64 protein-coding genes and 1 riboswitch (1 of these 65 cut by a window edge) are annotated in these 54,549 nt (G+C 57.2%); of the genes, 26 read left to right on the top strand and 38 right to left on the bottom strand.

What is annotated here, in order from left to right:
* Positions 1-299 precede the first annotated feature (299 nt).
* From PSQ90_RS12225 to PSQ90_RS12235, 3 genes are all read left to right on the top strand, one after another.
* Entirely contained in the window at positions 300-845 is a 546-nt protein-coding gene (locus PSQ90_RS12225) for a GNAT family N-acetyltransferase (protein WP_282210572.1), read from the top strand.
* Positions 846-955: 110 nt separating this feature from the next.
* Positions 956-1,576: a CoA pyrophosphatase gene (locus tag PSQ90_RS12230; RefSeq protein ID WP_282210573.1), complete on the top strand. Its 621-nt coding sequence runs from the start codon at positions 956-958 to the stop codon at positions 1,574-1,576.
* A complete protein-coding gene (locus PSQ90_RS12235; protein ID WP_282210574.1) occupies positions 1,573-2,754 on the top strand; it encodes a tRNA nucleotidyltransferase/poly(A) polymerase family protein in 1,182 nt (393 codons plus the stop codon). The genes PSQ90_RS12230 and PSQ90_RS12235 overlap by 4 nt, the downstream gene beginning before the upstream one ends.
* A gap of 24 nt (positions 2,755-2,778) precedes the next feature.
* On the opposite strand, the gene PSQ90_RS12240 is transcribed toward PSQ90_RS12235, so the two are convergent.
* From PSQ90_RS12240 to PSQ90_RS12250, 3 genes are all read right to left on the bottom strand, one after another.
* Entirely contained in the window at positions 2,779-2,973 is a 195-nt protein-coding gene (locus tag PSQ90_RS12240; protein WP_282210575.1) for a DUF1059 domain-containing protein, read from the bottom strand.
* A gap of 71 nt (positions 2,974-3,044) precedes the next feature.
* Complete coding sequence (hemF, locus tag PSQ90_RS12245) at positions 3,045-3,917, bottom strand: oxygen-dependent coproporphyrinogen oxidase (protein WP_282210576.1); 873 nt, start codon at positions 3,915-3,917, stop codon at positions 3,045-3,047.
* Entirely contained in the window at positions 3,914-4,384 is a 471-nt protein-coding gene (locus PSQ90_RS12250) for a tRNA (cytidine(34)-2'-O)-methyltransferase (RefSeq protein ID WP_282210577.1), read from the bottom strand. The genes hemF and PSQ90_RS12250 overlap by 4 nt, the downstream gene beginning before the upstream one ends.
* A gap of 249 nt (positions 4,385-4,633) precedes the next feature.
* Here PSQ90_RS12250 and petA point away from each other — a divergent pair, with 249 nt between their 5' ends.
* The 5 genes from petA (at position 4,634) to PSQ90_RS12275 (ending at position 8,167) form a co-directional block, all read left to right on the top strand.
* On the top strand, positions 4,634-5,158 hold the full coding sequence (gene petA, locus PSQ90_RS12255; RefSeq protein ID WP_282210578.1) for a ubiquinol-cytochrome c reductase iron-sulfur subunit: 525 nt from the start codon (positions 4,634-4,636) through the stop codon (positions 5,156-5,158).
* Between the two features lie 14 nt (positions 5,159-5,172).
* Positions 5,173-6,420 carry a cytochrome b gene (locus PSQ90_RS12260; protein ID WP_282210579.1) on the top strand — a complete coding sequence of 416 codons (1,248 nt, stop codon included), beginning with the start codon at positions 5,173-5,175 and terminating at the stop codon, positions 6,418-6,420.
* Between the two features lie 17 nt (positions 6,421-6,437).
* The gene (locus tag PSQ90_RS12265; protein ID WP_282210580.1) at positions 6,438-7,280 is read left to right on the top strand and encodes a cytochrome c1; all 843 of its coding nucleotides are present in this window, start codon (positions 6,438-6,440) and stop codon (positions 7,278-7,280) included.
* Between the two features lie 141 nt (positions 7,281-7,421).
* A complete protein-coding gene (locus PSQ90_RS12270) occupies positions 7,422-7,616 on the top strand; it encodes a hypothetical protein (protein ID WP_282210581.1) in 195 nt (64 codons plus the stop codon).
* A gap of 17 nt (positions 7,617-7,633) precedes the next feature.
* Positions 7,634-8,167 carry an adenine phosphoribosyltransferase gene (locus PSQ90_RS12275; RefSeq protein WP_282210582.1) on the top strand — a complete coding sequence of 178 codons (534 nt, stop codon included), beginning with the start codon at positions 7,634-7,636 and terminating at the stop codon, positions 8,165-8,167.
* 2 nt (positions 8,168-8,169) lie between these two features.
* Here PSQ90_RS12275 and PSQ90_RS12280 read toward each other — a convergent pair whose 3' ends face one another.
* From PSQ90_RS12280 to lgt, 16 genes are all read right to left on the bottom strand, one after another.
* On the bottom strand, positions 8,170-8,550 hold the full coding sequence (locus tag PSQ90_RS12280; RefSeq protein ID WP_282210583.1) for a GFA family protein: 381 nt from the start codon (positions 8,548-8,550) through the stop codon (positions 8,170-8,172).
* Between the two features lie 59 nt (positions 8,551-8,609).
* Entirely contained in the window at positions 8,610-9,002 is a 393-nt protein-coding gene (locus tag PSQ90_RS12285) for a VOC family protein (RefSeq protein ID WP_282210584.1), read from the bottom strand.
* Between the two features lie 156 nt (positions 9,003-9,158).
* The gene (locus PSQ90_RS12290) at positions 9,159-9,536 is read right to left on the bottom strand and encodes a hypothetical protein (protein ID WP_282210585.1); all 378 of its coding nucleotides are present in this window, start codon (positions 9,534-9,536) and stop codon (positions 9,159-9,161) included.
* Complete coding sequence (locus PSQ90_RS12295) at positions 9,533-10,090, bottom strand: MaoC family dehydratase (RefSeq protein WP_282210586.1); 558 nt, start codon at positions 10,088-10,090, stop codon at positions 9,533-9,535. The genes PSQ90_RS12290 and PSQ90_RS12295 overlap by 4 nt, the downstream gene beginning before the upstream one ends.
* The gene (locus PSQ90_RS12300) at positions 10,087-10,554 is read right to left on the bottom strand and encodes a MaoC family dehydratase (RefSeq protein WP_282210587.1); all 468 of its coding nucleotides are present in this window, start codon (positions 10,552-10,554) and stop codon (positions 10,087-10,089) included. Before PSQ90_RS12300 ends, PSQ90_RS12295 begins: the two co-directional genes overlap by 4 nt.
* A 161-nt stretch (positions 10,555-10,715) precedes the next feature.
* Positions 10,716-11,303, bottom strand: a complete 588-nt coding sequence (locus PSQ90_RS12305) for a HupE/UreJ family protein (RefSeq protein ID WP_282210588.1) — start codon at positions 11,301-11,303, stop codon at positions 10,716-10,718.
* Positions 11,304-11,331: 28 nt separating this feature from the next.
* A riboswitch (cobalamin riboswitch) is annotated at positions 11,332-11,530 on the bottom strand.
* A 31-nt stretch (positions 11,531-11,561) separates the two neighbouring features.
* Entirely contained in the window at positions 11,562-12,176 is a 615-nt protein-coding gene (locus PSQ90_RS12310) for a class I SAM-dependent methyltransferase (RefSeq protein WP_282210589.1), read from the bottom strand.
* Between the two features lie 121 nt (positions 12,177-12,297).
* Positions 12,298-13,395, bottom strand: coding sequence for a redox-regulated ATPase YchF (gene ychF, locus PSQ90_RS12315; RefSeq protein WP_282210590.1), 1,098 nt, complete (start codon positions 13,393-13,395; stop codon positions 12,298-12,300).
* A 116-nt stretch (positions 13,396-13,511) separates the two neighbouring features.
* Entirely contained in the window at positions 13,512-14,207 is a 696-nt protein-coding gene (gene pth / locus PSQ90_RS12320) for an aminoacyl-tRNA hydrolase (protein WP_282210591.1), read from the bottom strand.
* 71 nt (positions 14,208-14,278) lie between these two features.
* On the bottom strand, positions 14,279-14,929 hold the full coding sequence (locus PSQ90_RS12325) for a 50S ribosomal protein L25/general stress protein Ctc (RefSeq protein ID WP_282210592.1): 651 nt from the start codon (positions 14,927-14,929) through the stop codon (positions 14,279-14,281).
* A gap of 136 nt (positions 14,930-15,065) precedes the next feature.
* Complete coding sequence (locus tag PSQ90_RS12330) at positions 15,066-16,313, bottom strand: RNA polymerase sigma factor (protein ID WP_282210593.1); 1,248 nt, start codon at positions 16,311-16,313, stop codon at positions 15,066-15,068.
* A 105-nt stretch (positions 16,314-16,418) separates the two neighbouring features.
* Positions 16,419-16,778 (bottom strand): YciI family protein, encoded by a 360-nt coding sequence (locus PSQ90_RS12335; RefSeq protein ID WP_328517504.1) that lies wholly within the window; start codon positions 16,776-16,778, stop codon positions 16,419-16,421.
* A gap of 198 nt (positions 16,779-16,976) precedes the next feature.
* Positions 16,977-17,909, bottom strand: a complete 933-nt coding sequence (locus PSQ90_RS12340; protein ID WP_282210594.1) for a ribose-phosphate pyrophosphokinase — start codon at positions 17,907-17,909, stop codon at positions 16,977-16,979.
* 106 nt (positions 17,910-18,015) lie between these two features.
* Positions 18,016-18,792 (bottom strand): peptidoglycan editing factor PgeF, encoded by a 777-nt coding sequence (gene pgeF, locus PSQ90_RS12345; protein ID WP_282210595.1) that lies wholly within the window; start codon positions 18,790-18,792, stop codon positions 18,016-18,018.
* Entirely contained in the window at positions 18,792-19,874 is a 1,083-nt protein-coding gene (locus tag PSQ90_RS12350) for a class I SAM-dependent methyltransferase (RefSeq protein ID WP_282210596.1), read from the bottom strand. The genes pgeF and PSQ90_RS12350 overlap by 1 nt, the downstream gene beginning before the upstream one ends.
* Positions 19,864-20,679, bottom strand: coding sequence for a prolipoprotein diacylglyceryl transferase (lgt, locus tag PSQ90_RS12355; protein ID WP_282210597.1), 816 nt, complete (start codon positions 20,677-20,679; stop codon positions 19,864-19,866). The genes PSQ90_RS12350 and lgt overlap by 11 nt, the downstream gene beginning before the upstream one ends.
* Before the next feature lie 120 nt (positions 20,680-20,799).
* Between lgt and PSQ90_RS12360 the strand changes: the two genes are divergently transcribed.
* From PSQ90_RS12360 to proC, 4 genes are all read left to right on the top strand, one after another.
* On the top strand, positions 20,800-21,051 hold the full coding sequence (locus tag PSQ90_RS12360) for an accessory factor UbiK family protein (RefSeq protein ID WP_282210598.1): 252 nt from the start codon (positions 20,800-20,802) through the stop codon (positions 21,049-21,051).
* A gap of 2 nt (positions 21,052-21,053) precedes the next feature.
* A complete protein-coding gene (locus PSQ90_RS12365) occupies positions 21,054-21,776 on the top strand; it encodes a metallophosphoesterase family protein (RefSeq protein WP_282210599.1) in 723 nt (240 codons plus the stop codon).
* Between the two features lie 243 nt (positions 21,777-22,019).
* Positions 22,020-22,520 carry a type III secretion system chaperone family protein gene (locus tag PSQ90_RS12370; RefSeq protein ID WP_282210600.1) on the top strand — a complete coding sequence of 167 codons (501 nt, stop codon included), beginning with the start codon at positions 22,020-22,022 and terminating at the stop codon, positions 22,518-22,520.
* Positions 22,517-23,341, top strand: coding sequence for a pyrroline-5-carboxylate reductase (gene proC, locus PSQ90_RS12375; protein ID WP_282210601.1), 825 nt, complete (start codon positions 22,517-22,519; stop codon positions 23,339-23,341). Before PSQ90_RS12370 ends, proC begins: the two co-directional genes overlap by 4 nt.
* An 8-nt stretch (positions 23,342-23,349) precedes the next feature.
* Here the strand turns inward: proC and PSQ90_RS12380 are convergent, their stop codons facing one another.
* The gene (locus PSQ90_RS12380; protein ID WP_407648119.1) at positions 23,350-23,862 is read right to left on the bottom strand and encodes a MarR family winged helix-turn-helix transcriptional regulator; all 513 of its coding nucleotides are present in this window, start codon (positions 23,860-23,862) and stop codon (positions 23,350-23,352) included.
* 137 nt (positions 23,863-23,999) lie between these two features.
* Here PSQ90_RS12380 and PSQ90_RS12385 point away from each other — a divergent pair, with 137 nt between their 5' ends.
* A complete protein-coding gene (locus PSQ90_RS12385; RefSeq protein ID WP_282210602.1) occupies positions 24,000-24,890 on the top strand; it encodes a branched-chain amino acid aminotransferase in 891 nt (296 codons plus the stop codon).
* Between the two features lie 54 nt (positions 24,891-24,944).
* On the opposite strand, the gene PSQ90_RS12390 is transcribed toward PSQ90_RS12385, so the two are convergent.
* From PSQ90_RS12390 to pgsA, 3 genes are read right to left on the bottom strand one after another with little or no spacing between them, the layout of a single operon-like run.
* The gene (locus PSQ90_RS12390; protein ID WP_282210603.1) at positions 24,945-25,391 is read right to left on the bottom strand and encodes a molybdenum cofactor biosynthesis protein MoaE; all 447 of its coding nucleotides are present in this window, start codon (positions 25,389-25,391) and stop codon (positions 24,945-24,947) included.
* A gap of 1 nt (position 25,392) precedes the next feature.
* On the bottom strand, positions 25,393-25,644 hold the full coding sequence (gene moaD / locus PSQ90_RS12395; protein ID WP_282210604.1) for a molybdopterin converting factor subunit 1: 252 nt from the start codon (positions 25,642-25,644) through the stop codon (positions 25,393-25,395).
* Positions 25,641-26,210 carry a CDP-diacylglycerol--glycerol-3-phosphate 3-phosphatidyltransferase gene (pgsA, locus tag PSQ90_RS12400; protein ID WP_282210605.1) on the bottom strand — a complete coding sequence of 190 codons (570 nt, stop codon included), beginning with the start codon at positions 26,208-26,210 and terminating at the stop codon, positions 25,641-25,643. The genes moaD and pgsA overlap by 4 nt, the downstream gene beginning before the upstream one ends.
* Positions 26,211-26,418: 208 nt before the next feature.
* Here pgsA and gnd point away from each other — a divergent pair, with 208 nt between their 5' ends.
* Positions 26,419-27,435: a phosphogluconate dehydrogenase (NAD(+)-dependent, decarboxylating) gene (gene gnd, locus PSQ90_RS12405; protein WP_282210606.1), complete on the top strand. Its 1,017-nt coding sequence runs from the start codon at positions 26,419-26,421 to the stop codon at positions 27,433-27,435.
* Between the two features lie 115 nt (positions 27,436-27,550).
* On the opposite strand, the gene PSQ90_RS12410 is transcribed toward gnd, so the two are convergent.
* From PSQ90_RS12410 to PSQ90_RS12420, 3 genes are all read right to left on the bottom strand, one after another.
* Complete coding sequence (locus PSQ90_RS12410) at positions 27,551-28,624, bottom strand: 3-deoxy-7-phosphoheptulonate synthase (protein WP_282210607.1); 1,074 nt, start codon at positions 28,622-28,624, stop codon at positions 27,551-27,553.
* A 206-nt stretch (positions 28,625-28,830) separates the two neighbouring features.
* Complete coding sequence (gene uvrC, locus PSQ90_RS12415; RefSeq protein WP_282210608.1) at positions 28,831-30,711, bottom strand: excinuclease ABC subunit UvrC; 1,881 nt, start codon at positions 30,709-30,711, stop codon at positions 28,831-28,833.
* Complete coding sequence (locus tag PSQ90_RS12420) at positions 30,708-31,478, bottom strand: SDR family oxidoreductase (RefSeq protein ID WP_282210609.1); 771 nt, start codon at positions 31,476-31,478, stop codon at positions 30,708-30,710. The genes uvrC and PSQ90_RS12420 overlap by 4 nt, the downstream gene beginning before the upstream one ends.
* Before the next feature lie 206 nt (positions 31,479-31,684).
* Here PSQ90_RS12420 and PSQ90_RS12425 point away from each other — a divergent pair, with 206 nt between their 5' ends.
* Both PSQ90_RS12425 and PSQ90_RS12430 read left to right on the top strand, forming a co-directional pair.
* A complete protein-coding gene (locus PSQ90_RS12425) occupies positions 31,685-32,014 on the top strand; it encodes a hypothetical protein (RefSeq protein ID WP_282210610.1) in 330 nt (109 codons plus the stop codon).
* Positions 32,015-32,077: 63 nt separating this feature from the next.
* The gene (locus tag PSQ90_RS12430; RefSeq protein ID WP_282210611.1) at positions 32,078-32,995 is read left to right on the top strand and encodes a DMT family transporter; all 918 of its coding nucleotides are present in this window, start codon (positions 32,078-32,080) and stop codon (positions 32,993-32,995) included.
* Here the strand turns inward: PSQ90_RS12430 and PSQ90_RS12435 are convergent.
* The 3 genes from PSQ90_RS12435 to PSQ90_RS12445 all read right to left on the bottom strand — a co-directional run bounded on the left by PSQ90_RS12435 (position 32,992) and on the right by PSQ90_RS12445 (position 34,467).
* On the bottom strand, positions 32,992-33,390 hold the full coding sequence (locus PSQ90_RS12435; protein WP_282210612.1) for a DUF2177 family protein: 399 nt from the start codon (positions 33,388-33,390) through the stop codon (positions 32,992-32,994). The genes PSQ90_RS12430 and PSQ90_RS12435 overlap by 4 nt on opposite strands.
* 128 nt (positions 33,391-33,518) lie before the next feature.
* Positions 33,519-33,953 (bottom strand): SH3 domain-containing protein, encoded by a 435-nt coding sequence (locus PSQ90_RS12440; RefSeq protein ID WP_282210613.1) that lies wholly within the window; start codon positions 33,951-33,953, stop codon positions 33,519-33,521.
* Positions 33,954-34,044: 91 nt separating this feature from the next.
* Positions 34,045-34,467: a MarR family winged helix-turn-helix transcriptional regulator gene (locus PSQ90_RS12445; protein WP_282210614.1), complete on the bottom strand. Its 423-nt coding sequence runs from the start codon at positions 34,465-34,467 to the stop codon at positions 34,045-34,047.
* A gap of 142 nt (positions 34,468-34,609) precedes the next feature.
* Between PSQ90_RS12445 and PSQ90_RS12450 the strand changes: the two genes are divergently transcribed.
* Genes PSQ90_RS12450 through hemH form a run of 4 tightly spaced genes read left to right on the top strand, consistent with a single transcriptional unit; the run spans position 34,610 to position 38,997 of the window.
* Positions 34,610-35,404: a creatininase family protein gene (locus PSQ90_RS12450; RefSeq protein ID WP_282210615.1), complete on the top strand. Its 795-nt coding sequence runs from the start codon at positions 34,610-34,612 to the stop codon at positions 35,402-35,404.
* A complete protein-coding gene (locus PSQ90_RS12455; RefSeq protein WP_282210616.1) occupies positions 35,401-36,300 on the top strand; it encodes a LysR family transcriptional regulator in 900 nt (299 codons plus the stop codon). The genes PSQ90_RS12450 and PSQ90_RS12455 overlap by 4 nt, the downstream gene beginning before the upstream one ends.
* Positions 36,301-36,346: 46 nt before the next feature.
* The gene (locus PSQ90_RS12460; protein WP_282210617.1) at positions 36,347-37,891 is read left to right on the top strand and encodes a HoxN/HupN/NixA family nickel/cobalt transporter; all 1,545 of its coding nucleotides are present in this window, start codon (positions 36,347-36,349) and stop codon (positions 37,889-37,891) included.
* Positions 37,892-37,932: 41 nt separating this feature from the next.
* The gene (gene hemH, locus PSQ90_RS12465) at positions 37,933-38,997 is read left to right on the top strand and encodes a ferrochelatase (protein ID WP_282210618.1); all 1,065 of its coding nucleotides are present in this window, start codon (positions 37,933-37,935) and stop codon (positions 38,995-38,997) included.
* Between the two features lie 380 nt (positions 38,998-39,377).
* On the opposite strand, the gene PSQ90_RS12470 is transcribed toward hemH, so the two are convergent.
* The 4 genes from PSQ90_RS12470 to uvrB form a co-directional block, all read right to left on the bottom strand.
* Positions 39,378-39,722, bottom strand: a complete 345-nt coding sequence (locus tag PSQ90_RS12470; RefSeq protein ID WP_282210619.1) for a hypothetical protein — start codon at positions 39,720-39,722, stop codon at positions 39,378-39,380.
* Positions 39,723-40,717: 995 nt separating this feature from the next.
* A complete protein-coding gene (locus tag PSQ90_RS12475; protein ID WP_282210620.1) occupies positions 40,718-41,428 on the bottom strand; it encodes a DGQHR domain-containing protein in 711 nt (236 codons plus the stop codon).
* Between the two features lie 507 nt (positions 41,429-41,935).
* Positions 41,936-42,736 carry a DNA adenine methylase gene (locus PSQ90_RS12480; RefSeq protein WP_282210621.1) on the bottom strand — a complete coding sequence of 267 codons (801 nt, stop codon included), beginning with the start codon at positions 42,734-42,736 and terminating at the stop codon, positions 41,936-41,938.
* Positions 42,737-43,017: 281 nt separating this feature from the next.
* Entirely contained in the window at positions 43,018-45,576 is a 2,559-nt protein-coding gene (uvrB, locus tag PSQ90_RS12485) for an excinuclease ABC subunit UvrB (protein WP_282210622.1), read from the bottom strand.
* Positions 45,577-45,788: 212 nt separating this feature from the next.
* On the opposite strand from uvrB, the gene PSQ90_RS12490 reads away from it, so the two are divergent.
* Together PSQ90_RS12490 and PSQ90_RS12495 are read left to right on the top strand one after the other, a co-directional pair.
* The gene (locus tag PSQ90_RS12490; protein WP_282210623.1) at positions 45,789-46,241 is read left to right on the top strand and encodes a DUF1801 domain-containing protein; all 453 of its coding nucleotides are present in this window, start codon (positions 45,789-45,791) and stop codon (positions 46,239-46,241) included.
* A 123-nt stretch (positions 46,242-46,364) separates the two neighbouring features.
* Entirely contained in the window at positions 46,365-46,640 is a 276-nt protein-coding gene (locus PSQ90_RS12495) for a hypothetical protein (RefSeq protein WP_282210624.1), read from the top strand.
* A 12-nt stretch (positions 46,641-46,652) separates the two neighbouring features.
* Here the strand turns inward: PSQ90_RS12495 and PSQ90_RS12500 are convergent, their stop codons facing one another.
* From PSQ90_RS12500 to ispH, 5 genes are all read right to left on the bottom strand, one after another.
* Positions 46,653-47,129 carry a DUF805 domain-containing protein gene (locus PSQ90_RS12500; protein WP_282210625.1) on the bottom strand — a complete coding sequence of 159 codons (477 nt, stop codon included), beginning with the start codon at positions 47,127-47,129 and terminating at the stop codon, positions 46,653-46,655.
* A gap of 142 nt (positions 47,130-47,271) precedes the next feature.
* Positions 47,272-48,783: a sensor histidine kinase gene (locus PSQ90_RS12505; protein WP_282210626.1), complete on the bottom strand. Its 1,512-nt coding sequence runs from the start codon at positions 48,781-48,783 to the stop codon at positions 47,272-47,274.
* A 79-nt stretch (positions 48,784-48,862) separates the two neighbouring features.
* Positions 48,863-49,324 carry a ribonuclease HI gene (gene rnhA / locus PSQ90_RS12510; RefSeq protein WP_282210627.1) on the bottom strand — a complete coding sequence of 154 codons (462 nt, stop codon included), beginning with the start codon at positions 49,322-49,324 and terminating at the stop codon, positions 48,863-48,865.
* On the bottom strand, positions 49,321-49,842 hold the full coding sequence (locus tag PSQ90_RS12515; RefSeq protein WP_282210628.1) for a GNAT family N-acetyltransferase: 522 nt from the start codon (positions 49,840-49,842) through the stop codon (positions 49,321-49,323). Before PSQ90_RS12515 ends, rnhA begins: the two co-directional genes overlap by 4 nt.
* Complete coding sequence (ispH, locus tag PSQ90_RS12520) at positions 49,839-50,810, bottom strand: 4-hydroxy-3-methylbut-2-enyl diphosphate reductase (protein WP_282210629.1); 972 nt, start codon at positions 50,808-50,810, stop codon at positions 49,839-49,841. Before ispH ends, PSQ90_RS12515 begins: the two co-directional genes overlap by 4 nt.
* A 101-nt stretch (positions 50,811-50,911) precedes the next feature.
* Here ispH and PSQ90_RS12525 point away from each other — a divergent pair, with 101 nt between their 5' ends.
* The 4 genes from PSQ90_RS12525 to PSQ90_RS12540 all read left to right on the top strand — a co-directional run.
* Complete coding sequence (locus PSQ90_RS12525) at positions 50,912-53,200, top strand: putative PEP-binding protein (protein WP_282210630.1); 2,289 nt, start codon at positions 50,912-50,914, stop codon at positions 53,198-53,200.
* A gap of 66 nt (positions 53,201-53,266) precedes the next feature.
* Positions 53,267-53,821, top strand: a complete 555-nt coding sequence (locus tag PSQ90_RS12530; protein WP_282210631.1) for a hypothetical protein — start codon at positions 53,267-53,269, stop codon at positions 53,819-53,821.
* A 3-nt stretch (positions 53,822-53,824) separates the two neighbouring features.
* On the top strand, positions 53,825-54,070 hold the full coding sequence (locus PSQ90_RS12535; protein ID WP_282210632.1) for a hypothetical protein: 246 nt from the start codon (positions 53,825-53,827) through the stop codon (positions 54,068-54,070).
* 274 nt (positions 54,071-54,344) lie between these two features.
* Positions 54,345-54,549, top strand: the start of a protein-coding gene (locus PSQ90_RS12540; protein WP_282210633.1) for a cell wall hydrolase. The gene runs 758 nt beyond the window's last position; 205 of the gene's 963 nt are visible here — the first part of the coding sequence; its start codon is at positions 54,345-54,347; its stop codon lies beyond the right edge, outside the window.

Genomic DNA, 54,549 nt, shown 5'->3' on the forward strand with positions numbered 1-54,549 from the left:
TGTGCGCCCCTACTGGAACGCATGGCGTGTTATCCCGTTCACTTAGCTACCCGTCGCCAAAAAACTAGACGCTATATCGGCAACACATTGTTGCGCGTCCCCAGTGGCGGCGGCCAAAATTCTGCCTGATCGAGCGAGCTTTTTGTTTACGTGGAGATTGTGCGATGCTATTCGGAAATCAGGCGTGGAGGCGCCCAGGATGGTAAAAGTTAGCCTGCGGACACGACGACCCTGATGGGTATTACGGGCACACAGCGGTGCGCCCATAAACGTTCCTGCTTTGCTTTTGGACCAGTCCCATGATCGCTCCCAACGCTTCTTCAGCTGTTGCTGAACCTGCCACCCGTGCGCCGATAGTTCGGCCTGCTACATCAGCCGATGATCAATTTGTGGAGGATTTGCAGGCGCTTGCCTTCGGTCCAGGGCGGTTTGCACGAACCGCATTTCGGGTGAGAGAGCGTTTTCCCATTGATCCTGGTCTGTCACTGATTGCAGAGGTTGATGGAACCGCCTGCGGGTCAGTGTGGATGACGCCGATCAGTGTTGGTGGCATCAATGGATATTTGCTGGGACCGTTGGCAACACACCCCGAATTTCGCAAGCGTGGCGCGGGAAAACTGCTGGCGCGAGAGGTCAGCGTACGCGCGTTGGCCCGCAAGGATGGTCGGTTTGTGCTGCTGGTCGGTGATCAGGACTATTATTGCCCATTGGGCTGGCAGCCGACAACACAGGGCGCTATCCAGTTTCCCGGCCCGGTTGATCCGACGCGTGTGTTGGTGATGTCCCACGAGAACGAACTGGGCAAGAGTTTGGCGGGGCCGATCTCGGCCTATCGCGTCGGTTAGAAACCTGATCGTGCAAGCGTGACAATTGGGCCCGCTGTCGGGGGTGCAGGTTTGGCGATCATTGCTTATGGTAGCGCGCAGGATTTGATGGTCTGGGATGCGCCGTGCTGATGGACGCCAGCATAATTGACAACATCGCCGGACGCCTTTTGGCGCATCCGCCGGGCTATGACGCCCATGGCGCGCTGGTTCCCGACTGGGCGCCGAGCAAACCGTTTGATCGCCCGCCGGTTTACGCGGCCGTTTTGATCAGTCTGATCGCGCGGCCCGAAGGGCACACAGTGCTCTATACCGAGCGCTCGTCGGGGTTACGCGCGCATTCAGGGCAAGTGGCGTTTCCGGGTGGCAAACTTGATCCCGAAGATTTTGACGCAGGCGATGCGGCGCTGCGCGAAGCGGGCGAAGAGGTTGGCATGGTGCGCGATGAAGCGCGCATACTGGGGTTCATGCCCACCTATTTTACCGGCACCAACTATCTGATCACCCCGGTTGTCGCCGAAGTTGCGCCGACGCGGCCATTTGTGCCCAATCCAGGCGAGGTGCAGTCCTTGTTTGAGGTGCCACTGGCGCGAATTCTGGACGCGCGCACCTATGGTGCCTTCCGGATCAAGCGTGATGGAAGAGAGCATCAAACCTGGCAGATCGACCATGATGGCCATAAGATCTGGGGCATTACCGCCAATTTGACCCGTCTGTTCTGTGACCGGGTCAATGGCGAGGCGCGGCGATGAGCATTCCAGCCGAGAGCCGGTTGCATCAAGCTGAATGGCTGCGGGACAAGGCAGTTCAGGAAATTTTTGCGCTACTCGATGGCCAGAATGGTCGGACCCGAGCCGTCGGGGGGATCGTGCGCGACACAATTCTTGAGCGACTGACAGCGCAAAACGACATTGATATGGCGACCGAGTTGGTGCCAGAAGAAGTTCTGGCGCGGGCCAAGGCTGCCGGGATTGCCGCCTATCCGACTGGGATTGAGCATGGCACGGTCACCCTGCGTCATGGCGACGTCGGCGTTGAAGTCACGACGCTCCGGCAGGATGTGGTAACCGATGGTCGACACGCTGTGGTTGAGTTTGGGCTCGACTGGCTGGCTGATGCAGAGAGACGCGATTTTACGCTCAATGCGCTTTATGTGGACATGAACGGGGCGCTCTTTGATCCGATCAGCGGCATTGGGGACTGCCTGAGTGGCCACGTGCGGTTTATTGGCGATGCGGAAAAGCGAATTGCCGAAGACGGTTTGCGAGTCTTTCGCTTTTTCCGGTTTTCTGCCAGTCATGGGCAGCAGAATTTTGATGGAGCGGGGCTGGCCGCCTGTGGCGCTGCTGCCGGACGGTTATCGCATTTGTCACACGAGCGTGTCGGGGCTGAAATGCGCCGAATGTTTGAATTGCCCCGTATAGCTGTGACACTGGCCAAGATGCGCGCTCTTAACCTGTTGACGTTCCCTGAACAGGCGATAGGGGCATTACAGAACTATGAACGGCAGGCAGGCAAGCCGCAATGCATCAGCCGTATGGCGTTGGTTCTGGGTGCGTTGCCCGCCAAAGAATTACAGCGGCAATGGCGATTGTCGAATAATGTGCTCAACGAAGCCCAATTGTTGCGAAAAGCCGCAGCCTTGATTGCAGAAATGAAACTGCATGAGGCAGGCTATCGCTACCCTGCCGCCATAAATGCTGCACTCGACGTCGCTGCCGCGGAAGCGGGCTGGGGGAGGCCGGAAAAGCGGCAGTTTTGGCAAGTCTTGAAAAGATCGCACCAAAGGCGCTGCCGATTAGTGGCAAAGACCTTCTGTCTGCCGGATTCGCGCCTGGTCCATCGTTGGGGCAAGCTTTGGCGGCAGCGGAAATTGCCTGGATTGCAAGCGAATTTACGCTCACCCCAGACAGGTTACTTGCAATGTTGACGTCGGGCTAAACTCGGCGGTCAATCAGTGTTTACTGGGCTGATCATCGACATCCACGATGCGCTCCTTGATGCGCTCAATCATGTCTGGCCGCACTTGCGTTTCGCCGTGTAGGCTTTTGAGATTTTCAACGGCGCGACGGACAACTTCGGCTTCATTGTCGGCCTCGGCGCGCCACGTCGAACCGGGAATAAGTGAGCCTGAATCAAAGCGCTTCATCTGTGTCACCTCACCTGAATGTGGTTGAGTAACCACAACGCAGTTGGACGAGCGTTGGTTCCGAAAAAAAATCAGGGCCAGCGAACGTCGGGCGGCATTGAAGAGAGAATTGCATCGACATTACCCCCGGTTTTCAAGCCAAATGTGGTGCCGCGATCATAGAGGAGGTTGAACTCAACATAGCGGCCGCGTTGGACCAGCTGTTCATGCCTGTCAGCCTCGGTCCAGGGTGTTTCGAAATTTCGGCGGACTAGTTGGGGGTAAATCTGGAGAAAAGCGCGGCCCACATCCTGGGTGAAGGCAAAATCAGCGTTCCAATCACCTGAATTGTGCTGGTCGTAAAAAATGCCACCGGTTCCGCGAGGCTCATTGCGGTGAGGCAGGTAAAAATACTTGTCGCACCATTGCTTGAAATGCTCGTAGTCTACGCTTGGATGAACTTCGCAGACCTGACGCATGGCGGCATGAAAATCGACAGTGTCAGCATCGGTCTGCAGCCGTCGGCGCGCCAGCACCGGGGTCAGGTCTGCGCCGCCGCCAAACCATTGCCTGCCGGTCACGATCATGCGGGTGTTCATGTGAACCGCCGGCACATGCGGATTGCAGGGATGCACGATCAAGGAAATGCCGGCGCTCCAAAAACTGGCGCCTGCTTCGGTGCCCGGCATCTGTTTGGCAAACTCTTCGGAGAATTCGCCATGCACCACAGAAATGTGGACGCCTGCCTTTTCGAAAACCCGGCCATGAAGCATCGACATTTCGCCGCCACCACCAGCAGCGCGCTGCCACGGGGTTCGCACAAATCGGCCCGGTGCGCGGTCGACATTGGGGCCGTGGACGTCGCTTTCAATACTTTCGAAGGCCGAGCAGATACGGTCGCGCAGTTGGCGGAACCAGTCAGCGGCTATGGTTTTTTTGTCTTCAATGTCGGAGGGGAGTGTCATGATAAAGTGGCAAATCCATTGGTCTGACGCTTGGCTTCGCCGATAATAAGGGTTGCGGACAGCGCAACATTGATCGAGCGCAAACCAGATCGCATTGGAATGCGAACCTTCAGGTCGGCTGTGTCGGCAACGCTATCGGGCACGCCAGCACTTTCACGTCCCAGCAGCAAGATGTCCAACGACTGATATTGCGCCGCGTATGCGGACTGGCTGGCCCTGGTGGTCAGGAGGACGAGGCGCCGATCGGCCTGCCGTCGCCAGGCGTCAAACTGGGCAAAGCTACTGTGTTCCTCAAAATCGGCATGTTCGAGATAATCCAGGCCGCTACGTTTCATGGCGGCGCGCGAAAAATGAAAGCCGGTGGGGTGGATAATATGAACACGTACATCGAGGCACGCCCCGAGCCGCAACAATGTGCCGGTATTGAGGGCGATGTCGGGTTGATAAAGGGCGATTTCAACAGGCAAGTGCAGTTCCTGGCTGATAGCAAAGGGCGGTTGCGTCGGGGTTTACGCCGATAATGAGGCGGAGAACATGGGTATAGTGTCGCAGATTAGGCTTGTCACGCGGAGGCACTCTGGACAAGTGTCGGGGACAGTGCAAAAAGAACCGCGAATGACGGGCCGCTTGGGAGCGGACGGCAACCGATTCTACGTATGCGTGGAGATCGGGTCTGCTGCTGGCGCGTCTCGAAGATTTTGGACGGGGATCGTACCTTGGCTACGCAAGCAGAACATCAATCGACGCGGCGGGATTTTCTCTTTGTCGCAACTGGCGCAGTCGGCGCCGTGGGCGTTGGGGCCGTGGTTTGGCCGCTGATCAATCAAATGAATCCGGATGCATCGACACTGGCTCTTGCCAGCATCGAATTCAGTCTGGTCGGTATCGAGGTCGGTCAGTCGGTCACGATTCTCTGGCGTGGCCTTCCCGTTTTTGTGCGTAACAGGACGCCCAAGGAAATCGAGGAAGCCAAGGCAGTGCCGCTGAGCGAGCTTAAGGATCCGGCAACCGACGAGGAACGCACCAAGGAAGGTCACGAAAACTGGCTGATCATGATCGCCAATTGTACGCACCTTGGTTGTATTCCAGTTGGTGAATCGGGCGAGTACGATGGCTGGTTCTGTCCATGCCATGGTTCGGTTTACGACACTGCTGGTCGTATCCGCAAAGGTCCGGCACCGAAAAACCTGGTTCTGCCGCCATATGAATTCATCAGCGATACGCTGATCAAGATCGGCTAATGGGGGCGTTTCCGATGTCTGAACATTCGACTTACATTCCAGGCAACGGCGTCGAGAAGTGGATCGACGAACGTTTGCCAATCATCCGGTTCTCCAAAGAGCACCTGATGGATTTTCCGACGCCTAAGAATCTCAACTACTGGTGGACGTTCGGCGGTATTCTCGCGATCATGCTGGTGGTGCAGATCGTTACCGGCGTCATTCTTGCAATGCACTATACGCCCAACATCGCGATGGCGTTCAATTCGGTCGAGCACATTCGCCGCGACGTCAACGGCGGTCGCATCATTCAGGCAACCCACGCGGTGGGTGCCTCGATGTTCTTTGCGGCAGTCTATGTCCATATTTTCCGCGGCATGTACTTTGGCTCTTACAAGGCACCCCGCGAAATTCTCTGGCTGCTCGGTGTTTTGATTTTCGTTTTGATGATGGCAACTGCGTTCATGGGCTATGTGTTGCCCTGGGGGCAAATGAGCTTTTGGGCTGCGACCGTGATCACCAATATCTTTGCGGCCATCCCCATTGTCGGTAATCCGATTCTGGAACTGTTGCGCGGTGGTTTTGCGGTGGGCAATCCGACGCTCAATCGTTTCTTCTCGCTGCATTACCTGTTGCCGTTCGTGATTGCGGCGGTCGTGATCCTGCACATTTGGGCATTGCATGTCCCCGGAAACAACAATCCGGTTGGCGTTGAGGTTAAATCGGATCGCGATACCCTGCCGTTCCATCCCTATTATACGATGAAGGATCTTTACGGCATCGTGCTGTTTGCGATCCCGTTTGCGTGGTTCGTATTCTTCATCCCCGACATTCTGGGGCACCCTGACAATTACATCATGGCCAACAGCCAGGTGACGCCTGCCCACATTGTGCCTGAATGGTACTTCCTGCCATTCTACGCAATTTTGCGCGCTATCGATTTCAATATCTTGTTCATCGACAGCAAGTTGGGCGGCGTTATCTTCTTTGCCGGCTCGATTGTCATCCTGTTCTTCCTGCCATGGCTGGACAATTCCAAGACTCGCTCGGGCACGTTCCGTCCAATGTTCAAGTGGTTCTATTGGTTGTTTGTCTTGAATTTTGTTGGTCTCACCTATCTCGGTTCCGCCCCGGCGGAAGGGATCTACGTGGTCCTGGCCAAGATTTGCACGGCTTACTACTTCATCCATTTCCTCATTATCCTGCCTGTTCTCTCTCGCATAGAAACGTCGCGGCCACTGCCGACGAGTATTTCCGAGAGCGTGCTTGGCAAAGCGCATTGATGGCGGGGTCCAGTAGTATGTTGAAGATCAAGACAATCCTCGCTGCGGTCACTCTGAGTGCAATATGTGCTCTGCCAGCCACTGCCCAGGAACACGAGACTGTGCATATCGAAAAGCAAAATTGGAGCTTTGCCGGTATTTTTGGAACCTACGACACCAACCAGTTGCGTCGTGGTTTTCAGGTTTTCCGGGAGGTTTGCTCTAGCTGTCACAGCGCCAACCTGATCGCGTTCCGCACGCTCGCCGAAGAAGGCGGTCCGCATTTTTCCGAGGGTCAGGTAAAGGCTTTGTCAGCCGAATACGACATTGCTGATCCGTCGGCTGATGACGGCACCCGCAAGGGTGTGGCGTCGGACTTTTGGCCTGCGCCATTTGTCAACGAGCAGGAAGCCCGCGACGCCAATGGCGGGGCGTTGCCGCCAGATTTTTCGGTTCTGGCTAAAGCACGTGGCGTTACGGATGCCTTCCCATGGTGGGTTACCAACTATTTCACCGGCTATGCTGAAGGTGGACCTGACTATATCCATGCGCTGATGAACAGCTACGAGGAAACGCCGCCTGAGGGTGTCGAAATTCCTGAAGGCAAACATTACAATGCTGTGTTCCCGGGCCATGCCATTGGCATGGCGCCGCCCTTGGCTGATGGCATCATCACTTATGTCGCCGAGGAAGGGCAGGAGCCTGTTCCTGAAACAGTCGACCAGTACTCCAAGGATGTTTCGGCCTATATGATGTGGCTGGCCGAACCCGGACTGGTTTCGCGCAAGGAGACGGGCTTCAAGGTCTTGCTGTTTCTCATTTTGTTTGCAGGCCTGATGTATGCCACCAAACGCAAGATCTGGTCGGGCATCGAGCACTGATGCTTGCCGTATAGACGCTATTTGTATCAGGGGGCCGTTGGCCCCCTTTTCAATTTCCGAACCCTGATTTCGGCTTCGTCACTTGCCATCGGTGATCGCACTTGCGAAAGATGGTGGTGAGGCAGGTACAGGGAGAGTCGAATGTCAGCTATACGTGTTGCGGTTGTCGTTCTGAGTGCCGCCGTTGCTGCGAGCCGTAGCTCTGCGGTTCGCACGGGCGTGCGTGCGGTAATGACAAACGACAACGCCCGCGACACGGCAATTCGTCTCACCCGACAAGCCGCCTATGGCGCTGGCGTTGCTGCGCGCCATTTGGTTGGGCGGCGCACTCAATAATCACATCAGGTACATCAATGACACTCGATCTCAAGGCACTCGTGCGCACAATTCCTGACTATCCGAAAAAGGGAATATTGTTCCGCGACATAACAACACTGATTGAGCACCCGGAAGGTTTCAAGGAAAGTGTCGAGCGCATCGCTGCGGCGCATCGCGGACAGAATATTACCCATGTGGCGGGCATTGAGGCGCGCGGCTTCATCTTCGGCGCGGGTGTTGCAATTGCTCTTGGCGTCGGGTTTGTTCCCATTCGCAAGAAAGGCAAATTGCCCGGCGAAACCATCGGGCAAAATTATGCACTTGAGTATGGCGTGGACACAATCGAAATCCACGCGGATGTTTTGAGTGCGGGGGACAACGTCCTTTTGGTCGACGATCTGATTGCGACCGGTGGAACCGCTATTGCGGCCGTTGGTCTATTGCGTCGGACCGGCGCGACGATCAACAAAGCTGCCTTCGTAATCGATTTGCCAGATCTTGGTGGTGCAGACAAACTGCGGGCCGAAGCGGTTGATATTCACGAACTTATCAGCTTTGAAGGCGATTGAGCTCACCAGAGGTTTCGCCCGTCGATCTCGACAATGGGCAACCCCGTCAAATCAAAATCATCAAATAGTTTGACGTTCAGGCCAATCTTGCGGGCCGTGGGCACGCTCGGCGTGTCGTTGCCGATATCGGTTTCGGACCAATCGGGTGTGTCGCCATAAGTATTAGTGCCGCAATTGGCACAGAAGTGGTGCAGGTTCATGCCTCGCGGCGCGTAGATTTTATCGTTGTCGGCCGTGATGATGCGTACCTCGTCAGGGCGGTAGTAGGCCCACAGGGCACCCGATTTTGAACAATATGTGCAGGTGCAGGCCGTTGCATTTTCAGGGGCGCGATCCACTTCAATTCGGATGGCACCGCAGTGACAGGTTGCAGTCAGGGGCATGGCAGATCTCCTTCTGACCCCAAATTACCTCAGTGCCGCGTCAAAAATTGGCAGCAGAGTCAGGCAGCAATATCTTCACGGGCATCGACCAGGCAGAATTGGTTGCCTTCGGGATCGCGTAGGACGGCGTACGTGGGCAGCATCTGTACGACGGCTGCACCAGCTGCGGTCAGACGTTCTACTTCCTCAGCGCGGTCTTGCACGAGAATATCAAAGTGGACGCGATTGTTGTCGTAGCGACGCCCTTCCACATTCTGAAAGCACATGCTCGGTCCAGGTCCGTCAGCAAAAACCGCTGTATCGGTTTCGGGATTGAAGCCCAGCGCCGCAAGCCGATCCACCGCCACCTGGTCAAAGTCGCGTACATGGTAGCCTTCCAATATTTCGGCCCAGAAGTTGGCAAGATTGGCGGGATTTTCACAGTCAAAGACGATTTCCTGAATCGAACCCATGGGTGGTCTCCTTTGGCGATCCGAAAAGGTTAACGACCAATTGCGGCAACACTGGAGCAGTGGAAAGCCGACGCGGCCACGTCGGTTTCGTTCTCACTAGCAGCTCTTGGCGGCGGCATTGCCAGCCAGGCTGGGGTAGGTTGAATGGGTTCTGGCTTAGCGGGGCGTGCACACCATGACGATGTCGCTGGAGCTTTCCAATTGCATGGCGGTGCCCACGGTTGGATCGTTTACGAGACGAGCAGCTACAATACCGCCATTAGTCAGCAGAGGGCCGTCAGCGAAACCGACGCCGTCGGTATAGCCGTTAATGGTGCCAATACCCGAGGATTTGTCGCCGAAGGTGGCCGAGGCGAACCCATAGCCGTCGCCATAGATGGTGAGCATGCCGGCGGTGATGCCATTTGCCGTACACCCCCAATTGCCGGCATACGACTGTGCCCAAACTGGCTGGGCAAGAAGGATCGAGATGAGGACGGTGGTGATGATTCGGTGCATGGCGCAAAGATTGGCGGGTTGGCGCGCAGCTTTCAAGTCATTCGGGCCAGGACGCGGCCGAGCAGGGGAACTTTCGCCAGACCCTGCAAAAGCTTCAATCTGGCCGGCATGGTATAATCGCGCAGCTTGGAAAAACTGATCAGTTCGGCGGTGTAAACTGTTTCGCCACGCTGATTAGCCGCGGTGATCTGGTTGAACAGGACACCCCATCCAGGAATGGAGTTGGAGCGTCGTTTGTTGGTAACGGTAAGCGAAAATGTGACTGTGTCGCCCGGCCGGACCGGTACTGTGAAAGTCATGGCGTTGACACCGGGGGACGGTCCGGCAACGCCGGGCTTTTGACCGAGGCCGCGAAGGCGCTCTTCCTCGGCCGACAGGGCGTCAATCATTTTGCGTTGCCCGACGCAGACCGTGTGCCAGCCGCTGGCGATAAGGCCGCCGAAGTGACTATGGCGCGCCGCTTCGGGATCGATGTGAAAATATTGCGGGTCATACTCGGTAGCAAAATCGATGATTTCCTGGGCGGAGAACAGATGACTCCCCAGATGGAAGACCTCATTGACAGCGATATCTTCAAACCAACGGGTCATTGGGTGCGTACCTCGACCAGATTGGCCAGTCGCATGGTCAAGACCGATGCGCCCTTTTGATTGCGAACGTCGAAATCCAGCGTGACAATGCCCCATTGTGGGTGGCTGTTGGAGCGCCGAAGGTCGGCAACAGTGATGGTGCCGTCGATGGTGTCGCCTGCCATGACCGGATTTTTCCATTTCAGATTGGAAAATCCGAGCCCCCCTGCGGAGGCTATGCCCGAGAGGAAACCATCAACCAGTGCGCGCAAGCCAAGTGCCCCAGTTTGCCAGCCACTGGCGGCCAATCCGCCAAGCAGAGACGCTTTGGCTGCTGTTTCATCGAGGTGGAATGGCAGCGGATCGAATTGGCGTGCGAAACTGGTGACCATCTGTTTGTTGACTGTGGTCTTTGCGATCTTGATGATTTCGCCGACGGCAAGATCTTCAAAGTGGCGTCGGTTCGCCGTTACTGGATTGGTCATTTGATTGCCCTATACGTCAACGTGATTTTGCACGAATTGACGTGGCGGGCAAGCTATTGGGAGAATTTTGACAACGGTTAGGAAGTGGGGCCGTTGCCGCGATCCATGGAACGATCGAAGCCGAGGACCGGCAGCGCCCGGAGGCCGCCGGTCCGGCAATTTTAAAGCCAGCCCAAGAGGACACCTACACCACCAAGGGCGAAGGCACCGCCGGCGACTTGAGCGATGAGTTTGCCGTGTTTGCCCAAAATCTGATTGATCCCGGCGGCGGCCAGAAAACCGGAAGCGTGCAAGAGGGCTGTTGCGCCGACAAAGCCCGATGCATAAAGGATGCCTGCCGTGTTGGCGGGCATTTCGGCGCCGTGGGCCTGCCCGTGAAAGATCGCAAAACTGCCCACCAGCGCCATGGCACCGGCTATTGGCATTGGGCGCCCGAGTGCTGCTGCGGCACCAATGACAATGCTGGAGGCAGCAATTGCCACTTCAACCATGGGCAGATCGAGGCCGGACACACCCAGTGCGAAACCGACCAGCATCATCGCCAAAAAGCTCAGGGGAACAAGGAATAAAGCACGCCCGCCGAGCACATAGGCAAATACGCCGACGGCCAGCATTGCCAGGACGTGATCATTGCCGCCGAGTGGATGGGCAAATCCGTGAATCAGGCCAAGGCTGCCTGTTGGATCGGGATGGGCAAAAGCTGCCGTCGGAAAAATCAGGGCCAAGCCCAAAGCCAAGAGAATACGCATAATGCTCCTTAATGGGACCCACCGTCCCGTGTGCGTTGGTGGAATGGTCGGTCTCCTGACTCCAGACCAATCTTCGCCCGCCTTCCCAGTCGCAAACCAGTGGCCGGGCTTTGAACCCGAGGGCGAAGTGTTGTCTGTCACAGTCGCGGGGGCGGCGCCGGTATTTCACCGGCTTCCCGTTTCCATTCACAGTTGCAGGTGTCGCAGAATTTGCCGGGATAAGAAAGGCTTGGCAGCGATTATGTCGAGAAAAATCCCTTAAGCCAGTGCATTGGACTGAGCGAACGCCAATTTGGTCCAGGTAACGTCTGGCTGGTTGCCGCTACTGGCTTGATCCAGCAGGCACAATGTTGGGGCAAGGCCACAGGTCTTAGCCAGGGCGATGGTCTCGCTCGCGGTGACATTGAACATGCGCCGACCGGCGGGAACCGGGCCATGGCGCAGGGTCAGAACGAGCGAGGCTTCGGGCTTAAGCAAACTGGTAATGATTGGTAGGGCCAATTTTCGCTCGGTCGCATCGAGATGCATCCATACGGCAGTCATGATGATGAGGTCGAACTGCTTGGCACGCCCTGCAATTTTAGATAGGTGCGGCAGGCAATCGTCGACCCATTCGATGGCGGGATCGGGATGACGTCTGGCGGCGGGTAGACGAAACTCGTCGACCGGCTCTACTGCAATGACTTTATGTCCAATTGCAGCGAAACCTGCAGCATCGCGGCCAGTGCCCGCCCCGATATCGAGAACCGTTCCGGGGGCTTTCGGAAACAGATGCGCGACCTGACGATGAACGTCAATATAGCCGCGACTTTCGTAGATGGGGACAAGCGCTTCCGCGGTTTCGGGGTATCCTTGCGTGCTGGGGATTTTCATCTTGGTCCCGTCGCGTCAGATTGGATCGGTGCGGCACTTATCGGGCCATGCGAGGCATCGCCCTTATGACTTTGAAGTCTAAAAACGCTCCACTGGAGCGCTTTTACGCGGAGTGCCATCCTCAAGTATTGAACTTGAACAGCATGACGTCGCCATCCTTGACGACATATTCCTTGCCTTCGTCGCGCGCCTTGCCCGCTTCCTTGGCAGGTTGTTCGCCGCCAAAGCTTACATAATCGTCAAAAGCGATGGTTTGGGCGCGGATGAAGCCGCGTTCAAAATCGGTATGGATGACGCCTGCTGCAGCAGGTGCCTTGTCGCCCTTGTGTATCGTCCAGGCGCGCGCTTCCTTGGGGCCGACGGTAAAATATGTCTGCAGCCCCAACAGACCATAGGCTTCGCGAATCAAGCGGTTGAGGCCCGGTTCATGCAAGTCGAGGCTTTCCAGATATTCTGCCTGTTCAGCGTCCGGCAATTGGGCGAGCTGACTTTCGATCTCGGCGGAGATGACGACGGTGGCGGCGTTATGTTGCTTGGCATATTCGGCCACTTTTTCAGTCATGGCATTGCCCGTTGCGGCGGCGACTTCGTCGACGTTGCACACGTAAAGGGCGGGCTTTGAGGTCAGGAGTTGCAGTTCCTGAAATGCCTTTTCTTCTTCGGCTGAGCGCTCGACATGACGGGCGGACTTGCCTTCACGCAGAAGAACAAGGGAACGGTCGATCAGTTCGAGCGACTGTTTGGCTTCCTTGTCGTTGCCCTTGGCCTTCTTTTCGACGCCAGTGCGGCGACGCTCAAGGCTTTCGAGATCGGCGAGCATCAGTTCGGTTTCAACCACTTCGGCGTCAGCGAGAGGATCAACGCGGTTGGCGACATGAATGACATTGTCGTCCTCAAAGCAGCGCAGCACGTATGCCACCGCGTCACATTCGCGGATATTGGCGAGAAACTGGTTGCCGAGACCCTCACCGCGACTGGCGCCCTTCACGAGACCGGCAATGTCTACAAAACTCATGCGGGCTGGCAGTTTGGTGGCCGACTTGCCGATTGTTGCCAGTTTGTCGAGCCGGGCGTCCGGCACGGATACTTCGCCCACATTGGGTTCGATGGTGCAGAAGGGAAAGTTTGCTGCCTGTGCGGCGGCGGTGCGGGTGAGCGCGTTGAAAAGCGTCGACTTGCCAACGTTGGGCAGGCCAACAATGCCCATTTTGAAACCCATGGGGAACTCCTGAAACTGTTGCCCCTGACATCCTTCGGATAGCGCGATAAGTCAATGCGCAGCCGGAATTTTGGGACGTTAAGGTCGATCCAATCGTCGGTTTTGGTAGAGGGGAGTTAGCCGTCGCCGAACAGCTTTTTGAGCATTGCAGCCATTGGGCCTGAGCTTGGTGCAGGTACCGCCGGTTTAGTGGAGCGGGCCTGACGGATGTGGGATTGAGCTTTGGAAGCCTGTTTTGGCTCTGCGTCGGGTTTGGTGGCCAGAGCAATCTTGTTCATGAAGCCGGCGTCATCGCCTTTGACCAGAAGTCCGATATTTTTGGCAATCGCATCCAGCAAAGGGTCGAGCCAGACCTGATCAGCCTTGGCGAAGTCGCCCAGAACATGATGGGTGACAAACTCCTTGCCGGGATGGCCGATGCCGAGGCGGACACGTTTGTAGTTGAGGCCCAGTTGGGGATCGATGGAGCGCAGTCCATTGTGGCCGCCATTGCCGCCGCCGATCTTGACGCGGATCTTACCGGGGACCAGATCAAGTTCGTCATAGAGGACGATGACGTCTTCGGGCGCAATTTTGAAGAATTTCGCGGCCGCCGCGACGCTATCGCCGGAACGGTTCATGAAGGTTTGGGGTTTGAGCAACAGGGTACGTTGACCGTCAATTTCGCCGTCGGCCAAATGGCCGTTGTGCTTGGAACGAAAAGAGGTAAAGCCGTGTTGGCGCGCAATTTGGTCGGCGGCCATGAAGCCAATGTTGTGGCGGTTTTGACGATACTGATCGCCGGGATTGCCCAATCCAACGACAAGTTTCACGAGCGCTCTCCCAAAATGGCAGGAGGCGACCCACGGGCCGCCTCCAATTGATTAACAATTCCGCGTGGGGATTATTCCTTGTCGTCTTCGTCGGCTTCTTCTGCAGCAGCGTCGGCTTCATCTGCTTCCGCGTCGGCATCGCCGGAAGACTTAAGCGCCGAAGGCGCAACGATCGTGGCGATAGTCGCGTCGTCTTCATGGCTGTGGTCAAGAACGCCCTTGGGCAACGTGATCGAAGACATGTGGACGGTGTCGCCGATTTCGAGGCCGGTCAGGTCGACAGTGATCTCTTCGGGAATATTGTCGGCGCTCACATTCAAGTCGAGCGTGTGGTGCACAATGTTGAGCGTGCCGCCGCGCTTGAGGCCGGGGCTGGCTTCTTCATTGATAAAATTCACATGCACCTGAACATTGAGCTTTGTGCCCTTGCCGACGCGCAGAAAATCAACGTGCATCGCAAAATCCTTGACCGGATCAAGCTGATAATCACGCGGGATCACCTGATGCTTCTCGCCTTCAACATCAAGCGTGAGGATGTGAGAGAGAAAGCCGCCTGAATAGATGCTCTTCATTGCATCCTTGTAGGCAATCGAAATGGTGACGGGGGGCTTCTTGTTGCCGTAGATAACAGCAGGGATTTTACCCTGACGACGCAATTCACGAGCGGCCCCCTTGCCGACAAGCGAACGCGCCTGAGCCTTAAGCTCTTTAGTCGCAGCCATGGAACTATCCATTCTGGTTGGTGTATGGGCCATTACAACGCCATACGCGCCCGTCCTCCAGGGGTGACGAGCGCTTCATGGGGCGGCTATAGCCCAAAGCGGGGGACTGGGCAAGTAGATGGTGCAGGTGGATCAGTTATCCGTCGCGCAACCCAACAATTTGTTGCCGCAAATATTGGCGCACTGCTTCGTCGCTCGACAGACCAATCGCCAGGGTCAAGGCCTCATAGGCGTCGTCCTTGTATCCGGCTCGGGCCGCCAGATGTCCACGTGTGGCCCAGTATGGCTGATAGTCGGCCATGCGCTTGTCGGCAGCCAGGGCCACAATTGCCTGGTGGGCGACGATGGGCCCCTTGGTTTCAGCAAGCGCTGCTATGTGGTTGAGCGCCACAACGGGAGAGGCGACGATCGTCTGCAAATGCTCGTAGAGCGCGACGATGGCGGGCCAACTGGTTTGGCCGGAAAGGCGACGGGCGGTGTGGGCCGACTGGATCGCGGCTTCGATCTGGTAACGTCCGCTGGGGCCCGCGCGATTTGCCTGATGCAGGAGTGTTTCGGCCTGACCTATCCGATGGACGTCCCAAAGCGCGGTGTTCTGCTGCTCGAGCGGTACAAAAGCGCCGTCGGCGTCGCGGCGGGCCGAGCGGCGCGCCTCGGCGTAAAGCATCAAGGCCAGCATGCCCTTGGCTTCGGGCTCGTCGGGTAGCAGTTGCACGGTTAGTTCGCCCAACCAAACAGCCTCTTCGACCAATTGTGGTGTGTCGCCGGGTTCAATCTCGTTCCAGCCCCTGGCATAGGCGGCATAAACCGCCTCGAGAACTGCGTCGAGTCTTTCGGGCAGGTCCTGGCGCTCAGGCAGGGAAAAGGCGATGCCAAGGTTTTTTATCCGGGCTTTGGCTCGCACCAGACGCTGACCCATGGTGGCGGGCGAAATCATGAGTGCTGCCGCGACATCGTGAGCCGGCAGGCCAAGAATTGTTTGCAGGATCAAGGGGGTGCGCATGGCGCACTCGATTTCTGGATGGGCGCACGCGAACATCAGGGCCAGACGCCGGTCCGGTATTTCGGCAGGCGCTGCCGTGGCGGCCTCGATTTCTTCGGCCATGAGACTTAGATGCTCCATGCCCTTCTGGCGCGTCTGGTGGCGGCGCAGGGCGTCGGTTTGACGGTGGCGGGCGACAGTCAACAACCATGCATCGGGATTTTCGGGGATGCCTTCGCTCGGCCAGAGCCGGAGGGCGGCGGCAAAGGCGTCTGCCAGCGCATCCTCGGCGCCCGGAAGGTCACGAGTACGGGCCGCCAGAAATGCAACAAGACGGCCGTAGCTTTGTCGTGCAATCTGCTCGGCGACGCGATGGCTGCCATGATTGAGGTCGTTAGGCATCAGTCTTTGCGGCCAGCAGCAACGGGCGCACACATAAAATACCTCCAAATTGTACATCGGGTGCCAACACCCGATGCACGTCAGCGAACCGGCTTCCTGGCGGCTTTATTCGGCGCGCGTTGGCCAGATGGGGCGCACTTCGATGGTGCCCAAACGGGCGGCGGGGCAGCGAGCCGCCCACTGAACGGCTTCATCGATGCCAGACACGTCGATCATGTAATAGCCGCCCAATTGTTCGCGCGTTTCGGCGTAGGGGCCATCCAGAACCTGGGTGCCATCTTCGCCGACCCTGACGCTGGCGGCCTCTTTCGTGGGCCGCAGGCGTTCGCCGCCGAGCAATACGCCGGCTTTCGCCATGGCATTGTTATAAGCATGATAATCGGGGCTCATGCCGGTTTCATCGACAACAGTGGCAGCGCTCATTTTTGATTCATCGCCGTGGATCAGCAGTAAATACTTCATCATGGTCTCCTTGAAGGGCACGGAGCGAAATGCCCCGATATTACAATGACGCGGCGGAGAGGCCAATTTCTACTTCTGGAGAGATCTATTTGTGCTCGACGTGAGTGGGCGGCCAGAATTTCAATCTGCCCCCGGTTGCCGACGGCAGTTTTCCGCCCGATTGATCGTGCGGCATTTGGACGAATGGAACAGAAACTGCGCCTAGTCGAGCAGGCTGGAGACGCTTTGCTCGCTGGCGGTACGGGCAACGGCTTCGCCGATCAGGGGCGCGATGGGGACGCGGCGAATATTGGGAGCCTTGGCAGTCTCTTCGGTTTCTTCGATGGAATCGGTTATGACCAGTTCCTTGAGTTTGGATGCGGCAACCCGCTCGGCGGCACTGTTGGAAAGGACGCCATGGGTAATATAGGCGGAAACGTCGAGTGCCCCGGCTTTGAGCAGGGCTTCAGCCGCATTGATCAGCGTGCCGCCAGAATCGACGATATCGTCGATCAGGATGCAATGCTGGCCCGAGACATCACCGATGATATTCATGACTTCGGAGACACCGGCGCGAGGACGGCGTTTGTCGACAATTGCCAGATCCGCGCCGATGCGCTGGGCGATGGCGCGCGCACGGGCGACCCCGCCGACGTCAGGCGACACGATCATCAGGTTGGATGTGTCGTAATGGTCCTGAATGTCGCGGGTCATGACTGGTGCCGAATAGAGATTGTCGGCAGGAATATCAAAAAAGCCCTGTATCTGGGCCGCGTGTAAATCGAGCGTGATAACGCGATTGACGCCAGCTTCGGTGAGCAGATTGGCTACGAGCTTGGCGGAAATGGGGGTGCGGGAGGCAGATTTTCTATCCTGCCGAGCATAGCCGAAATAGGGCATGACCGCTGTGATCCGTCGAGCCGAGGAGCGTCGCAGCGCGTCGGTGATGATCAGCAGTTCCATCAAATTGTCATTGGCGGGAAAGCTGGTTGACTGGAGGATGAAGACATCTTCTCCGCGCACATTCTCGTGCACCTCGACGTAAATTTCCTTGTCGGCAAATCGTTTGACCGTACAATCGGTCAAGGGAAGTTCAAGGTAACTGGCGACAGCCTGAGCGAGGGCACGATTGGAATTGCCAGTCACCAGCTTCATAGCGCGATCCTGTGGTCATGTCGGGCCGGGAAAGGCGGCCCCTCCAGTTTCGAGGCAAGCTCTATAGTGTGTAGAGTGCAATCACAATGTCACAATTGGTAGAATGCTAAATTTTCTCCAGTCCGATCAAGGCGATCTGTCGTCCGGTGGTTTGGGCCGCATGGGTGGCATGGCGATGGGAAAAGTAGCGGTCAGGCGCACCATAGGTGCAAATTGCCAGATCCTGGATGGTGCCGACGCCGCTGTTGGCGAGTTCGCTGGCAACAAAGCCCGGCAGATCGAAGTGTTCGCGACCATTGCGGGGCGTGACAAAAAACTGCTGGCCATCGGGATGGCTCGCCAGAAAATCGGTCATGAATTGGGGGCCAACTTCATAGTTGCCCTGACTGATGGTCGGGCCAATCGCGGCAACCATTCGGGCAGGATTTGCCCCGAGCGCGACCATTGCTGCAACCGTATTGGCGATAATGCCATCGGCAGCGCCTTTCCAGCCCGCATGGGCGGCGCCAATGATTCTGGCAGTCGGATCAATCAGAAGGATCGGGGTGCAATCGGCTGTCAGGATGCCGAGCAATCGGCCCGGTACGTTGGTCACGAGGGCATCTGCCTCCCGCAACCCGTCGGCGTCCCGCTTTTCCGACCGGGTTATGACATTGTTGGAATGGGTCTGGCGGAGCGTTGCCATGGCATCGGGCGAAAAATTGAGGGCTTTGGCCGCGCGGGCGCGGTTTTCCGCCACATGTGCGCCATCGTCTCCAGTTGAAACGGACATGTTGAGGCTATTGAACGGGGCGGGTGAGATACCACCCTGTCGGCCAAAAAACGCGTGGCGAAGACCCGGAATTCCAACAAGTGCCGGCGCGGTATCAAAGGGCGGTATCATCAATAAAAGCCGGGTGGAGTGAGGCCGGGACTGGCGGCGCAAAATGCCTTGAACAGGGTGCCCATCTGGTTAGCGTCGGTCAGGCGCGCGCTGGCGGCGGCAAGATCGGTCGCAGCGCTGGGGTTGGCCAGACTGAGGGCTTTGGTGCGATCAGTAAGACCGAGGCGATCCAGAAAACTGGCTTGGGTCGCCAGCGGGTGAACGTTGAGACCCGACTTGGCCGCAACATTGCCCAGCGCTTCAAAATCGACATGGGCAGAAAGATCAATGGCGCCGGGATTGTCCAGCACGTTTGCAAAACCGTGCCGGGCAACACCTTGTAGCGTCTCGCCGGTTTGCGTCTGGTTGTAGCCATAGTCGATGGTCAGAATGGCGCCGCCCTGCGTGGATACGGTTCGCGCCAACCGCGACATGACCTCGCCACCCGCCAAGGCCACCTCGAAGACGCTATGAATTTCTGCGTCCTGAACGACGTCGGGCAAGGCGGCGTTGGGAATGGGGGTGGGGGAAAGCCCGAAAACCAGATTGTCACCTTCCAGGCCAATGACGCGCTCGTGCCATCCGTTTTCACCGCGCACGAACTGCCGGATGGGCAATGCATCAAAAAACTCATTGGCGATCACCAGCAGTGGTCCGTCGCCGACTTTGTCCAGTGCATCGACCCATTGCGGCCCGTAGGGCTCGAGGCGCGCATGCTGTTCGGCGATCAGAGCGGGATTGGTTTCGAACAGGCGAAGATCGAGTCCGTCCCGAAAACCTTCAGCCCGGCAGGCGACGCGCAATATATCGGCCATCAATGTGCCGCGCCCGGGGCCGAGTTCCATTAGGGTAAAGGCCTTGGGCGAGCCCATCTGCTGCCACAGATTGACAACGTAAAAGCCGATCAACTCTCCGAACATCTGGCTGATTTCGGGCGCGGTGATGAAATCACCTGCGGTTCCAAGCGGATCAGCATTCTTGTAGTAGCCCATCGCGGGGTGAGTCAGACAAAGACCCATAAAATTGGCAACGGACATCGGGCCATTGGCGCGAATTTGGGTCGCGATCAGGTCGGGCAATGTTGGTTTGGGTTCAGCGGCCATGTTTTTTCCTCATGGCGAACAGGGCGATCCCGATACCCGCAAGTAGCAGCGGCAGGCTGAGGACCATGCCCATTGTGAGCCAACCACCATAAATATAGCCCAATTGCACGTCTGGCAGGCGCACGAACTCCACCGCGATGCGCGACATTGAGTAACCAATAGCGAAAATGCCCGCGACAAGTCCGGGGCGCCGCAGACCGTAGCCAACATGGGTCACAATTCTGATGACGAGGAAGAGCAATAGTCCTTCAAGCGCTGCTTCATAGAGCTGGCTGGGATGGCGTGGCACCTGCATCGGATCGGTCGGAAAAATAACGCCCCATGGCAGGCTGGTTGGGGCGCCATAAAGTTCGGCATTGATGAAATTGGCAACGCGGCCAAGAAAGATGCCAATGGTTGCGGCCGTGCCCAATAAATCGAGCGATGACAGCAGGTTGCCGCCCTTGGAGCGGGTAAACAACAGTACCGCCAGACAGATACCGATCATGCCGCCATGGTAGGACATGCCGCCATCCCAGATAGCGAAGGCTTCAAGCGGATTGCCCATATAGTAGGGCAGATTGTAAAACAGCACATAGCCAATGCGGCCGCCAATAACGATGCCCAGAACCGCCCAGAAAGCGAAGTCGAACACGTCATCGGGGGCAAAGGGCGGGGCGTTGTTGGCCCACAATGATTTGCGGGCGAGCAAGAAACGGCCATAAAGCGCGCCTAGACCAACGCCACCAAGATAGGCGAGCGCATACCAGCGAATTGCAAAGGGGCCGATGGCCAGAGCGATGGGATCGATATTGGGAAAGGGCAATGTAGGCTCCGCTGAACTTGCCGGACAATTGCCGCTTCGCCTGCTCTGGTCAAGTCAGAGATGCTCGCCTACATATTCGCCATGGCGTCCGTGGACGCAATTTTACATGCAAGGTGTGCGATGAGCCAGAACAACAAAGTTTTTGACGGCCTGGGCCGGGTCATGAATGAAGCTGCCGGGGTTGCAGACGGATTGCGGCGCGAAGTCGAAACGGCGGTAAAATCGCAGGGACAACGGATCGTGGCCGATATGGATCTGGTCAAGCGGGCCGACTTTGATGCGCTGCGCGAATTGGTGCAGGTTCAAAGCGAGGAGATTGATCAGCTGCGCAAGGATATCGACGCCCTGAAGTCCACCAGGAAGGCCAAATAGGTTTGCGTTTCGCCGTTATTTCGGATGTGCACGGCAACGGGCTGGCGCTCGATGCCGTATTGACTGATATTGCTGTTCAAGGCGTTGATGCGACGCTTTGTCTGGGCGACCATGTGAGCGGACCGATGGATCCGGGCGCGGTGGCTGAACGATTGATGGGTCTGAGCGGATCAATGATCCGTGGCAATCATGATCGCTGGGTGAGCGAAACCGAGCCGGACGCACTCGATCCGGTTGACGGATTTGCCCGCGCAAAACTGGCGCCGCGCCATCTGCTGTGGCTTTCGGGGCTACCCGACACCGCGGTGTTCAATGGCGAAGTGTTTCTCTGCCATGGTACGCCGCAAAGCGACACCGAGGTTTGGCTCGACAATTATTGGCAGGGTCGGCAGTCCACCCTGCCTGATCCCGATACTATTCTGGGGCACGCGGCGGGGATCGACTACCCGATCATTTTGTGTGGGCACACTCATATTGCCCGTTCGGTGCGGTTGCCCGATGGTCGCCGCATAATCAATCCGGGCAGCGTTGGCTTGCAGCTGGTGCACGGTTCGCCCGATGCGCGCTACGCGATCATCGAGAGGCGGGCAGGGCGCTGGCTGACCAGCATCCGGGTTGTGGAATATGATTGCGCCGCTGCCGCGCGGCAAGCGGTGGCCAATGGCTTCAAACAATGGGCGCCCGCTTTGGCAACCGGATGGGTGGGGCCTGAAGGGTTGTTCTAAAGGTCACACCGACCTGTCGATGGTGCTGGCGTTAACCAAGCGTTAACCATGTTGGTCCGATCATCCACAAGAGATTAGTGTCCTTTGCTGGGTGTGCGTCCCCTGAATCAGTGGCGCAGTGTAGGGTTAAAAGATCAGGACGATTCGTAGGCTCAGGCGTGCGGCAAGTTCAATTAGTATCCCATGCGTAGGCCATCAAGGACGGTGGCTTTCAAACACGAATTGCCAGGACGGGTATCGTCAATGTCACTTCTGCAGATCGAGCCCGACCGGATCGTACATCCGGTTGATATCATCGAGCACATCGCCAATATCAACGACTGGACGTTTGAACGTCAGGGCGCTGATGAGATCTCGATTTCCGTTCGCGGAGGTTGGAGCGATTATCACGTGTCGTTCAATTGGATGGAAGACCTTGAGTCTTTGCATATCGCCTGTGCTTTTGATCTCAAGGTGCCCGACGGGCGCCGCAATGAAATCAAGCAATTAATCGCCATGATCAATGAGCAATTGTGGATCGGGCATTTCGACATCTGGAACAAGGAAGGCGTTGTCCTGTTCCGCAATTCACACCTGTTGACCGGCGGCGCGGAGGTTACTCCCCAGCAGTGCGAAGCGCTTTTGCGCTCGGCCAGTGACAGCTGTGATCTCTATTATCAGGCGTTTCAGTTCGTTGTCTGGGCTGGCAAGAGTGCCCCCGATGCACTTAGCCACGTCATGTTCGAGACAGTCGGGGAAGCATGAGCGCGATTGATTTGACCGATGTTGGCCCTATCGTCTTGCTTGGCGCTGGCAAGATGGGCATGGCGCTGGTGCGCGGCTGGCTTGATGCTGGGCTCAAACCTGAAAATCTGGTTCTGGTGTCGCCGCGTCCCAAGCCCGACCTGATAGAGTATGCCGCCCAAAAAGGCGTTCAGTTGATGCCTGCCATGGATGGCACGGTGCCACGCGTTCTCGTGCTGGCGGTCAAGCCGCAAGTCTTGCGCACCATATTGGGCGAGATCGCGCCGACGATTGACTCAAAAACCCTCGTACTTTCAGTAGCAGCAGGCATTTCGATGCTGGCACTTACTGAAGGGTTGAAGACAAAGCGCGTCATCCGGACGATGCCCAACACACCCTCCCAGGTTGGCAAGGGTGTCACTGGATTGGTGCCGGCAGACATTGATACTGCAGACCGCGAAATTGCTCAGGCGCTTTTTGCTGCGTCGGGCGCTGTTGTCTGGCTCAAGAACGAAGCTGAGCTGGATGCACTGACCGGTGTCTCTGGCTCGGGGCCGGCCTATGTGTTTCACCTCGTGGAGGCGCTCAGCGAGGCAGCCCGCCGGCATGGGTTGAGCGATGACGTTGCTGACCTTCTGGGGCGCCAGACGGTCATTGGCGCCGCAGCGCTCATGGAGGCTGATTCTGCCTCGGCCGAACAACTGCGCATCAATGTAACCTCGCCAAAAGGCACGACGGCTGCCGCCTTGGCTATATTGATGGGCGAGGGTGGTTTTGTTGATCTGGTCGACAAGGCCGTGGCTGCCGCTCGGGCGCGCAGCGCGGAAATCGGCCGCGAATAGTATCCTGACTAGAGATTTTGCGTCAGGCTAAGACGATCAAGCCTTGGCCGATCGCTTTTCTCGACCATGCTGGCCAGAAAACCGCGCACAATCCTGTCCGAGCCGGGGGGCAAGCTGGCAATGGCAGCCTCAATGCGGCTCGCCTGACTTTTTGACAGGATCGCAAAGAACTCGCGCCCCTTGTCGGTGGCGTAAAGCAGACGCTGGCGACGGTCCATCGGCCCGGTCTGCTGTTCAACATAACCGTTATCAATCAATTGGCGCAGGACGCGAGCCAGGCTCTGCTTGGTGATCTTGAGAATGTCGAGCAGGTCAGCCACCGGCATGCCCGGCTTGAGATTGACGAAATAGAGTACCCGATGGTGGGCGCGCCCAAAGCCCTGGCGCTCCAGCAAGGCGTCGGCATCACCCACGAAATCCCGATAGGCAAAGAAAAACAGGCCCATGATATCGAGCGGTAAAGGCTTGGCGCTTCCGGAATTTATGTCAGCTATGTTGACATTTATTTTATTCACTGCCATTGTTGCCCCACAAAGATGTCGACGTTTCTTATCCCGCAGCTGTTGTTGTTTGCCAAGGGTCAGGTCGTCGGGCATGATCAAAGCAATGGGTTTTGGTGGGAAGCCAGCCCTGAATTAAAGCAATGTGGGAGAGGATCATGGCGGGCCTGCCAATGGATCAGCGCGATGGTTGGATTTGGTATGATGGCGCAATGGTGCCATGGGGGGATGCCAAGGTGCATGTGCTGACCCATGGATTGCACTATGCCAGCAGCGTATTTGAAGGCGAACGCGCTTATGGTGGCGAAATTTTCAAGCTGCGTGAGCACACGGATCGATTGATATTTTCGGCCGACACGCTCGACTTCGAACTTCCTTATTCGGCCGATGAGATCGACGAGGCGTGCCGTCAGGTATTGGCGAAAAACAGTCTGGTTGATGCCTATGTGCGGCCCGTCGCGTGGCGCGGCTCGGAAGAGCTCAGCGTCCCCGCCCGCAACAACAAGGTGCATCTGGCAATTGCTGCCTGGGTCTGGCCGAGCTATTTTTCGCCTGAGGAAAAGCTCAAGGGTATTCGTCTGGAATGGAGCAAGTGGCGGCGTCCGTCGCCGGAAACCATCCCCTGCAAGGCCAAGGCAGCCGGGCTTTATATGATTTGCACGCTGTCCAAGCATGCGGCGATGGACAATGGCTTTGCCGACGCCTTGATGCTGGACTATCGCGGCTATGTTGCTGAAGCAACCGGCGCCAATGTGTTCTTTGTCAAAGGCAAAGAAATCACGACGCCGAAGCCGGATTGTTTCCTTGACGGCATCACGCGTCGGACGCTGATCGATCTGGCCAAGCGCAATGGCTACACGGTTACCGAACGGCACATGAAGCCCGAAGAGTTGGGCCAGTTTGACGAATGTTTCCTGACGGGTACGGCGGCGGAAGTAACGCCCGTATCTCTGATCGGCGATGTGGCGTTTACGCCTGGGGAAGCCTGCCGTACATTGATGGATGCCTATAGCGTCGAAGTTCAGCCCAAGAAGGCCGCAGCTGAATAGACTGTTTGGTCGCCAAGTCTAAAGCCGGACCCCGCGTGTCCGGCTTTTTTGTGACTATTTCCAGCGCGCCTTGGCGCGGTCATCTGCGGATTTGGCGTCGACCCATTTGGTGCCTGTCGGTCCGGTTTCCTTTTTCCAGAAGGGGGCATCGGTCTTGAGATAATCCATCAGGAACTGCGCCCCTTCAAATGCTGCCTCGCGGTGAGGGGACATTGTCATGACCTGAACGATGGGGTCGCCGGGAACCATGGTGCCATAACGGTGAATGATCGTGGCCGCCAGTAACTCAAAGCGGGTCAAGCCTTGGGCCAAAATGGTCTCAACTTGATTGATGGCCAGGTCGGGATAGCATTCCAGCATTAGGGAGGTGATGGGATCGCTCGGGCTTGACCGGACCAGACCGGTAAAGGTCACCACTGCCCCTGCGCTGTTATGCTCTTTCAGAAAGAGATTGGTCTGCCCGCCGGGATCAAATCCATGCGCGATTACCCTGACGGTCATATCATCCCCCGGTCATTGGCGGGAAAAAGGCAATGGTATGCGCATCGGCAATCGGGGCGTCATGATCGACGATCTGGGCGTTTACTGCGGCGCGGATCAGCTTGCGGTTTTCAAAAGCCAGCGCGATGGCTTCGTCGTTCTGTGCAAGCCAGTCAATCAGATCGGCAACGGTTTTGACATGTTCAGGCGGCTCAACCTGCTGTTGGCTGCGATCCAACCGCTCGCGCAGCCAGGCAAAGTATAGGATATTCATGGAGTATCACCGGACAGATGGGGCCAGCTGGCGCGGAAATACTGAATGCCGGTCCATAATGTCAGAACGGCCGCCAGCCAAATCAGCGCCGTACCGATAACATCGAGGACGGGCATGGCCGGCACCAGCAACAATATTGCGATAGCGATCAACTGCGTCGTCGTCTTCCACTTGGCCAGCATTGATACGGGTAGCACGACTTTGGTGTTGCCCAAGAATTCACGCAGGCCGGAAATGAAGATTTCGCGAAACAGAATGGTGCAGGCGGGTATGAGGTCCAGCGCGCTCAATGTGTGGTCATAGGCCAGGACAACCAGCATGACGCCAACCAGAAGCTTATCTGCAATCGGGTCAAGCATCCGTCCGAGCGGCGAGGTCTGGTTCCATTTGCGGGCCAGATAGCCATCGACCCAGTCGCTGGCTGCTGCCAAAACATAGAGCACCAATGCGAATAATCGCAGGCCGGGGTCTGCCATGATCACAAGCCAGGCAATCACGGGGATTGCCACAATGCGGGCGATGGTGATCAGGTTTGGAATCGAGGTTATTTGGGACGCATTTGCCATGAGCGGAGACAATAGGAAGCGCGCCGAGCGGTCAAGGCGCGATTTCCTTGATGTTAACGTCGAAATCTGGCCAAAAATTGTTAGGGTGCGACATGATTGCGATCGCCTGATAAATTTTGCATGCGCCACCAAATAGGCAAGCAGATATGAAACACAAGTGTGGTGCGTATTTAGCCGCCCACCAGTTCAATTAACCAGAGGCAACAAGATGCAACTTGCAATGATCGGTCTAGGGCGCATGGGCGCCAACATGGTGCGGCGTCTGTTGAAGGCTGGCCATGAATGTGTGGTGTTCGATCTTGACCCGGCCAATGTTTCCGCCCTCGTCGACGTGGGGGCTGTCGGCGCGACCTCAATGGAAGATGCCGTAGCCAAGGTCGGCAAAACCGGTGCCGTGTGGTTGATGCTACCTGCGGCGGTGGTTGGTCCGACTGTCGAGAAGCTGGCCGACATGATGCAGGCGGGCGGCATCATCATTGATGGGGGAAATTCGTTTTATCATGACGATATCGACCGCGGCGAAGCTTTGGCGGCGCGCGGGATCAACTATCTCGATGTGGGTACCAGCGGCGGCGTGTGGGGTCTTGATCGCGGTTATTGCCTGATGATTGGCGGCCCGGTCGAGGCGGTCAAACGGCTTGATGCCGTATTCGCGGCGCTTGCCCCTGGTCTAGACAGAGGCGCAGTCCCTCCTGTCGATGCGCAAAGCACCGCCTATCTGGGCTATTTGCATTGTGGACCAACCGGGGCGGGCCATTATACCAAGATGGTGCACAACGGCATCGAATACGGGGTCATGGCGGCCTATGCTGAAGGTATCAACATTCTCAAGGCGGCGAACGAGGGCAAGGGTACGCGTGAGGTTGACGCCGAAACGACGCCCCTGCGTCACCCCAAATATTATCAGTTTGATATTGATCTGTCCGAAGTTGCCGAAGTCTGGCGTCATGGCAGCGTTATCGGTTCGTGGCTGCTGGATTTGACTGCACAGGCGCTCAAGGCCGACGAGGGGCTGACTGGCTTTGGTGGCCGGGTTTCGGACTCGGGCGAGGGACGCTGGACCCTGCAGGCGGCGATTGAAACGGGCGTGCCAGCTCCTGTCCTGTCTTCGGCCCTGTTTGGCCGGTTCAGCTCGCGCGGCGAATCTGAATTTGCCGATCGGTTGCTTTCGGCAATGCGACTGGCATTTGGCGGGCATCTGGAAAAACCGGAATCCGATGAGTAGCCAAACGGTTGAAGAGGCGGGCCAGGGCCAGCGCTGCCTCTTCCTTAGGATAGTCTTCTGGATATTTGTCCTCGCAGTATAGGCCGGGCACCGGGCCCGGCCCGACTTTGGGTGCCTAGGCGACGGCGCGGGCGATGACTTTGCGCCGTGCGCTCACGGCGTCGGCAAGATTATCGAGCACGGTGACGGTGGTTTCCCAATCGATGCAGCCATCGGTAATGGACTGGCCATAGGTCAGGGTCTTGCCGGGGGCCAAATCCTGCCGCCCTGCGATCAGGTTCGATTCGATCATCGTGCCGATGATGCGCTGATCGCCAGCGGCTAGTTGGGTGCCGACGTTGGCGAGAACCAATGGTTGGTTTTCAGGCTTCTTGTGGCTGTTGGCGTGGCTGGCATCGACCATTATGGCGGGCCGCACCCCGGCTTGGCTCATTTCCACTGCCACGGCCTCCACACTCTGGGCGTCGTAGTTCGGCGCTGTGCCGCCGCGCAGGATGATATGGCAGTCTTCATTGCCGCTCGTCGAGGCGATGGCTGAGCGGCCATTCTTGGTGACGGCCAGGAAATGATGGGGTTGGCTCGCGGAGCGCATGGCATCGAGCGCGATGCGGACATTGCCATCGGTCCCATTCTTGAAGCCAATAGCGCAGGAGGTGCCCGAGGCCAGTTCACGATGGATCTGGCTTTCGGTAGTGCGCGCGCCAATAGCCGCCCAGGAGACGAGATCTGCCAGATATTGCGGGGTGGTCATGTCGAGGAATTCGCAGGCGGCGGGCAAGCCGAGATTGTTGATCTCGAGTAAGAGATTACGCGCCAAGCGCAGGCCCTGATCGATCTGGAAGCTGCCATCGAGACCGGGATCGTTGATCAGGCCTTTCCAGCCGACAGTGGTGCGCGGTTTCTCGAAGTAAACCCGCATGATGATTTCGAGCCGGTCACCGAGCGTTTCGCGCAGGGCCGCCAGTTTTCGGGCGTAGTCGAGTGCGGCATCGGGGTCGTGGATCGAACAGGGGCCGACGATTACGGTGAGGCGATCATCGTGACCATGCAGGATATTGTGAACGGCGTGTCGGGCGCTAAGGACGGTACGGGTGGCAGGGTCAGTGCGGGGGAATTCGCGCATGACATCGATCGGGGTACTTAGTTCACGAATATCAAGGATACGGAGGTCGTCGGTGGATTTCAGCACGGTCGTGGCTCCTGATTGGGGACCAACCGGCGACAAAAAAGCCGCCAGTTGAGGCTGGCGGCGGCTTTTGGGATGATTATTTGACTTGGTTGTTTAGATCAAGCGCGTCCCTGCCTCCGCCAGTATCGGATAGCTAAAATACCAAAACGAATACGTGGCGGAACGGGTCATGGGGGATTGATAGCGCAGCGGGGTCGACTTGTCGACTACGACTTTTGATTGAAATGATCGTAGATGAGTTGGGCCATCTGATCTGAAATGCCGGGGACGAGCGCCAGATCCTGGAGTGAGGCACGCGCAACGGCCTTGGCGGAGCCGAAATGGTTGAGCAGGGCTCGTTTGCGGGTTGGCCCGATGCCGTCGATCTCGTCCAATGGATTCTTGATCTGATCTTTCTTGCGTTTGGCGCGGTGGGTGCCGATGGCAAAGCGGTGGGCCTCGTCGCGCAGGCGTTGAACATAATAGAGTACCGCGTCGCGGTGCGGCAGCATGAACGCATCGCGGCCCTCCATGAAGAATTTTTCCCGCCCCGCATCGCGTTCCTCGCCCTTGGCGATGCCGATAAAGGTGACTTCCTTGGGCAGGTTCATTTCCGCGATGACGCCGCGCACCGCACTCATCTGGCCAGCGCCGCCATCAATGAAAACAACGTCGGGCCAATCCGGCATACCGGTGCTTTCGTCCTCGTCCTCCGCCTCGCTCTCATTGACAAGGCGGGCAAAGCGGCGCGTCAGCACTTCGCGCATCATGCCAAAATCATCGCCGGGAGTGATGTCGGTCGACTTGATATTGAAGGTGCGATAGTGCTTTTTGGAAAAGCCTTCCTCGCCCGCCACGACCATGGCGCCGACCGCGTTGGTGCCCGAGATGTGCGAATTGTCGTAAATTTCGATGCGGCGCGGCGTTTCTTCGAGACCAAAAAGTTCGGCCACCCCCTCAAGCAGGCTGCGATTGGTGGCGCCTTCTGCCAGTTGGCGACCAAGTGCTTCGCGCGCATTGTTGAGAGCGTGGTTGACCAGATCGCGTTTTTCACCGCGCCGTGGGGTCTGTACATAAACGCGACTACCGGCCCGACTTGAGAGTGCCTCTTCAAGCAATTCGGTTTCGATTGGTTGATGGCTGAGGAGAACAAGTTTTGGCGGGGTGCGGCTTTCGTAGAACTGGCTGATAAAGGCTTCAAGCACCTCAGTTTCGCTCAACGCTGCGTCAGCGCGGGGTCGGAAAGCGTGGTTGCCCCAGTTCTGGAAGGCACGGAAGAAAAATACCTGAACGCAGAATTGTCCGCCTTCGTGATGTATGGCAAAGACGTCGGCCTCTTCGACCGATTTCGCCGTGGCGTCGCCCTGACTCTGGATCAACGCCAGCGCACCCAACCGGTCGCGCAACAAGGCCGCGCGCTCGAAATCGAGATGTTCTGCGGCAGCATTCATTTCACTTTGCATATGATCGCGCACACCTTGAGAGCGGCCGCTGAGAAATTCGCACGCTTCATCGACCAGTTCGCTATAACCTTCGACTGAAATTTCGCCAGTGCACGGAGCAGCGCAGCGCTTGATCTGATGCTGCAGGCAGGGGCGGGTACGCGCGGCATAAAAACTATCCGAGCAATTGCGCAGCAAAAAGGCCCTTTGCAGGCTGGCGATGGTGCGGTTAACGGCGGTGACCGAGGCGAAGGGGCCAAAATAGTGGCCCTTGCGACGACGGGTGCCGCGATGCTTCATCAGTTCGGGTGCTTCGTGATCGGTGGCGATCAGAATATAGGGAAAGCTCTTGTCGTCGCGCAGCAGCACATTATAGCGCGGCTTTAAGCGCTTGATCAGGTTGGCTTCGAGGAGCAGCGCTTCTGACTCGGTTTCGGTGCGCACAAACTCCATGTGCGCGGTAGCCGCGATCATGCGCTGGATACGCGTCGGCAGCCCTTCTGGCCGGGTATAGTTTGTGACGCGAGACTTGAGGCTGCGCGCCTTGCCGACATAGACGACGGTGCCCTCGGCATCAATCATGCGATAGACGCCGGGCGCTGCTGGCAGCGTGCGCACGAAAGCCTTGATGACGTCGGGGCCGGTGGGGATCGTTGACTCGGTCATTGGCGCGGGGTCGGTGCCGAACGCGATGAAAATTCGAGATGCTCGCCGCCGTCCAGCGCCAGCATCTGCCCTGTCATGGAGCGGGTCTTTAGCAGAAGCAGCACGCCCTCAGCGATGTCCTGCGGGGCGGCGTGGTGCTTGAGGAGTAATTGATCAACCGACCGGTCAAATTCATCCTGGCTTTGGCGCGAGTGCGGCAGCACCGGGCCGGGGCCAATGGCGTTGACCCGAATGGCGGGCGCCAGCGACTGAGCCAGCGTGCGCGTTGCGGTCCAGAGTACGGCCTTTGACAAGGTATAGCTGAAATAGGCCGGGGACAGATTGAGTACTCGCTCGTCGATCATGTTGATTATATTGCCCTCGATCCCGTCGGGCAGCTGGGCGGCAAAGTCGCGGGCCAGAAACATTGGCGCTTCGGCATGAACGGCGAAGTGGCTGTCCCAAAGCGCCTCATCCAGATCGCGGGCGCTGTCAGGATCAAAAACCGAGGCATTGTTTATCAGCACAGTGAGGGGGCCAAACGCGTTTGCTGCGGCGGCAATCAGCTTTGCGCGTTCGGTTCTGTCGGCCAGATCAGCACAGATGTTGGCCGCCTGACCGCCTGCGTTGGTGATATCGGCACAGATTTTTTCGGCACCGGACTTGTCCGAGCGGTAGTGAATGACCACGGCATAGCCGTTGGCCGCCAGATGTTTGGCGATGGTTGCGCCAATGCGGTCGCTGGCGCCGGTGATCAGGGCCACCGGATTCTTGGAAACGTCAGTCATTGTTTGCTGATTCGACTTGGTAATACGGGTTCAGATATACGCGATCATAAGCCGTTTTGCCCTCGATCAGCAATCTCTGCGCGGTGGAATCGGGTGATGAAATCGACAGTGTTATTGTCCTTTTGTTGGTGTTCATTCGGGGCTAGGTTTTGCTGGCGAGGGCAATCGCAATAGTTGGTGATTCTTGAAAGGGACATGAAATGGAAATGATCTTACCACTTATTGTACAACTGATTGGCGGGGGCGCTGGGGGCAATATCATTGCCCAGGTCGTCAAGAAGGTGGATTTGGGGCCGGCTGGCAACAGTATAGTTGGTGCCATCGGCGGTCTTGCTGGCACTTGGCTGGCTGGCAAAATTCCGGGCCTTGACGGGTTGGTCGGCGGTATGGCCGCAACGGTCGACGCAGCGGGCACGGCCGCGAGTAGCGGGTTGGATGTTGGCGCCTTGGCGGGGCAGGGCGTAACCGGCCTCGTCAGCGGCGGAATCTTGACAGCGATCGCCGGGATCATCAAATCCAGCATGGCCAAGGGCTAAATTCAAGTATAGAGCACTCTAGTGTTCGGGGCCGAAAAATGTGTCCTCCGGAAAGTCATGGCTATGAATGCGCCTCTTAATGCCGTTCTGCCGGGCGAAAACCATACGCGCGCCATTCTGCTGACGATCACTACGGTGATGATTTTTGGCATGCAAGATGCAGTCGCCAAAGTGCTGGTTCAGACCTATTCCCCGTTCCAGATCACTATGATGCGCTATTGGGCATTTGCGGCCTTTTCCCTGTTTCTGGTGTCGCGTCGGGCGCCGTTGCGTCATGCGTTGCGTTCGCGGGTGCCAGTTTGGCAAATTGTACGAGGCGTTTTGCTGATGGCTGACATCTGGCTGTTTGCCTTGGCGCTGCAATCAGTTCCGCTGGCTGAACTGCAATCGATCAGCCTGATATATCCCTTGTTGGTTACCCTATTCGCCATTCCCATTTTGGGCGAGAAAGTGGGGATATTTCGCCTTGTGACGGTCGGTGTTGGATTCATGGGCGCCCTGTTCATTGTGCGTCCGGGCGGTCTGCCGATGAATGTGGGCGTCGTTTATGCTGTGGCGTCGGCAAGTTTTTATGCGCTCTATATCGTCTTTACCCGCAAGGTTGCCCAACATGATTCCGCGCCTACCAGCATGGTCTATGCCAGCGTCATTGGTTTGGTACTGTCGGGAATTGTCGGCGTGTTTCACTGGCAGCCGATGGGGTGGGGTGATGTGCTGTTGGTCATCCTGATCATGGGAACGACAACCGCAGCGCACGGGCTGATGATGGTGGCGCTTTCGATGGCACCTGCAAGCGTGGTGCAGCCGTTCAACTATTTTTCCCTGCCCTGGGCAATCTTTTTGAGTTTCGCGGTTTTTGGCCACCTGATCGATCTACTATCGCTGGGCGGTGCGGCGATCATTGTGGCAGCGGGCCTTGTGGTGATGGCGCGTGAGCGCATGCGTCGAGTGCCGCGCGGACAGCCAACCGTGCCGCATTAGCTCGCAATCAATCGGGTAAACCAGACGCCGACGGCGGCGCTGAGTGCAGTCAAACTTGTGCCCCAGGCCATGTCGATGGCGGCAATTGTTGGTGTAAAGCCCTTGAGCGTCGACAGGTTGGTCAAATCATAGGTGCCATAGGCGACAAAGCCCAGTAGAGCGCCGGTTAATAAGGCCTTGAGCACATCCCCTTCAGCGGGGGCGGCGACCAGTACGACCACGCCGACCAGATAAAGCAGATAGAAGCCTGCTGCGACCGCCAAGTTGGGATTTGGCAACAGGATCGAGCCGATCTCTCGCTGGTAAGTGGATTTTGCAATGGTTGTGAGCCAGACGAAATCCAGGGCGAAGAAGACAACAGTGCAAGCGGCATAAAGGATCAGGAATTTGCTCATCGACACTGCGCTCCGCTGTTCTGGTTGTTTGCGATACGCAGCCAGGCGCCAACAGGATCACTGTGGCGCCTCAAATATTTACGATGACGCGAGACGCGCCACCCTTATCAGGTAGCGCGTCAAGGCGATCAATTGCCGAAACAGAAATAGCCGTTGGAGCCACTAAAGCAGGCTTGCGAGCGATTGCGCGGGATGAAGCGACGCTGTGGGAGGCGTGGGCGGGGACGCACCCAGCCATTGTCATACCCATAATAATCGTTCCAGCTCGGTTGAGGTACTGGCCGTGGGCGATAAACGGGCCGACGACCGCGATCCAGGTAGTTTGAGGACACCCAGCCGTCAGGGCCTGCCTTTTGGACATAACACCAGCTTCCCTGGCAATATTGCACATCGACCCGCTCGCCGCGTCGCAGGGTATCGATAGCCCGATACTGAGTGCTGGGGCCGGAACGGACATTGACGTTGGTGCTGGCATAGGCCGTTGCGGCAAATGCACATGCGGTGCTTGCCAGCATAGCCAGGGCAGTCAGGCCACCAATCATGAGTTTGTTTTTCAGGGTCATGGTGATGAACTCCAGTTGGTTCAATTGATCACTTGTGTGGTGATAGCAAACCATTTTCTGTCTGAACCGGACCTGAACGCATTGGCGGGCGCTATAGTCGCAAGAGTTCATTGAATCTCTTCAATGTCTCGCCAAGCGATTTCCGCTGCTTCTTCTTAAGCTCACCCATCAGCGCTTTTTCCAACTCGGCCCAGTTTTCGGCAAGGCTGTCGCGGATGCGTGTGCCGCGCTCGGTCAGGGCGAGTCCCGGGGTGAGTAAGGGCCCCACCGCCTGCCGGGTAACCAGATCGCGCTCAATCAATCGGGCGATGCGCGGCTCAAGCAATGTGGGTTCGGTGCCCAGTTCTTGAGCCAATTCGGTTTCGGCAGTGCCCTGGCGCGCGAGAATGAACAGGACGGCGTCGTCGCCCGGCTCCAAACCCCGTTCACGCAAAGGAACCAGCACTGCCTGATGGGCGAGCTGACCTGCTTCTATCAGGCGGTACAAATTTGAGCGGGACGAAGGTCTGGACATAAGGGGGAAAATAGTCCGAACTCCTGGTGCGCGTCGATCCACAGTGTACCCTATCGTTAATCAGCTAACAGCCAAGGGGAATTATTGTTCACCCCTTCTGGATGCGATATCAGGTTGAGTTGACATTTTTGAGGAGCAGCACATGGCTCTCTATTTTGCCGAAGAGCTGACTGCTCCTGAATTCTCGTCACTGATTTCGAGCCGAACGATCGGGATATTGCCGGTGGCGGCAATTGAACCGCATGGCCCGCATCTCCCCTTATCCACCGATTGCGATATCGCGCATGGCCATCTGGCTCAACTGGCTCAATTTGTTTCCACCGACATTGAAGCGATTGTGCTACCCATGCAGACAATCGGTCACAGTATCGAGCATAGCAGTTTTTTGGGAACGTTCAGCCATGAAGCGGAAATCCTGTTGGCGAGCTGGTGGGATGTTGCGCAGGCGTTTTTTCGGGCGGGCGGCTGCAAGCTGATCATTGTTTCCAGTCATGGCGGCAATTCCGAAGTCGTGGGCCTGCTGATTGCACGGCTGCGGGCCAAACTGGGCATGTTGGCGGTCAGCGCCGCGTGGTTGCGTTTCGGCCAACCCCAAGGACTGTTTGGCGAGTCGGAATTGGTCGATGGCATTCATGGTGGCGCCATCGAGACTTCGCTGATGCTGCACTATTGGCCCGAAAAAGTACGGCGCGATCAGTTGTCAGATTTCACCTCCAATGGCCAAGAATGGGATAGTGAGACAGCTTTTTTGAAAGTACATGGCAGGACACGGATGGGCTGGATGAGCCATGATCTGAACGTTGCGGGTGCTGTAGGCAATGCTACGGCTGCCAGTGCCGAAAAGGGGGCTGCCAGTGCCCAACAGGCGCTTGAAGGATTTGCAGCGTTATTGGCTGATGTGGCCAAATTCGAAATGGAGCGCCTGGGAGATAAATGACACAGGATCTGGCGCGCATACGGGCTTTTGTACAGGTTTTTGACAGTGGCGGCTTTTCGGCGGCAGCGCGTCAGCATGGGCGTTCCAAGGCGCTGCTGTCGAAATATGTAACTGATCTGGAAGATTTTCTCGGCGTTCGGCTGATGAACCGGACGACGCGCAAACTGGGTCTGACCGAAGCCGGTGAGGTCTATTATCGTGAGGCCAGCGCCTTGTTGCAGCAGCTGGACGATCTGGACGCTAGCATTACCGATCAGACGTCGGAGCCGCGTGGGTTGCTGCGGGTTTCAGCGCCCCGCAACTTTGGTGAGCGAACGCTGGCACCGGTGCTATTTGGTTTCCTGGCCAAATACCCCAAGGTCAGCCTCGATCTGCGTCTGGAAGATCGCTATGTCGACCTTGTCGATGAGGGGATCGATGTGGCGCTGAGGATCAGCACCTTGGCCGATAGTTCGCTAATCGCCCGCAAGATTGCCGATATGCGCGTTGTGACGGCTGGCGCGCCGGCATTGCTGGAGCGGATTGGCACGCCGATGCACCCCGAGGATTTGCGCGCGATGCCCTGCGTGATCGATACCAATTTGCAAGGGCAGTCCAATTGGCGGTTTATCGAGGACGGCAAGACTGTGTCGGTGCCGGTTACCGGACCTGTGCGGGTAAATTCGCCGCTGGCGGCGCGTCAGGCGGCCGTGGAAGGATTGGGGTTTGTCTTGATGCCCTCCTATCTGGCTGATCCGGCAATTGCTGACGGCAGCCTTGTGGCGGTGCTGGAAACGTTCATGCCAACCGGGCAAACGCTGCAGGCCGTTTATCCGCATCGGCGACATCTGGCTGGCAAGGTGCGGGCGCTTATTGATCATCTTGTTGACTGGTTTTCAGCCCATCCCATGGTTTGAGGCCGACGAAAGGTTCAGTGTCTTGCGGATTTTTTGGACGCGCCTGGTGGCGCTGATCGCTATTGTCTTGGGTGCTGTGGCGCCGACCATGGCGCATCCGCATATTTTTATTGATGCCAAATTGGTCGTGATTTTCGACAATTCGGGCGCCGTTAGTGCGCTGCGGCATCAATGGCAGTTTGACGAAGCGTTTTCGGCCTGGGCGGTGCAGGGGCTGGATATTGATGGCGATCGCATGGTTTCGTCAGCAGAAATGCAGGAACTCGCCAACGAAAATCTGGCTGGGTTAGGGGAGTATGGATATTATACGCTGGCGGGGGACGCGAGCGATACGATCAGGTTCACTTCGCTTGGTGATCAAGCCATGTCCCTGGAAGATGGCCGGGTAACGCTGACCTATACAATTGCGGCGCAACAACCAATTGCGATGAACAAGCCGCTGGTTTTGGGGATCCATGACCCCGAATATTATGTCGCGATCAGTTTTGGCAGCAGCACGGACGTAACGCTGGAAAATGCCCCTCAGGGATGTTTGGTCAATATGGCGCCGCCGCAGGAACTCGATGCGGCAACAGCGGAAAAACTTTACGCGCTGGGACCAGATGTGGCGCAATTGCCGCCAGACCTTGCCGTTGCGGTGCGCGACACCCAGGGGCAAGTGAGGATTAAGTGTCTATCGGTCGCCGGTGAGGCGCCAACATCGGCGTTGGAGGCGGTCAATCAGTTGAGCCAGGCCAAGTCAGCGCCGTTTGGTGGTCCGCCGGCGGAAATTGGGCTGCCGACGCCGCAAGGTGGTGTGTTCACAATATTAAAGAACCTTCAGCGCCAGTTCTATGCGGCGCTGACCGATGCACTGGGCACCCTTAAAAGTGACTTTACCGCGTTCTGGGTGCTGGGGGGACTAAGTTTTCTCTATGGCGTGGTGCATGCGGCAGGGCCTGGGCACGGCAAGGTCGTCGTTTCCTCCTATATGCTGGCCAATGAAAGCCAGGCCCGGCGCGGCATCACGCTCAGTATTCTGTCGGCGCTGATGCAGTCGGTTGTGGCGGTTGGGTTTGTGCTGGTGGCGGCAGGCGTTCTGGGCATGACAAGCCTTGCGATGAGCGATGCGGCGCGATGGATTGTGTTGGCCTCCTACGCGATGGTGGTTCTGTTGGGGCTGTGGCTGATCGGGCGGAAACTGTTTGGCTGGGGACATCACCATCACCGCGACCATGAGCATCACGAGCATGGCGACTGTGAGCATGGACATGTGGTGACGCCAATGGCTGTTGGTGGGTCGTGGCGGGAGCAGTTGGGCGTGGTATTGTCGGTGGGGTTGCGGCCATGTTCGGGTGCTCTGGTGGTGCTGGTTTTTGCGCTGTCGCAGGGCGTGTTGGCGGCCGGGATCGTGGCGGTGTTTCTGATGGGAGCAGGAACGGCGATAACGGTGGCGGTATTGGCGACGCTGGCGGTGTCGGCCAAGGGCATGGCACAGCGAATCGGGGGCGTGGATAATGCGGGGACGGCGGCGCTTGTCTGGTGGGTTGAGCTGGCAGGGGCGATGGCGGTCCTGGGATTTGGGCTATTGTTGCTGGTGGCCAATTTTTAAGCGCGACCCATAGCCGCCTTGTGTGACACAGCGGAAATTGTATGGTGCGGCGGTTTTTTACCGAACGGATCGCTGCGACCATGACCGAGAATTTGCCGCCGGGGCATCCGCCTGTAAATGACCCGAAGATCGGGGTTCTGCTGCTGAACCTTGGCACGCCCGAGGCGACGGATTATTGGAGCGTGCGGCGCTATCTCAAGGAATTCCTGTCTGATCCCAGGGTGATCGAAACCCCCAAATGGTTGTGGTGGCCGATTCTCAACCTGGTTATCCTTTCGGTTCGGCCGCAAAAGAGCGGGCATGCCTATGCCCAGATATGGGACAAGGAAACCAATGAAAGCCCCCTAAAGGTCATTACGCGTAATCAGGCGCTTAGCTTAGCACAGCGGATGAATGGCGAGGGTAAAGTGGTTGTCGATTTTGCCATGCGCTATGGTGAGCCGTCGACGGCGGCGAAGCTGGAGGCGATGCAAAAGGCCGGGTGCCAGAAGATCCTTTTGGTGCCGCTCTATCCGCAATATTCGGCGACTACCACGGCAACGGCAAATGACAAGGCTTTTGAGGCGCTGGGCAAGATGCGGTGGCAACCGGCGGTGCGGACGATGCCTGCCTATTTCGAAGATCCAAAATACATCGAAACGCTGGCGGCGAGTATAAAATCGGGCATGGAAAAGCTCGATTTTGAACCGGATCTGGTGATCACCAGTTATCACGGGATGCCGGTGGAATATCTGGAGCGCGGCGATCCGTATCATTGCCAGTGTTTCAAAACGACCCGACTGGTGCGCGAGCACCTTGGCTGGGCTGACGACAAGATCATGGTGACGTTTCAATCGCGGTTCGGGCCGACGAAATGGCTGGAGCCTTATACCGATGTGACGCTGGGCGCGCTGCCGGGCAAGGGCGTCAAGAAGGTGGCGATTTTGGCACCGGCGTTTTCCGCCGATTGTATCGAGACGCTGGAAGAAATTTCGATCCAGGCGCGCGAGACATTCTTGGCCGCTGGCGGCACCGATTTTGCTTATATTCCCTGCCTCAATGATAGTGTTGAGGGCATGGACATGATCGAAAACATGGTGCGGCGGGAATTGTCGGGCTGGCTCTGACCCCAATGGCGGCAACGGGTTTGGCCGCACGGTTGAACAACCTGCGGGGAACACGGTGTGGGGTGGCTTGCGCCCTAGTTGGTCGTGGTAAAGGAGGCGAAAGCCACCCCACACGGTCGGGATTTTTTGCGCACGCCGCAAGCAGCCGCCCTTTCGGGTTGAACGATCCAGCCAAATTTTCCGGCACCGATTGAGCACCCAAAAAACCCGGCCAGCGTTCGGCTGGTCCTAAGCATCCACGCATGGGACTGGGCGACCCCATTCCCCCCGTCTTCCCGCCCGGCGCTTCGTCGGCGCCGCGTGTGTAGCGGGAACGAAACCAGTGTGCCACGTGCCGGCGCGGCGGGGATTACTTTTGGTTTTGTTTTTGGCTTTGGGCGCTAGTCGTCGGCCAGCCATCTTGATTGTTCGGGGTCATAATGGGCGTGGTGGAAGGCGTCGAGCGCCAGTTCGGCCTCGCGCAGCGCATCAAGCAGGGCGGTATTGGTCAGCGAAATTTCGGGCGATAGGTGGGGCAAGGCGTTGGAAAAGGTTTCTCGCGACGTGAGGCGGTAGGTTTGGGCCAATATATCGGCCACCAGCCGGGTCAGCAGCGGCCCGGCGGGGGTGTTTGGCGCGGCCTTGGTGCGGGCGTTTAGCGTTTGCGCCAGATCGGCCAGGCGCGGGGCGAGGTCGATATAGGCCATCACCAGTTTTGGGGAAATGCGGGTTTCGTAATCGGTCATTTTTTAGCCTCCGGCGGGAGGCGACATTATGGGCGGCGCTGGCGGGGTGGGGATTTGTTTGGTTTTTGGTTTTTTGGTTTTTTTGGGTTTTTGTGGAGGAGGGGAGGCGGTCGTTTTTGTTCGGCGACGTGGTTTCAACACCCACGGTGTCACCCCGGCGGCGGCCGGGGTCCATCCTGAGATGTTGGTGGGTGGGTGCTGAACAGGCGGTTTGTGGTTGTGGTGTGATCTCACGATGGGTCCCGGGTCAAGCCCGGGATGACGTTCGGAGTATTTTTTGCAATTAGGACCTATTTGCAAGTGAAGTTGGCGGGGAAGGTTCTTTTTTTCGGGGGGAGGGATTAGGGGGAGGGGTTTGGTGGGTTTGGGACAGAAGGGGCGGTGGGGCGGTTTGGGTGCGGACGGTGGGGGTTTGCTGCAGATCGGCAAGGCGCGGGGCGAGGGCGAGATATGCCAGCACCAGTTTATAGGAAGTGGTTGTGTCGTAATCGGTTTTATGGGCGGTGTTGGCGGGGTGGGGATTTGTTGGTGGCCAAATGTTCATGCAGGCGCTTAAGACTATGAGTCTAAAACGCCCGATTCCTTCATAAACTGGTCAAATAATATCTTGGCACCGCTAGAACCTGGCGGGAAATTAGATGTCATGAACCCACCGACCGGGATTTCCACTCGCGCGAACATATCTAAGTATTCACTTTGACCAATTACACGTGGAGATGATGTAAGGTATCTATAAGCGGGACCCAAGAAACGAATTAATGCATTGTACCCATTGGTTCGAACCAACATGTTTCCACGGCCGTCGTTGAACCAATCATCGGGCCAACGCTCCCGCACGGCCCCAAAGTAGTTTAGCAAATTTCGCAAAATTTCGTCGTCGGCATTATTTCTAAAAAATTCGAAGAAGATCCGACGCTCGCGCTCTCGAGGATCAGCGATTGGTTCCCATTCGCCTTTACGTTTGCCTATTTCCCGATCGCGTAACGGGTCACGGGTTATATATGGGAGGATGCCGCCGACCACTGTTGCTTGCGACAGCGTTTCTCCGAATCGATCAGGTGTTGCGGTTCCAAGTCTCTTAATTCTTTTTCGAATGGACTTCCCTCTAGTCGGTCGAGGGCTACAACTAGTTCATGGCATGTCTTTTCAGGGCTGCGCCCAAGACTCAATGAAAATAAATCGTATACCAAGCTTTTATTTACTTTTGTCTGCGCTAAGTTTACAGTTGAAAATATTTCAGCTTTTGTTGCCTCATCTATGTCTATAAATATAGAAACATTAATCAAAAATTCTGGGCCATTATAGCTTTCAAATGCTTTTATTCTATGTTGTCCATCAATTATTGAAACGATGTCGTCAAATTCTATCTGTCTCGACGGGTCATCCAAGTCTTTATATGCGCTCAATTTAAACGAAAATATGCCGTCTGCTAGGTTTTTAACCGTAACATTTCGTTGATCTAACGCAATTACGACTGCCGTAGGGAAAACGGCTTCCTTTGTTTTGATGTAGGTGCTAATTTCTCGAACGCGTTTTTCATCAAGGCGGCGCTGAATTCCTAAAAATTCTTTGACGCCTCCTCGCTCTTCTATGCGCCTAAAGTCGAATTTGCACATGCTAAAGAGGTCCTGCGCGGACATCTGCCCAACGTAAAACGGGCCGATAGGCTGCCGAACTTCAATTACTGAAAATTCCACTTCAGTCATCGGCCCGCTCCGTTCCGCCAACACTTCGTATCATCGAACTGGCCCCATTGCGAAAGGAGTTTGCTATATTGATCGGTTCAAGGTTGGTTAGCACCATTATAAGAAAGTATATAATGATATTGAACCCGAATAAAATGTAACTCCAAATAACGGACGAATGTGAATTTAGCGTTTTGAAGGTAGGGTCAAATATTCCAAAAGAAAATGTTAGAATTATACTTAATATTACTGAGAGCCCCAATAGGCTTTTTATTTTTCCGTTCTTAAGGCTCCAGTTTGCAATTGTAAGCCAAACAAGGGTGCCGACTAAGGAAAATGCATAAAAAAAGAGTTGTCCCTTCGAGACGGCCTCTGTAAGGAGCGCTTCTGGATTGAGGCCGATTTCTCCGGCCCTGGCTATCAATGCAAACAACGGTGCGAGGCCAACGGCAGTTACCACGAATACCTCTGCTGCAGATCGTAAACACGACATAATGATTGGTTTAAAAAGACCCTTCCGCATACGAGTTACGCCATACTTATGAGGAGTTCGGTGGTTTTGTTTCTGCCGTGTGACTGCCCTGAAATTACAGACCGCCGGTCCATAACTTGAATATCAGCTACTTCATTGTATAGTGACCGTACAGATGGATGATCGGCGTTGGTTAATCTGATAGTCACGCCTCGAGATGCCGCTCGTATGAGACTGTTCTTTAGACGAATCTGATCGTCCCAGCTAAAAATGGATTCATTATATTTTACAAATCCATTGAAATTGTGGGCGACGGTATAGGGTGGATCCGCAAAAATCAGATCACCATTGACTGCCCTATTTACCGTTTCTTCGAAATCTGTTGCTACAAGCTCAACTTGAGCAAGGGCCTTGGCTGTCGAGCCAAAGTCATCGGCGGACGATAAGATCCAGCTTTTAGTTCCGATTGGGACGTTGAATTCCCCACGTTGGTTTACCCTATATAGACCGTTCCAACATGAGCGATTTAGATAGATGAACTGTGCTGCTCGTTCGACTTCAGTCGTCGGACGTTCAGACCTTCTACTGTAATAATAATCTTTGCTATGAAGATTATGATCTATTTCGAGTAGGTCAATGAGTGATGTCCAGTCGGACCTTATGACTTTATATACTTCAATTAGTCTTGGATTGGCATCAGAAAGTATCGCCAATTTGGGGCGATGTGAGAAGAAAACGGCTCCTCCACCGAGAAACGGCTCAATATAGCGACCGCTGTAAGGCGGCAGACGAAAATCTGTGCGATCAACGAGCCAGCGTTTTCCTCCGGCCCACTTTAAGAATGGTTTACGCGACAATTACTGATCTCCCGCATTTTGGCTTAAACGAAAGAGACCGGTCCGTCAATTAGCAGAACTTGCTGACTTTGTGACTATTGTTGAGTTACTTGGTCAAACTACCTCACCTCCCCCCTGCAACGTATCCAATTCCATTTCCCTTAACCGCTTCACATCATCCCTTAGCCGTGCTCGGCCATTCGGGCGTAGGCCTCATGGCCTTCTCACCTAAAATCGCTCCACTGGAGCGATTTTGCCGCCAGAGTCGGCCGGTTCGAAGTCTCGAAAATTCGGGAAAGCCGCTAAGAGACCTCTCCCGATAAGGTATCAAGCTCCATTTCGCGCAAGCGTTTGACCTCATCCCTTAGCCGTGCAGCTTTCTCGAATTCTAAATTCGTGGCGGCTTCGCGCATTTGGGATTCGATGTCCTTAATAACGGCGGCGAGGTTGGCGCCGACCTGGACTTGTTCTTTGCCGTCCTTGCCTTTGCCAATGGAAATTGTGACGTGGTCGCGTTCGGCGACGCTGTCGACGATGTTGTGAATGTTGGATTTGACCGATTGCGGGGTGATGCCGTGTTCGGTGTTGTAGGCGACCTGTTTTTCGCGGCGGCGGCTGGTTTCGGCGATGGCGCGTTCCATTGAGCCGGTGATGCGGTCGGCATAGAGCACGACTTTGCCATCGACGTTGCGCGCGGCGCGGCCAATGGTTTGAATAAGGGAGGTTTCGGAGCGCAGAAAGCCTTCCTTATCGGCATCCAGAATGGCCACGAGGCCGCATTCGGGAATGTCCAGACCTTCGCGCAACAGGTTAATGCCGACCAGCACATCGAACGCGCCCAAGCGAAGATCGCGAATGATTTCAATGCGTTCAATGGTATCGACATCGGAGTGCATATAGCGGACGCGAATGCCTTGTTCGTGCAGATATTCGGTGAGGTCTTCGGCCATTTTCTTGGTCAAGACCGTCAACAGGGTGCGGTAACCGGCCTTATTGGTCTGGCGGATTTCATCGACCACATCATCGACCTGGGCGGTGGCGGGGCGGATTTCAACCGGGGGATCAATCAGGCCGGTGGGGCGAATGACCTGTTCGGCAAAAACGCCGCCGGTTTGCTCCATTTCCCAAGAACCGGGGGTGGCCGACACATAGACGGACTGGGGCCGCATGGCGTTCCATTCCTCAAAACGCAGCGGGCGATTATCCATGCAACTTGGCAGGCGAAAACCGTATTCGGCCAGCGTTGCCTTGCGGCGCAAATCGCCGCGATACATGGCGCCCAACTGGCCAATGGTGACGTGGCTTTCGTCAACAAACACCAGCGCATTATCGGGGAGATATTCAAACAGGGTTGGCGGTGGCTCGCCGGGTTTGCGGCCGGAAAAGTAGCGCGAATAATTTTCAATACCGGCGCAGGAGCCGGTGGCTTCCATCATTTCAAGATCAAACAGGCAGCGTTGTTCGAGCCGCTGGGCTTCAAGGAAGCGGCCAGCGCCGTTGAGCTCCTGCAGGCGGGCCAAAAGTTCGGCGCGGATCAGTTTGATCGCCTGATTCATGGTGGCGCGCGGGGTGACGTGGTGGGAATTGGCGTAGACGCGCACAAAGGTCAGGTCGGCGGATTTTTTGCCGGTCAGGGGATCGAACTCGGCGATGGATTCAATTTCATTGCCAAAGAGCGTGATGCGCCAGGCGGCGGCTTCATAGTGGGCGGGAAAAATTTCGACGGTGTCGCCGCGCACCCGAAACGTGCCGCGGACAAAGCCGGTGTCGCCGCGCTTATATTGCAGGGCGACGAGTTTTGCCAACAATTCGCGCTGGTCAATCTTGTGGCCCTTGGCGAGATCGACTGTCATGGCGGTGTAGTCTTCGACCGAGCCGATGCCGTAAATGCAGGAGACGGAGGAGACGATGATGACGTCATTGCGTTCGAGAATCGAGCGGGTGGCGGCGTGGCGCATCCGGTCGATCTGCTCGTTAATGGTGGATTCCTTTTCGATATAGGTATCGGTGCGCGGGACATAGGCCTCGGGCTGATAGTAATCATAGTAGGAAACGAAATATTCGACCGCATTGTCGGGGAAGAAGCTCTTGAACTCGCCATAAAGCTGGGCGGCGAGGGTTTTGTTGGGCGCGAGAATGAGCGCGGGGCGGTTGGTCTGGGCGATGATTTGGGCGGCGGTAAAGGTTTTGCCTGAGCCGGTGACGCCGAGCAGGACCTGGTCGGTTTCGCCATTGTTGACGCCCTCAATCAGTTCGGCGATGGCGGTGGGCTGGTCGCCAGCCGGGGTGTATTCGGTTTGCAGGCGGAAGCGGCGCGAGGGGTCGCGGACCGGGCGTTCGGGGCGGTGAGGGGCCCAGGGCGAGGAGCCTTCAACCTCTTTGCGGCCGTGCAGGATGATCTGTTCGAGGGCCTTGACGGTGGCGGTGACGCCGACGGTTGCGGCGTTCGCCAGGGATTTGCCGTCGCCGCCGGAGAGTTTTGATTTTCGGGCGGGTTTGACGCTGGCAGATTCATGGCCAAAACCGGCCTGTTCGGCTTCGCCAAAACCATCAAGATTTGTCGGGCGTTCGACCGAGTTCGCCTTGGATTTGGGGGCGCGCGGCGACATGCCGGTGACGGTATCGTGGCTGGATTTGGTGGTGCGGCGCTTTTCGAGAGCGGTTTTTTTGGTGGCGGCCTTGGCGTCTGCCTCGGCGGCGGCTTTCTGGTCGGCGCGGTCGAGGGCGCGCTTGTTGCGCATGCGTTCGGCATAGAGCGGCTTGGAGGCAACAATGTCCTCGGCCTTTTCAATCTCGCCGATGAAATCGTCGATATTGAACTCAGTTTTGCCCGGACGGGCGGATTTCTTGTCGGAAGCCATGAGCACCCTGCGTGAAATGAGAACCATCAAGATGGGGACTGTTGCGCCGATTGCAACGTTCCGTGCACCCTAACATCGCAGGAACGGAGACGGAACAGGGGTAGTGTCAGTTTCTGGCAGCAGTGTGGGTGGCGGGGCACTAATTTGGGGTGCTTTGGGTGGCGTGTGCCGGGAAAATAGGCTCTGCTCGAGCATCAGTGCGGGAGGTTCAGGTGAGTGAAGCGATGTCGGGTGATGTGGCAGGGGTGTTTGAGGGCTTTCCGGGGCCGGTGCGGGATCGGTTGGAGCAGGTTCGGGCGCTGATATTTGAAGTAGCACGCGACACCGAGGGCGTCGGGGCGTTGACGGAAACGCTGAGGTGGGGCGAGCCGGCCTATCTGACAGCAGCGACGAAAAGCGGGAGCACGATCCGGTTGGGATGGCCCAAGGATCGGCCGGACTGCGTGGCGGTCTATTTCATCTGCACCACCAATCTGGTGGCGACGTTTCGCGATATATTTGCCGAGGCGCTGGACTATTCGGGCGAGCGGGCGGTGCTGTTACCAATTGAAGGGGCGTGGGCGGAGGGGGCCCTGCGCCAGTGCATCGGGATGGCGTTGACCTATCACAAGGCCAAGGCGGGGTCGGGGACGAGCCGGGTCGCCAAGCTGATCCCGAGTTCATAAGGGACGTCAAGTGCGCCCGGGGCAGGCACTGCTGTTGAACGGTCAAAGTCGCGTTTTTCGCCAAGGAGGAAGATACTGGACGGGATCCCTGTAACCGCTTTCGTTCTTATTCTCGTCGTCGGTGTGGCGCTGATCGTATTTGCCCTGCCTGTGGCGATTGTTCTGTGGGCGGTGGCGCGCCTGTTCGGACGTCGTACCATGGTCATTCTGGGTGCTGGGCTGATCGGACTATTGGGTTATTTTTCGATCAGTGCGCATTTCGCCTGCGCCAATCCCGATAATTGCGATGGTCCTGGCATGATGCTGTTCGCCCCGATCATCTACATCGTGGTGCCCCTCATGATTGCCGTCACGGTGGTCCTGTTGCGCAGAATTTGGCTGGACCTGTCGCCGCCCTAGGAGCGCAAAAAGCTAGATGAAGCGGCCTTCGGTGGGGGGCTGGCGGCGTTGTTGGACTTCAGCCGGCGACTGGCCCTTGGCAGCATCGAGGCGCTGGGCGGCCAGCGAGGTTTTTTGCGGCCGGACGGCAACAATGTTGGGATCGCCATAGTCATTGTCCCACTCATCGCCGGCGCAGCAATTCCAATAGAGAATAAACAGAGCACCGAAGGGGATGAAACTGATTAAATACCACCAACCCGATTTGCCGATGTCGTGCAGACGGCGCACAGTGATGGCCATGCCGGGGATGGCATGGAAGAGGGCAACCATGGTGTAAAGCGAACCCAGCTGTGTGACCCGGTGGAACGATCCGGTCAGTCGCAGTTCGATAAAAAACACGCCGATTATGATCAGCATCGCGACCAGTTGATAGATCCAGAACTGGGCACGCCCGGTGCGGCCCGAGAACTCGAAATATCGGATCATTGCATCAAAATAGGAGCGCATGACGGGCAGTCCCCCGATTGGCGGTTTTCCCAGAATAGCGCTCAAGGTTGATTTTGATGTGTAGAAATTGGGTAAATTTTTAGGGTTTTGGGGGAGGCGCTGTAACGTGTTGCCGATCCGGATCGGCAAGAAGTGCAGGATTTCAGTCGTCCTGCAGGCCGATTTTGGGTTCAGTGCGGTCCTTGAGGTTTGGGGCGGCGGTGGTCAGTTGGCAGTGCAGGCCAGTGGGGGCGAAATCCATGGTCAGCTGGCCGTTGAAATCGGCGCGCAGGACACGCTCGATGAGTTTGGAGCCAAAACCGCGACGGCTGGGTTTGGTAACGGCGGGGCCGCCATGTTCGCGCCAATCGAGCGTGAAGACTTCGTTGCTTTCTGCCTCCGACATTTGCCAGTTCAGGGACACCTTGCCGGTCTGGTTGGAGAGGGCACCATACTTGATGGCGTTGGTCATCAGTTCGTGGATGGCCAGTGCCAGCGAGATGGCCTGCTTGGAACCGAGCGTGATCTCGGGCCCGGCCATGGTTACGCGTGTGGCATAGGCGGGGTGGGCCTCGAGCGCGGTTTCGACAACATCGGTAATTTCGGCGGTGGCCCATGTGGTGGCGGTCAGGATGTCGTGCGCGCTGCCAAAAATGGCGAGGCGGTGGCGGAAGGTGTCGAGGGGGCCATCCTGGCCAGTGCCGCTAAGCGTTTGGGTAGCGATGGCGCTGACCATGGCGAGCGTGTTCTTGACGCGATGTTTGAGTTCGGAATTGATCAGGCGCAGATGCTCTTCGGCCTGAACATGGTCAGTCACGTCGCTGCCTTCAACGAAAATGCCGGTGACATTATTGTTGGCATCCAGAATGGGCTGATAGACGAAATCGAGAAAGGATTGGCGCGGCGCTGTTTCAGAATCGTCCTGAAAATAAATCGGGACACGACGCCCAACATAAGCCTTGCCGGAGGTGTAGACATTGTCGAGTAGCTCAATAAATCCCTGACCTTCGACTTCTGGTATTATGTCGCGCACCGGTTTGCCAAGACATTGCCGCCCGCCAACCAACTGACGATAAGCTGTGTTGGTTAGTTCAAACACATGTTCAGGGCCACGCAGGACGGCCATGAAGCCGGGCGCCTGCTCGAACATGTCCATGAGGTGTTCAGAGCGGTTGGCCAGCCTGTCCTTGATCAGATGCTGTTCGGTCACATCATTGCAGACGACTAGAACGCCGCCGATGCCGCCTTCAACGTCTATGGGACTGTAGCTATAAGTCCACCAGACCTGTTCAAGCTTGCCGTGGCGGGTGACGGGAACGAGGCGGTCCTCATCCCAGGTTGAACCGCGACCCGACATGACCTGCTCGATCTGAGGGCCGATGATGGGCCAGATTTCCTGCCAGCAATCGCGACCGCACTGGCCGAGGGCCGAAGGGTGGCGTTCGGGGCCCATGGTGAGCCTGTAGGCGTCGTTATAAAACTGGATGAGGTCGGGACCCCACCAGATAAACATGGGATGGCGGGTATTGAGAATGAGCCGGATGGTCAGACGCAGGCTTTGCGGCCAGTTTTCGGGCGGGCCGAGAGGCGAGTTGGCCCAGTCGTGGGCGCGCATCAGCTGTCCCATTTCGCCGCCATCGGCCATGAAGTCGAGGGATTTTTCGGGTTTAGTCATGGCGGTTCCGTGACGTTGAGGGGCACTGCGGAATCAAGATTATCGGAAAGGCTGCGTAGCGGCGAGGGGTTGGTCTGAATCAGTCCGAGGGCGCTCGCCTGGCAGGTTTGAAAGGGGTCATGCCGTCGTTTGCGAGTTGGTCGGCGCGTTCGTTAAGGTCGTGACCGGCGTGGCCCTTGACCCATTTCCACGTTATGGTGTGGCGCTTGGTGGCTTCGTCCAGCGCCTGCCAGAGTTCGAGGTTCTTGACAGGCTTCCTGTCAGCGGTGCGCCAGCCGTTCTTCTTCCAGCCATGCATCCAGCTCTGGATGCCGTTTTTGACATATTGGCTATCGGTATGTAGCTCGACCGTGCAGGGGCGTTTGAGGGCGTTGAGCGCCTCGATTGCGGCGGTCAGTTCCATCTTGTTGTTGGTGGTCAGCTGTTCGCCGCCCTTCAACTCGCGGGTCTTTTCGCCATATTGCAATATGGCACCCCAGCCGCCGGGGCCGGGATTGCCCGAGCAGGCGCCGTCAGTATGGATGATGACGGTGTCGCTCACGGGGTGGGCCGATGCATGATGTGGAACTGGGCGCTGATGCCGTGGTAAATATCGACATGGGTCTTTGTCATGCCGATGCCGGTCAGAATGGCCAGCGAGGGGGCGTTGCGCACATCGGCAAAGCCGATGAAATGATCCCAGTCAGTATTTTGAAAAATCCAGTCGCGCAGGCCCGTTGCTGCCTCGGTGGCGTAGCCCATGCCGCGATATTGGGGCAGCAGGGCATAACCGATTTCGGGTTCGCTGGTGGGAGGATGCAGGCCAAAACCGGCGCGGCCAATAAAGGCGCCATCGGTTTTGCGGATCAGGCGCAGTTTGCCCATGCGGTGAGTCGCAAAGATCTCAATCCAGAGCGCCAGGCTCTTGGCCGCTTCGGCCTCGGTCCAGGCGTGGCCGTCGGCCGAGAGATAGCGGGCGGTGGCGGGATCGCCATGCAGCGCCATCAGGTCCGGCAATTGGTCGGGACGCCAACCGGTCAGGGTCAGGCGGTCGGTTTCAAACAGTTCTTGATCATTCATCTGGCGGACTGGACTTCCATGGAGCGCAGTTCGCGCGGAATGTTGAAGGCGATATTTTCGCGAGCGGTGACGCGGGCCTCGACCCTGATGTCGTAGCGTTGGGCGAATGCTTCGATGACTTCATCGACCAATTGTTCGGGGGCGGAGGCGCCCGCTGATACGCCGAGGCGCTTGATGCCTTCAAAGCGCGACCAATCAATATCGGAGGCACGATCAACCAGCATGGCGCGTTTGCAGCCGGAGCGTTCGGCAACTTCGACCAGCCGCAGGGAATTTGAGGAATTGGGCGAGCCGACCACGATCATGGCGTCCACCTCGGGAGCGACCGATTTGATGGCTTCCTGACGGTTGGTGGTGGCGTAGCAGATGTCTTCCTTGTGGGGGCCATTGATGGCCGGGAAGCGCACTTGCAGGGCGGTCACGATCTCGCGGGTGTCATCAACCGACAGGGTGGTCTGGGTAACAAAAGCCAGGGTATCGGGGTTTTTCGGGGTGAAGGCCATGGCGTCGGCAACGGTTTCGACCAGCGATATGGCGCCGGGGGGCAACTGGCCCATGGTGCCCACGACTTCGGGGTGGCCCTTGTGGCCGATCAGGACGATCTCGTGGCCTTCGGCAAAGTGGCGCTGGGCCTCGACATGCACCTTGGACACCAGCGGACAGGTGGCATCGAGAAAGAACATGTTGCGGGTTTTGGCGTCGGCGGGCACGCTTTTGGGCACGCCATGGGCCGAAAAAACTACCGGTGCCTCGGTATCGGGGATTTCGTCGAGTTCTTCAACGAAAACGGCGCCTTTGTCACGCAGACCATCAACGACATATTTGTTATGCACGATGGCGTGCCGGACATAGACCGGGGCGCCGTATTTTTCGAGCGCCAGCTCAACGATCTGGATGGCGCGATCGACCCCGGCGCAAAAACCGCGCGGGGCACAGAGTAGAATGTCGAGATGTGGCCGTGTTTGCATAGCAGATCAGATGCTTTCCCGGGACGGACAAGTCAAGTGTTGTTGCTCCCAAGGGCATGGATAGGCAATATGGCGGCAATAGACAACCAAAGGACGACTCGGTGAGCTTGGCCCAGGAAATGTTTGCAATCGCTCCGGCGACGGGCAAGGCAAACCTGTCCGCAACCCAACTCAAATTGTTGGCGGGCAAATCGCGCTGGATCTACCGCGTTGGTGAAGCGGGTTTTCCAACCGTCCCGACCGTTGCCATAACGCGCACCGCATGGGAGGCCTTGCAGGCCGAACGGGTGCGCAAGGACAACAAGTTGCGGGTGCATTGGGTGGCGTGCCTGGTGCGGCTAGTGGGGCCGAGTGGCAAGCCACCAGCGCTGGTGGTGCGCACATCGGCCAGCGTGCACAATGGCGGGTTGATGCCGGCAAAAACCGCTATTCCCGCGCCAACGAGCGAAGCGGATTCGGTGGATCCGACGCGGCCACTGGCGCGCGCCATCAAAAATGCCTTTGATAGTTATGGGGTTTCAGGCGGGCATTGGGGTCGTCCGCGCTCGGACGAGGAGCGGGCGCGTCAGATTGTTTTGGTTCAGGCTGAAGCCGATGGTGAGGCGGAGCGGTTTTTGACCCGCAATGCGCAGACCGGCGTGCTGGGGCCAGCGGCGGTCAACGGCAGCGCCTTGCCGAAACTGCCCGAAAGCATTGATGCGCTGGTGAAGTTACTCGATGCCAAGGCGGGGCGGCACATGGAGTGTCTGGTTGCGGTCAAACGCGGGCAGGTGGAATTTTTATCGGCGCGACCAATCCGGGCGAGCGCTGCGGGGGAACTCGAAGCGGCGGTTGATCGGGTCAAGTCCAAGGTCTGGACCAAGCAGACGGCGGTGTCCCGCGTTGATCCGGGGCGGCTGGCGCTATTGCTGCACCCCAGCCTCAAATCGAGCGAAGGGTCCACTCCGATTGCCACGGGCCTCGGCGTGGCGCCGGGGGCGGCCAGCGGGCTTGTGGCGTTTACCCCTGAAGACGCGGCTCGACTGCGGGCGCGCGGCAAACACTGCATTTTGGTGGTGACCGAAACCGGACCAGCCGACATTGAAGGGATGAAGGCGGCGACCGGGATTTTGACGGCGCGCGGCGGCATGACCAGCCACGCCGGAGTGATTGCGCGTATTACCGGAAAGCCCTGCGTTGCCGGGGTGCGTACGCTCACAGTTGATCTGGTCGAAATGAGTTGCCGCATCGGGGATCGCGAATTTCATGCCGGGGATCGGCTGACCATTGATGGCAGCGACGGCTGCGTTTATGCGGGCACGCTGGCGCTGGCCCAGCCCCATATCGGCGGGGCGATGGGCAAGGTCCTGGGCTGGTCGGATGCCAGCCGCAAGGTTTCTGTGCGCACCAATGTGGAAACAGTTGAATCGGCCAAGACGGCGCTGAGCTTTGGGGCCGAGGGTATTGGACTGGCGCGGTCCGAGCACATGTTTTTTTCGCCCGAACGCATGTTGGCGCTGCGGCGGATGATCCTGAGCGAGGACGAGGACGACCGTAGCCGGGCGATTGCCGGTCTGGTGGATTTTCAGACCGGAGATTATTCGGCGCTATTTTCGACAATGGCGGGGTTGCCGGTCAATGTGCGGCTGTTCGATCCGCCATTGCACGAATTCCTGCCGCGTGGCGAAGAGGAAATTGACGATACCGCGGCTTCGCTTGGCCTGGCGGTGCGGGCGTTGCGGTTGCGGCTGGAGCGGCTGGCCGAAATCAACCCGATGCTCGGGCATCGTGGGGTGCGGCTGGCAATAACCTATCCCGAAATCTTGCAAATGCAGATGCAGGCGGTGTTTGCCGGGGCGCGGGCGGCCAGCGAAACACAGGCCGAGCCGGTGCTGGTTGAAGTGATGGTGCCGTTTGTTTCAACGGCGACCGAGGTAGCGTTTGTGCGCGAACGGGTCGATGCCATGCTGGCCAATTCGGGCTTATTGCATTCGGATCGGGTGAAATTTTCCTTCGGCACGATGATCGAGCTGCCGCGCGCCTGTCTGCGAGCGGGCGATATCGCGCAAATGGTCGACTTCTTCTCGTTTGGCACCAATGATTTGACGCAAACGACGTTTGGCATTTCGCGCGACGACGCCCCGACTTTTCTGGCGGCCTATCAGCGCAAGGGTATTTACGACAATGATCCGTTCGTCAGCGTTGATGAAAAAGGGGTTGGAGAACTGATCGCTATCGCGATTGAGCGGGGGCGGGCGGCTAATCCAAATCTCAAGATCGGCATTTGCGGAGAGAATGCAGGTGATCCAGTCTCCCTGAGGTTCTTTGCCGGTTTGGGCGTCGATTATGTCAGTTGCTCACCCTATCGTGTGCCGGTGGCGCGGTTGACGCTGGCGCAGACGCGTGGCTAGGTCATTTAAATCGCAATCAAAAATCCTACATCAAGGGATCAATATAGGGCGGAGAGCGTCAGCATAGTGAAAATCTGGTTCGGACTGGCACTGTTGCCAATGATGATGGGGGCCGTAGCGCCTGTAGTGGCCCAGGAGGATGGGCAAAGCTGCGCCGCCATTGGCGATGCGAGCAGCCGTTTGGCGTGCTATGACGGGATTTTCCGGCCCGGTGTTCCGGCTGAAGGGGCTGTGTCGGTAGTTTTTACCTCCGAGCAATCAATCCCAGCGCGACCCAGCGGGCGCGGGCAGGCAACGATGACAGTGAGTTGCGATGCGGGCAAACTTAGCGTGGCATTTGCTTTTGCCGGTCACGCTTTGTCTGGCACCAGCCGGGATTCGGGCATTACGCTGCAGCCGGACCTGCAGCCGGCGCGGACCCGAACCCTACCTGCATCGTCTGACAACCGTTCGCTGCTGATCGACAATACGCGCGACGCAGTGGCGTTTCTGGAGCAGCTGGAAGGGGCCACCAATTTGAGCGTGCGCACCACGCCGTTTAATTATCGTTCGCTTTCGGTGCGGTTTCGCATAGATAATGCCACTGATCTGTTGGCGCCGGTTCGCGCCGCCTGCGAGTAAAATATGGACGCTCCAAAACCCAAGCTTATCGTTGTTCTGGCATTTGACCCCGGCGAGGACGGCACCTTGGGGCCGGCCATGGAGCCGATGCAATTTGAAACCGAGGACCGTGCCAAGCGCTTTGCCCGGGATCTGTCGGAAAAGCACGCAGGGGTGATTGCCTGGGCGCGCACCGCCGATCCCGACCTTGGGGATTTTGGCGAACCCGTCGAACTGGTCCGCTACGGCGATGTGCCGGACATGGAATAGCATTATCAACCCACAAATTTCTTGCTGCGAGATGGTCACAACCTGACCATTTTGGCGCCATATCGGCTCCCGCTTACCGCCTGATTCCACGTTTACGTGCTGCTAACCCTAATAGGACACAATTACAGACGTCGGCATTTTAGTCTCACTTTGCCGATTGAGTAGTTTTGTTGCGTTGAGTTGAGTAGCATTCATGGTCCATCCACACCCACCGGTGGCGCGCAGGCGCGTCGGTAGAGCGGCACGCCGGAAGTCCAATTTCGGCAGATCCCTGATGATGGGCCTTGTGGCTCTTGCTGGCTATGCGAGCCTGACCGGGGCCGCTGTCGGTCCCAATGCCGATCTTGCCCATCAGGCTGTTGCGCAGACGCCAGCGCAGGCACCGAGCATTCGTTATGTCGGCACCGACCCGATCATTACCGGTTCGGTCAGCAATCTTTTCAGTTCCGGTGGCTTTGCCGGGCCCAATCGCGCCAGCA

Source organism: Devosia rhodophyticola (genome assembly GCF_028816475.1).
Taxonomy (GTDB): domain Bacteria; phylum Pseudomonadota; class Alphaproteobacteria; order Rhizobiales; family Devosiaceae; genus Devosia; species Devosia rhodophyticola.

Bases quoted from the DNA above. Each gene is read 5' to 3' on its own strand.
- hemF (WP_282210576.1), bottom strand. From the start codon at position 3,917: ATGACACTCCCCTCCGACATTGAAGACAAAAAAACCATAGCCGCTGAC.
- uvrB (WP_282210622.1), bottom strand. From the start codon at position 45,576: ATGGCTTCCGACAAGAAATCCGCCCGTCCGGGCAAAACTGAGTTCAAT.
- PSQ90_RS12305 (WP_282210588.1), bottom strand. From the start codon at position 11,303: ATGCGTATTCTCTTGGCTTTGGGCTTGGCCCTGATTTTTCCGACGGCA.
- PSQ90_RS12240 (WP_282210575.1), bottom strand. From the start codon at position 2,973: ATGAAGCGCTTTGATTCAGGCTCACTTATTCCCGGTTCGACGTGGCGC.
- PSQ90_RS12380 (WP_407648119.1), bottom strand. From the start codon at position 23,862: ATGGCAGTGAATAAAATAAATGTCAACATAGCTGACATAAATTCCGGA.
- PSQ90_RS12260 (WP_282210579.1), top strand. From the start codon at position 5,173: ATGTCTGAACATTCGACTTACATTCCAGGCAACGGCGTCGAGAAGTGG.
- PSQ90_RS12360 (WP_282210598.1), top strand. From the start codon at position 20,800: ATGAGCCAGAACAACAAAGTTTTTGACGGCCTGGGCCGGGTCATGAAT.
- gnd (WP_282210606.1), top strand. From the start codon at position 26,419: ATGCAACTTGCAATGATCGGTCTAGGGCGCATGGGCGCCAACATGGTG.
- PSQ90_RS12230 (WP_282210573.1), top strand. From the start codon at position 956: ATGGACGCCAGCATAATTGACAACATCGCCGGACGCCTTTTGGCGCAT.
- pgeF (WP_282210595.1), bottom strand. From the start codon at position 18,792: ATGATACCGCCCTTTGATACCGCGCCGGCACTTGTTGGAATTCCGGGT.
- PSQ90_RS12225 (WP_282210572.1), top strand. From the start codon at position 300: ATGATCGCTCCCAACGCTTCTTCAGCTGTTGCTGAACCTGCCACCCGT.
- PSQ90_RS12310 (WP_282210589.1), bottom strand. From the start codon at position 12,176: ATGAAAATCCCCAGCACGCAAGGATACCCCGAAACCGCGGAAGCGCTT.
- proC (WP_282210601.1), top strand. From the start codon at position 22,517: ATGAGCGCGATTGATTTGACCGATGTTGGCCCTATCGTCTTGCTTGGC.
- PSQ90_RS12300 (WP_282210587.1), bottom strand. From the start codon at position 10,554: ATGACCAATCCAGTAACGGCGAACCGACGCCACTTTGAAGATCTTGCC.
- PSQ90_RS12450 (WP_282210615.1), top strand. From the start codon at position 34,610: ATGGCTCTCTATTTTGCCGAAGAGCTGACTGCTCCTGAATTCTCGTCA.
- PSQ90_RS12425 (WP_282210610.1), top strand. From the start codon at position 31,685: ATGATCTTACCACTTATTGTACAACTGATTGGCGGGGGCGCTGGGGGC.
- PSQ90_RS12285 (WP_282210584.1), bottom strand. From the start codon at position 9,002: ATGGGTTCGATTCAGGAAATCGTCTTTGACTGTGAAAATCCCGCCAAT.
- PSQ90_RS12275 (WP_282210582.1), top strand. From the start codon at position 7,634: ATGACACTCGATCTCAAGGCACTCGTGCGCACAATTCCTGACTATCCG.
- PSQ90_RS12335 (WP_328517504.1), bottom strand. From the start codon at position 16,778: ATGATGAAGTATTTACTGCTGATCCACGGCGATGAATCAAAAATGAGC.
- PSQ90_RS12350 (WP_282210596.1), bottom strand. From the start codon at position 19,874: ATGGCCGCTGAACCCAAACCAACATTGCCCGACCTGATCGCGACCCAA.
- PSQ90_RS12235 (WP_282210574.1), top strand. From the start codon at position 1,573: ATGAGCATTCCAGCCGAGAGCCGGTTGCATCAAGCTGAATGGCTGCGG.
- PSQ90_RS12280 (WP_282210583.1), bottom strand. From the start codon at position 8,550: ATGCCCCTGACTGCAACCTGTCACTGCGGTGCCATCCGAATTGAAGTG.
- uvrC (WP_282210608.1), bottom strand. From the start codon at position 30,711: ATGACCGAGTCAACGATCCCCACCGGCCCCGACGTCATCAAGGCTTTC.
- PSQ90_RS12500 (WP_282210625.1), bottom strand. From the start codon at position 47,129: ATGCGCTCCTATTTTGATGCAATGATCCGATATTTCGAGTTCTCGGGC.
- ychF (WP_282210590.1), bottom strand. From the start codon at position 13,395: ATGGGTTTCAAAATGGGCATTGTTGGCCTGCCCAACGTTGGCAAGTCG.
- PSQ90_RS12420 (WP_282210609.1), bottom strand. From the start codon at position 31,478: ATGACTGACGTTTCCAAGAATCCGGTGGCCCTGATCACCGGCGCCAGC.
- PSQ90_RS12330 (WP_282210593.1), bottom strand. From the start codon at position 16,313: ATGCCTAACGACCTCAATCATGGCAGCCATCGCGTCGCCGAGCAGATT.
- PSQ90_RS12430 (WP_282210611.1), top strand. From the start codon at position 32,078: ATGAATGCGCCTCTTAATGCCGTTCTGCCGGGCGAAAACCATACGCGC.
- PSQ90_RS12270 (WP_282210581.1), top strand. From the start codon at position 7,422: ATGTCAGCTATACGTGTTGCGGTTGTCGTTCTGAGTGCCGCCGTTGCT.
- PSQ90_RS12515 (WP_282210628.1), bottom strand. From the start codon at position 49,842: ATGAATGATCAAGAACTGTTTGAAACCGACCGCCTGACCCTGACCGGT.
- PSQ90_RS12370 (WP_282210600.1), top strand. From the start codon at position 22,020: ATGTCACTTCTGCAGATCGAGCCCGACCGGATCGTACATCCGGTTGAT.
- PSQ90_RS12340 (WP_282210594.1), bottom strand. From the start codon at position 17,909: ATGAAGCTGGTGACTGGCAATTCCAATCGTGCCCTCGCTCAGGCTGTC.
- PSQ90_RS12470 (WP_282210619.1), bottom strand. From the start codon at position 39,722: ATGACCGATTACGAAACCCGCATTTCCCCAAAACTGGTGATGGCCTAT.
- moaD (WP_282210604.1), bottom strand. From the start codon at position 25,644: ATGAATATCCTATACTTTGCCTGGCTGCGCGAGCGGTTGGATCGCAGC.
- PSQ90_RS12265 (WP_282210580.1), top strand. From the start codon at position 6,438: ATGTTGAAGATCAAGACAATCCTCGCTGCGGTCACTCTGAGTGCAATA.
- PSQ90_RS12295 (WP_282210586.1), bottom strand. From the start codon at position 10,090: ATGACCCGTTGGTTTGAAGATATCGCTGTCAATGAGGTCTTCCATCTG.
- PSQ90_RS12440 (WP_282210613.1), bottom strand. From the start codon at position 33,953: ATGACCCTGAAAAACAAACTCATGATTGGTGGCCTGACTGCCCTGGCT.
- PSQ90_RS12385 (WP_282210602.1), top strand. From the start codon at position 24,000: ATGGCGGGCCTGCCAATGGATCAGCGCGATGGTTGGATTTGGTATGAT.
- PSQ90_RS12475 (WP_282210620.1), bottom strand. From the start codon at position 41,428: ATGACTGAAGTGGAATTTTCAGTAATTGAAGTTCGGCAGCCTATCGGC.
- PSQ90_RS12435 (WP_282210612.1), bottom strand. From the start codon at position 33,390: ATGAGCAAATTCCTGATCCTTTATGCCGCTTGCACTGTTGTCTTCTTC.
- ispH (WP_282210629.1), bottom strand. From the start codon at position 50,810: ATGCAAACACGGCCACATCTCGACATTCTACTCTGTGCCCCGCGCGGT.
- hemH (WP_282210618.1), top strand. From the start codon at position 37,933: ATGGTGCGGCGGTTTTTTACCGAACGGATCGCTGCGACCATGACCGAG.
- PSQ90_RS12325 (WP_282210592.1), bottom strand. From the start codon at position 14,929: ATGGCTGCGACTAAAGAGCTTAAGGCTCAGGCGCGTTCGCTTGTCGGC.
- PSQ90_RS12390 (WP_282210603.1), bottom strand. From the start codon at position 25,391: ATGACCGTCAGGGTAATCGCGCATGGATTTGATCCCGGCGGGCAGACC.
- PSQ90_RS12455 (WP_282210616.1), top strand. From the start codon at position 35,401: ATGACACAGGATCTGGCGCGCATACGGGCTTTTGTACAGGTTTTTGAC.
- PSQ90_RS12445 (WP_282210614.1), bottom strand. From the start codon at position 34,467: ATGTCCAGACCTTCGTCCCGCTCAAATTTGTACCGCCTGATAGAAGCA.
- PSQ90_RS12505 (WP_282210626.1), bottom strand. From the start codon at position 48,783: ATGACTAAACCCGAAAAATCCCTCGACTTCATGGCCGATGGCGGCGAA.
- PSQ90_RS12535 (WP_282210632.1), top strand. From the start codon at position 53,825: ATGGACGCTCCAAAACCCAAGCTTATCGTTGTTCTGGCATTTGACCCC.
- pgsA (WP_282210605.1), bottom strand. From the start codon at position 26,210: ATGGCAAATGCGTCCCAAATAACCTCGATTCCAAACCTGATCACCATC.